This window comes from Arthrobacter pascens, from assembly GCF_030815585.1.
Taxonomy (GTDB): domain Bacteria; phylum Actinomycetota; class Actinomycetes; order Actinomycetales; family Micrococcaceae; genus Arthrobacter; species Arthrobacter pascens_A.
In genome coordinates this window covers 3,830,772-3,887,552 of the sequence record NZ_JAUSWY010000001.1, presented here as the reverse complement: position 1 = coordinate 3,887,552, position 56,781 = coordinate 3,830,772, and the positions used below count along the sequence as shown (strand labels likewise).

Genomic DNA, 56,781 nt, shown 5'->3' with positions numbered 1-56,781 from the left:
GAGGACGGCAGTGTAGAGGGCGATGATGACGGCGAAACCCCCGTTGCCGCCGATGCTGGTGAAAAAGTGCGCCAGATGTTCGGAGACGGAGAGGCCCCCTGCCCCGGTGGCTTTGGTGAGAATGGCAGCCATTGCCGCGTACAGCGGGAACTGCACCAAGATTCCGGCCGTGGCGGGCACTGCTTTGGTCACCGCCTGGAGGAATTTGCGGGGAGTGCCATGCAACACCAGCCCCAGCACCAAAAAGACCAGCAGATAGGCGTTGAGCGAACTGACCACGCTAAGAACGGGCAGGGTCAGAACCTGCGAGATAAGCCAGCCCAAGGTGAGAACACCCGCGAGGATGGGGAGGATCCGGCTGTATTCCAGCCATTCGCCCGGACGCGACCGTGGCTCGGAGTCTTCGGGCCGGTCGTCCAGGTCAACACCCAGATCGGCGGCTGTCCTGATGGCGCTGCCCCGGGGAGCCGAGAAATGGGCGATCACGGTGGTGAGCAGCATTAGGATGGCCAGCGACAGCAGAGACTGCCAGGTAAAGATGGTGGTGCCGAAGTCCAGGACTCCCGTAATTTTCAACAACGCCGGCGGAATGGAGGCCTTGGTCGCTTGGAGCTGGGCGGCCGAGGAGGACAGGCCCAAAGCCCAAACAGCGCCGAGTCCCATGAAGGCGGCCGCGCCGAGGGCGCGGTAGTCGACGACGAGATCCTTGCGGCGGGCAATGGCTCGCGCCAGGAGGCCGCCGAAGATCAGGCTCAGCCCCCAATTGAGGAAGGAGACGGACATTGCCAGCACAGCGACAAAGCTGACAGCCGTGCGGGCATTACTCGGAACGTGCGCCAAGCGATCAATCATCCGCGCGACCGGTGGCGATGTGGCGACAACATAGCCCGTCAGCACCACCATGGACATCTGCAGGGTGAACGCTGTCAGGTCCCAGAAGCCGTTGCCGAAGGAATCGACAACAGATTTAGGGGAGGCCCCTATGGCCAGTGCCGCCACAGCGACCAGCACGACGCCGGCGAGGGCAAAAATGTAGGCGTCCGGAAACCACTTCTGCGTCCAGCCGGCGAGCCATTGCGCCATTCGGGCCAGACCCTTCTGCGGGACGTCCTGGTGCTTGAGTTGCGTAGTAGTCATGATCAGGTTTCTCTCCGTTGAGTGTGTGGCCCGTTGCAGCGTGAGGCGGCGTTCAGGCCGGGACAGGCATCGCTTCGGCTCGAGGACGGACGGTGCGCTGCTCGATGTCCTTGACCCGGCCGCCCGCCTGGACCAGCCGCTGGACGTAAACGCCAGGCGTCACGATGTGGTTGGGGTCAAGCGCTCCTGGTTCCACAATGACTTCGGCTTCGGCGATGGTGACCTTACCCGCGGTGGCCACTACCGGGTTGAAGTTCCGCGCGGTGTAGCGGTAGATCAGGTTCCCGTCCGTGTCGGCCGTGTGCGCGTGGACCAGTGCGACATCGGCCCGGATGGCGCGCTCCAGGACGTACGTCCCGCCGTCGAACACCTCATGCGGTTTGCCTTCGGCAACTAGGGTTCCTACCCCGGTCTTGGTGTAGAACGCCGGAATGCCGGCGCCGCCGGCGCGGAGGCGCTCGGCGAGGGTGCCCTGCGGCGTGAACTCAACTTCCAGCCTGCCGGCGAGGTACTGCTCGGCGAACAGCCTGTTTTCGCCTACGTAGGACGCGATAACCTTCCGGACCTGCCCGGCCTCGATCAGGACGCCGAGCCCCTTGCCGTCCACGCCCATGTTGTTGGAGACCACGGTCAGGTCCTGCGCGCCGGAATCACGGACGGCTTCAATCAGGTCCGCGGGGATTCCGCTGAGCCCGAAACCTCCAACCGCCAAGGTGATCCCGTTCTGCAGGACATCCCGCAGGGCTTCGGCCGCTGCCGGTTTGAGTTTGGTCATCGCATCTCCTCATTGAGAGTTTGGCTCTTCGATGGCTATCCACTTTATGGACTGCATGTCTGAATGTGGAGCGTACGGGAGGAGGATTCACCCTGTCAAGGCAAAGAGTTTCCCGCGGAAATCCGGCAATTCTACAATGTGGACGATAGACTGGCTGCTATCCATAATATGGATGTCTGTCATCAATTCAGAGGAACAAAATGAATCAACTTCCCGTGCAGGGGGCCCAGGTGGTCAGCCGCATCGCCGGACTGCTACGCATCGTGGGCCGCAAACCGGAGGGCAGCCCGCTGGTCGCGCTGGTCCGGGAGTCGGGGCTCACCCGGCCGACAGTCCACCGGCTCCTGACCTCGTTGGCCTCCGAGGGGCTGCTGGATCACGATGCCCGCACCGGGAACTGGGTCCTGGGGCCGGAGATCCTGCTGATGGGATCGGTCGCCTCGGCCCGGTTCCCGCTGGAGGAGATCGCCCGGCCCAGCCTTCGCCGGCTGGCCGAAGAAACCGGGGAGAGCGCCTTCTTTTCCATCCGGCGAGGTTCGGAAACGGTCTGCCTGCTGCGGGAGGAGGGCAGTTTTCCCGTCCGGTCCTTTGTGCTGCACGAGGGCGTCCGCTTTCCCCTGGGGGTCGCCTCGGCGGGAACCGCCATCATGGCCTTCCTGGACGACGACGAACAGGACCAGCTGCTGGAAAACTGGCCCGTCCACGCCGGACCGTTCGCCGACACCCACACCGAAGTTGTGGTCCGGGCCAACCTGGCGAAGACCCGCCAGACAGGCTACGCCGTGAATCCGGGCCTGGTGCTGGAAGGCAGCTGGGGGATGGGTGCAGCAGTATTCGACGCCGCGGGCCGCCCTGCCTGGGCACTCTCCCTCACCGGCATCGAACCCCGTTTCCGCGAAGACCGCCAGAATTTCCTGGGCCGGCTGCTGATGGAGGAAGCCCACCGGATCACCGTCCAGCTGGGGACACCGGGCAAGGAACTGTTGTGAAGCAAAGAACTGTTGTGATGGCGGGAACGGCGCGCTTAGGCTGGCGGTAGAGTGCCGGACACCCAAAGGAGCAAGGGACATGAGCACCAGGATCTACTTCGATGAGTATGGCGATCCACGCGTGCTGCAGGTGGGGCCTGAGGAACTGGCGGAACCCGGTGCCGGCCAGGTGCGCGTGGAATTCCGTGCCGTGGGAGTCAACCCCACGGACTGGATGCTTGTGGCGGGCTACCTCAAGGAAATGGCCCCGCTGGATCTGCCTGAAGTTCCCGGCAGCGAGGCTGCGGGAGTGGTCACCGCGGTGGGCCCGGCCTTCGAAGGATTCGCAGTCGGGGATGAAGTTATCTGGAACGGTTTCACCGGTGGCTACCGGACGGAGGCGGTGGTACCGGCTGAAGAGCTCACGCCACTGCCGGCCGGAGTCGATTTTGAGCAGGGGGCCTGCCTGCCCGTGGCCGGGGGAACAGCATATTCAGCACTGAAGCAGCTGGGCGTGGGTGCCAGCGACACCGTCCTGATCCATGCGGCAGCCGGCGGCGTTGGTTCGGCCGCGGTCCAGTTGGCCCAGGCCTTCGGTGCCCGGGTGATCGGCACGGCATCCGGGGCAAATCAGGAGTATCTGCGCGAGCTGGGCGCCGAGGCCGTCACCTACGGGCCAGGCCTGGTGGAACGCATTAGCTCTCTTGCTGAAGATTCTGGACCGGTGACCGCCATACTCGATGCTGCGGGAACCGAGGAGTCTGTTGCTGCCACCGTGGAGCTGCTCCGGGACCGCGGTAAGGCTGTGGTCACGGTTCCCAGCCGGCATTCCGAGGAAGCCGGGATCGCCGCCGTGCAAGAACTGGAGGGCCGGATCGAGGACGTGGCCACGATCGCCGCCGAAGGCCTCCTCACCTTCACCATCGCGCACCGGTTCCCGCTCGCAGAAGCTGCCGATGCCCTGGAGGTCAGCCGCACGGGGCACGGCCGCGGCAAGATCGTCCTGCTGCCATAGTTAGGCAGAGGAGCGTGGCGAGTTATTTCCACCAAGTCTCGAAGATGGTGACCGGGACGGTCCGCTTGTGCCGGGTGCGGAGGTACTTCTCTTCAATCAGCTGGGCCGCCGCCTCAGGGATCTCACGGCCTTCAAGGTAATCATCGATCTGGTCATAGCTGACGCCAAGCTCGTCCTCATCAGTGCGGCCGGGCCTGTCGTCCAGAAGGTCGGCCGTGGGCACCTTTTCCCAGACCCGGGCGGGAGCGCCCAGTTCCGCAAGCAGCGCACGGTTCTGGCGCTTGTTCAGGCCAAACAGCGGAAGGATGTCTGCGCCGCCGTCGCCATACTTGGTGAAGAACCCGGTGACGGACTCGGCGCCGTGGTCCGTGCCGATCACCAGGTAGTTGTATTCGCCGGCCAGTGCGTACTGGGCGGTCATGCGTGCCCGGGCCTTCGTGTTGCCCTTGTGGAAATCGGAGATGGAGGCGCCGGCGGTCTTCTCGAACTCATCCTCGAAGCCGTCCACGGCCGCGGAGATATTGAACGTCCACTCCGTCTTGGGCTGGATAAAGTCCAGCGCTGCCTGGGCGTCATCCTCGTCGTGCTGGACACCGTAGGGCAGGCGGACGGCCACGAAGTTGGCCTCCGTGCCCTCAGCCTCCAGTTCTGTGACCGCGAGCTGGGCCAGCTTTCCGGCAAGGGACGAATCCAGGCCGCCCGAGATGCCCAGGACAAAGCCCTGGGTCCGGGTCGCCTTGAGGTAGTCCTTCAGGAAAGTCACGCGTTTGCGCACCTCCCCAGCGGGATCGATCCGGGGCTGCACGCCCATTTCTTCAATGATGGTGGCCTGGAGTTCGCGCATGTGTCCCAGCCTAGTCAGCGGTGTCAACATCGCTCAACTGTTTCCGCCGGTTCGGCACGGTCCGCCCGAGTCGTGCACGGAGTTATGGCGCTGTCGGACCAGGTGCAGGCGCGGGCCCGGTGGAGCCGCGGACCGTCAGATGCGTTGGCATCACGGACCGGCTGCGGGTACCACCGCCTGCAAGGGGGTTCAGCTGCGCCAGCAGCATGGAAACGGCCACCCGCCCGGCCTGTTCGATCGGGGAGGCCATCGTCGTCAGGGGCGGGTTACAGAAGTCCGCGCCGAAGATGTCGTCGCAGCCCACAATGCTCATGTCCTCCGGAACACGGATGCCGCGTTCGCGAAGGCGCTGGAGCATGCCGATGGCGATGAGGTCGTTGAACGCGATACAGGCTGTCACTCCGCTGTGCACGGCGGCGTCCGCGGCGGCTGCGCCGGACTGCGTCTTGGGCGCGAACGGTCCCAGCCGGCGCGCTTCCACGCCGCGTTCCTCGGCGGCCTCGGACAGGGCGGCCCAGCGGCGTGTGCTGGACTGGGACGTGGCAGGGCCGGCGATGTAGGCAATCCGGGTGTGGCCCAGCGAGATGAGGTGGTCGAGGGCCTGGCTTGTGGCGGACGGCGTGTCAATGAGAACCGCAGGCACTCCGGGGACGTCCCGGTTGATGGTGACCATGGGCATCTTCGCCGCCGCGGCCAGCAGGGCTTCGTCGCTGAGCCGGGAGGCAGTCACCACGATTCCGTCCGCACTCTTGCGCAGCTGTTCCATGGTGCTGGCCTCCACCTCGTCCGATTCCTCCGTGTCCACCAGCAGCTGGGTGTAGCCGGCCGCTTTGAGCTGAAGCTGGGTGCCCCGGATGAGGTCGAAATAAAAGGGGTTGGTGATGTCCGGGACCAGCACCCCCACTGCGCCCGTGCGCCCGGAACTCAGTGCCTTGGCCTGGCTGTTGGGGATGTAGTGCAGCTGGGCCGCAGCCGCCTCAATCCGCTGGCGCGTCCGGATGTTGACGCGGTCCGGCGAGGAGAGCGCCCGGGAAACGGTGGATGCCGCCACGCCGCAGAGTGCGGCGATGTCGTGGATCGTGGGCGGGCGGTCCACAGCTGCTGGTTGCGTCGTAGCCACGGCGCTCCTCTCTGAACGTGGTGGCCGGGCCGTTATGGCCGGTCAGGGGAGGGCCTGTGACTGCCGACACAGATCCATCAGCAAAGAATGCCACAGATTGTCGGTTTTTGGCAATCGGTTGTCATTTGATGGCTGATCTAGCTAAACTGGGATGGACACCGTTTGTGAACTGCGTCACCGCGCTGGAGCCGAAGGCGAGCTGCCTGCGCGGCGGCCGCAAAACCCAGGAGATCCGCGTGAGCAAAACAACAATCGCAGTCTGGCCCCTTTCAGGTTTCGGCGACGAGATAGATCCGGATCCCGCCGTGCAGGCTGCCGTATTGCTGGCCTTGGGCGCGAGCCACATCGAGGTGCGCAGCGCCTGGGGCACCAATGTCTCCCAGCTGGAACCGGAGCAGGTTGCCCGACTCAAGGAAATCCTCGATGAAAAGCGCCTCAAGGTCTCGGCAGTGGCCAGCCCCATTGGCAAGGTGGAGGTGAGCCTGCCGGTGGAACACGAGCTGCAACGCCTCCGCCAGGTCATTTCCGTGGCCAAGGGCCTGGATACCAAGTACATCCGCATCTTCTCGTTCTACCGGGCGGAAGACCGGAGCGCCGAAGACATCCGTGAGGACGTCCTCATCCGCATGGGCGCGCTGGCAGCGCTCGCTGAGGAATCCGGCGTCGTGCTTCTGCACGAAAACGAAAAGGGCATCTACGGCGATACTCCGCAGCGCGTGCTGGACATCATGCAGTCCGTGGACTCCCCGGCGCTGCGCATCGCGTGGGACAATGCGAACTTCGTCCAGGTGGGGGTCAAGCCCTTCACCGAGGGCTACGCGATGCTGCGCCCCTACCTCGAGTACTTCCAGGTCAAGGACGCGCTCTCCACCACCGGCGAAGTGGTGCCCTCCGGAGAGGGCGACGGCGAGCTGGACGCCACCATCGCTGCTCTGAAGGCGGACGGCTTCGCCGGTTTCGCCTCGCTGGAACCCCACTTGGCCAGCGCCCACGAGCTTGGCGGTTTCTCGGGCCCGGTAGCCTTCGGCATCGCGGCCCGCGCCTTCGCTGCGCTCGCGGCGAAGAACGGGGTTGAACTCTCTTGAGCACGACGGCGGCGGTCATCGGCTGCGGTGATGTTTCGACAGTGCACTTCGAGGCACTTGCAAAGCTCGACGGCGCCACGCTGGTTGCGGTCTGCGATCCGGATCCGCAGCGGCTGGCTGCCGCCGTGGCCGCCTACGGCGTGCCTGGTTTCGCCGACCACCTGAGCCTCATCGAGGCGGTCCGTCCGGACGTGGTGCACATTTGCACCCCGCATGACCAGCACGCGTCGGTGGCCGCGGACTGCCTGGAGCGTGGCGTCAACGTCATTGTGGAGAAGCCTTTGGCCCACACCTTGGCAGAAGGCCGGCGGCTGGTGGAGGCCGCCTCGGCAAGCCCGGCGAAAATCGCAGTGTGCTTCCAGAACCGGTACAACGCAACGGCGCAGGCCATGCACGCCCTGCTATCATCGGGCGAGCTGGGGGCTGTGGTGGGGGCCTCGGCAACGGTGATGTGGCAGCGCTCCGCCGAGTACTACGAAAACCGCCCCTGGCGGGGGACCTGGGCCAGCGGCGGAGGCGGGCTGATGATGAACCAGGCCATCCACACCGTAGACCTGCTCCAGTGGCTGGTGGGTGACGTTGTCACGGTCACGGGAAATGCTTCGACGCGATTCCTGGGCGGCACCATCGAAGTGGAAGACACCGCGGAATTCGTGGCGGTACATGCCAACGGTGCCCGGAGTGCGTTCTATGCCACCCTAGCCAATGCCTTCAACGCCCCGGTGGCACTCGACGTTGTCACCGAGAAAGCCGTCCTGAGCCTGAAGGGCGACCTCACTGTCAACCATAATGACGGGCGGGTGGACGTCATTCCGGAGCGCACGAGCGGCTCCGGGGGCCGGTCCTACTGGGGTGTATCCCACGAGCTGCTGATCAGCGACTTCTATGGCCGGCTGGACGAGGCGGAGCCGTTCTGGATCAGCCCCGCAGAGGCCGAAAAATCGCTGCGCATCATCAAGGATGTCTACCGGCAGAGCTACCCGGAATGGACTGGCAAAGTGTCGTGACCCATGGCTGTAGTGGCGTCTGGGCGGTAGCTGGAAGCAACCGGTTGCAACCAGCCCGCACATGCCCGGGCAACCCATTCCGGTATGAAAAAAGAAATACCGCAACATTTTTGACAATCGGTTGCCAAAAAAGCCATTAGTGCGTATTCTGAATCTCACAAGACGGGTGTGGTCCACGCCACATCTGCTTCATTTCGCAAGTCTCACGTTCCACGGATCCCAGGAGCCAACAATGAAGTTAGGTCCCAAGGCGGCAGCAGCCGCCCTCGTACTCAGCGCCTCGCTGGCGCTCACCGCATGTGGCGGGGGCGCCGGAGCGGGCTCAAACGCCGGCGCTTCTCCAACATCACTCACCCTGGGCACCCTCCGGGACATCACTTCCTGGGATCCTGCCCAGGCTCACGTCGGCCATGCCCTGCAGCCGTACCAGGCAGCGTATGACACCCTGATCCTGCGCGAACCGGACGGCAAGCTCAGTCCGATGCTGGCCACGGCGTGGAAGTACAACGACACCAACACCAAGCTCACCCTGGATCTCCGGACCGACGTCACCTTCAGCGACGGTGCCAAGTTCGACGCCGAAGCAGCCAAGGCCAACATGGACCACTTCAAGAAGGCCAACGGCCCGCAGATGGCCCAGCTCGCCTCGGTGCAGGACGTAGCCGTGGTGGACGCGGACACCATCGATATCAACCTCGCTACCCCGGATCCGGCACTGGAGTACTTCCTGAGCCAGGCCGCGGGCCTGATGGGAAGCCCCCAGTCACTGGGTACTGACGCCATCAAGACCGTTCCTGTGGGCTCCGGCCCGTACGTGATGGACAAGGCAGCCTCGGTGAAGGACTCGCAAACGGTCTTCACCGCCCGCGAGGGCTACTGGAACAAGGACCTCCAGAAGTACCAGAAGCTCACCCTCAAGATCCTCACCGATCCCACAGCCCGCACCAATGCGCTGGTTTCCGGCCAGATCGATGCCACCCTCCTGGATCCCAAGAACGGCAAGCAGGCCGAGGGCGCCAAGATGAAGCTCGAAACCAACCAGGTGGACTGGTCCGGCTTGCTCCTCCTGGACCGCGACGGCACCAGTAACCCCGCCCTGGCCAACCTGAAGGTCCGCCAGGCCATCAACCACGCGTTCGACCGCAAGACCATCCTGGATCAGGTCATGCTCGGCCAAGGAACTCCCACCTCGCAGCCGTTTGGCAAGGACAGCGGCGCTTGGACCGAAGAGCTGGAGAACTACTACAGCTACGATCCCGCCAAGGCCAAGCAACTCCTAAAGGAGTCCGGCTTCGAGGGCAACGTAACTCTGGACGTCCCTACCCTTCCGGGAGGTGAAACCCTTATCTCCGTTCTCCAGCAGCAGCTCGCGGACGTCGGCATTACCCTGAAGCCGGGCGCCGCGATCACCAACACGTTCACTGCGGACGTTGCGGCCCAGAAATACCACGCACTGTTTTACAACCTCTTCCAGGGCGAGCCCACGGTTGCGATTGACCAGATCGTCTCCACCAAGGCCCTGTACAACCCGTTCAAGAACACCACGCCGGAGCTCGAGGCCAAGATACAGGCTGTGCGCACCGGGGGCGAAGAGGCCGGCAAGCTGGCACAGGACGTCAACAAGTATGTAGTGGAACAGGCATGGTTCGCTCCGTTGTTCCGTGTGAACCAGATGTACTACCACAACGACAAGGTGAACGTCACTCCGCAGATCCAGCAGGCCGTTCCGTCCATCTACAACTACTCGCCTGCCAAGTAGGACTCCATGATCAAGTTCATTGCGAAAAGGCTAGGCAGCGGTCTGGTGGTGTTGTTCGTAGTCTCGGCACTCACCTTCACCTTGCTGTACACCTCCAGCGGCAGCATTGCCCGGAACATCCTGGGTGACCAGGCCACTCCGGAGCAGGTTGCCTTTAAGGAACAGGAGCTCGGACTCGACCAGCCCCTCGCGACCCGTTACTTCGCCTGGTTGGGCGACTCCCTCTCAGGAAACCTTGGAGCTTCGTGGTTCACCTCGGAACCGGTGGCCAACTCCCTGGCTACGCGTATCCCGGTGACCATGACGATGGTTTTCACCGCAATGATCCTGATCGCCATCTGCGCAGCACTGATCGGTGTTGCCGCAGCCGTCAAGCGCGGCTGGGTGGACAGGGTGGTCCAGGTGGGCGCGATCGTTGGCGACTCCATCCCGGGGTACGTGATCGGCGTGCTCCTTGTGACCCTCCTGGCCATCCAGCTGGGCCTCTTCCCGGCCACCAGCACCATCTCTCCTGGGGTGGGTCCAGAGGCCTGGGTTTACTCGATGACCCTTCCGGTCATTGCATTGCTTATCAACGGCGTGACCGGCGGCGCGCAGCAGATCCGCAGCGCCGTGATCAAGCAGCTCGAGCGCGACTACGTCCGGACACTTCGCAGCCGTGGCATCGGAGAGCGTGAAATCCTCTTCAAGCACGTGCTGCGCAGTGCCGCACCGGCAGGCTTGACCGTCTTGAGCCTGCAACTGATCGGAATGCTGGGCGGCGTGGTGATCATCGAGCAGATCTTCGCCCTTCCAGGTATGGGACCGCTCGCGGTCACCGCCACTGGCCAGTCCGATCTTCCCGTGGTCATGGGAGTGGTCATGTACACCGTGGTGGTGGTCATTGTGGTGAACCTCCTGGTGGACATCCTCAATGGTTGGCTCAACCCGAAAGTGCGTGTGTCATGAGCGATTCCGTAGAAACAGCGGCCGTAACGGCCGTCCCTGCCCCCGTTCCGACGGGGCAGAGTGGCACAGTGGTCCGTTCCACCGTGATGCGCCGCCTCCTCAGGAACCCGATGGGCATCGCCTCGCTGGTGATCCTGGGATCCATCGCCTTGCTGGCCATCTTGGCCCCGGTCCTGGCCCCGTTCGAGGAGAACTTCGCGAACATCACCAAGACCCTGGCACCGGCAGACTCTGTGAACATCCTGGGCACGGATAGCGCCGGACGCGACACCTGGAGCCGCCTGCTCTTCGGTGCCCAGCTCACGCTGTTGTCCGCACTGCTGTGTGCCGGTGTTGCCATCGCCATCGGCCTCCCAGCCGGCCTGATCGCCGGCTACTACGCCGGGAAGTTCGAGGCGGTCTCCAACTGGGTGGTCAGCATCCTCATGAGCCTGCCGGGCCTGATCGTGCTGCTCACCATCCGCGCAGCGTTCGGACCCTCGGTATGGATTTCGATGATCGCCTTCGGCGTCCTCATCAGCCCGTCCTACTTCCGCTTGACCCGCACCGCTGTCCAGTCGGTGCGCAACGAGCTTTATGTCGATGCAGCCCGGGTGTCCGGGCTCTCCGACTGGAGCATCATTGCCCGCCACATCTTCTCCGTGGTCCGCGCACCCATCATCATTCAGACCGCAGCCATTGCCGGCGTGGCCATTGCGATCCAGTCCGGACTTGAGTTCCTGGGACTCGGCGATCCCACCAAGGCAACCTGGGGCGTGATGCTCTCCGAGGGCTTCAAGAACGTCTACCTGACCCCCACGCTGCTCCTCTGGCCCGCCCTCGCCATGGCGCTCACTATCGGCGGCCTGGTGCTGCTCGGCAACGCCATCCGCGACGCCTTGGAAGACGGCGAAAAGGTCAAGCACCGCAAGAAAAGGGCCACGTCTTCGGCCACGGGAGCGAGCCCGACGGCGGCGCCCGCCACGGCGCGCCCGTCGCGTAAGTCCGTGGCCGCCGTCGATGCCGGAACTGAGCACCACCTCGTAAAGGTGACCAATCTCGGCGTCGGCTACCCGCAGGCCGACGGCTCCATCAAGAAGGTAGTGGACGATGTGTCCTTCCACGTGGACCGGGGCGAAATCCTCGGCATCGTGGGTGAATCCGGTTCAGGAAAGTCCCAGACGGCGTTCTCCATCCTGGGCCTGCTTCCGGACAATGCCCGCATTGTGGGCGGCGCCATTCAGTTCGATGGCAACTACACCGTTGCCCCGGGCGACGAACGCGTCAACCAGTCGCGGCTGTCCAAGCTGCGGGGCAAGCGCATCTCCTACATTCCGCAGGAGCCCATGAGCAACCTGGACCCCGCCTTCACCATCGGCTACCAGCTGGTCACGCCCATGGTGCGGGTATTGGGGATTTCCAAGGAGGAGGCCCGCAAGCGTGCGCTGAAGCTGCTGACCGACGTCGGGATCGTCAGCCCGGAGCGGACCTTCAGCGCGTACCCGCACGAAGTCTCGGGTGGCATGGCCCAGCGTGTGCTGATCGCCGGTGCCATCAGCTGTGAACCGGACCTGGTGATAGCCGATGAGCCCACCACCGCGTTGGACGTCACGGTGCAGGCCGACGTGCTGGACCTCCTGCGCGAGCTCCAGCAGCGCCTGAACATCGGCATCATCCTGGTGACGCACAACTTCGGTGTGGTGGCGGACCTTTGCGACCGCGTGGCTGTAATGCAGAACGGCCGGCTCGTGGAGGAAGGATCCGTCCGCGACATCCTCCGGAACCCGAAAGAGCGGTACACCCAGACTCTCCTGGCATCGATGCTCGAAGACAAAACCCCCCTGTCCATGCTTGTATCCAGCCAGAAGGAGCCGGTCGCATGAGCACCACGGAAAGCGCACCGCTTCTGACAGTGAACAACCTGGTTGTCGAATACCCGAGCAAGAAGTTCCGGGCAAAGCCGTTCAGGGCCCTGACGAACATCAACATCTCCATCGGCCAGGGCGAGACCCTTGGCTTGGTCGGGGAGTCCGGTTCCGGCAAGACCACCCTGGGCCGTGCGGTCCTGGGCCTGGCCCCGGTCACGGGCGGCAAAATCACTTTCGAAGGCAAGGACATCAGCCACGCCACCCGAAAGCAACGGCGAACCCTGAGCCGCGACCTCCAGGTGGTTTTCCAGGATCCGTACACTTCGCTTAACCCCGCCCTGGAGATCGGTGACATCCTCGCCGAGCCCCTCGGCGTGCAGGGCATGGAGCAGAGTGCCGCCAAGAAGCGCGTCAAGGAACTCCTGGACCAGGTGGGTCTGCCCGCGGATGCCATCCACCGCCTCCCGCGCGAGTTCAGCGGCGGCCAGCGCCAGCGCGTGGCCATCGCCCGGGCCCTGGCCCTCTCACCCAAGCTGATCGTCTGCGACGAGCCCGTCAGTGCACTGGACCTGTCCACCCAGGCGCGAGTGCTTGACCTGTTCCTGCAGATCCAGCGTGATACCGGGGTTTCCTACCTCTTCGTTTCCCACGATCTCGATGTGGTCCGCCACATCAGTCACCGCGTGGCGGTCATGTACCACGGCGAAATCGTCGAACAGGGACCAGCCGAGATCGTTACCCGCGACCCCGAGCACCCTTACACGCAGCGCCTCCTGCTGGCGTCCCCAGTACCCGATCCGGACCGGCAGGAACAGCGCCGGGCGGATCGTCACCGGCTGCTGGAAAGCCAGCGGCATCAGATTGAACAGGCCGGCGCCCTCGCCTAGCGGCGGACGCCGGACTTAACACACCAGGTACAACAACGGAGGAATAACGTGGCCAAAATAGGCGTGCAGGCGATGATGTTGAAGGACAGCTTCGCGGAGATCGGGCCGTTCGAAACGCTCCGCAAGGTCAGCGCGATCGGTTACAACGCCGTCGAAATCTCGCAGATCCCGATGACACCCGAAAATGTGGCCGAGCTGGACCGCTCCCGTAATGAACTGGGCATGGACATCGCGGCGTTGTCCGTCGCGATGGAAGCACCCAAGGGCCGTCCCGGCGATTCGCTCCAGGATCACTTCGACAAGATCGTGGACGACGCGAAGCGCCTCGACTCCAAGCTTCTTCGGATCGGCATGCTGCCGTTTCCGGCGATGCGGTCCATCGGTGCAGTCATTGACTTCGCCAAGCAGGCCAACGAATACGCCGAACGCCTGCAGGAACAGGGGCTCGGACTGTACTACCACAACCACCACATCGAGTTCGCGAAGTTCGACGGCAAATACATGCTGGACATCATCGCCGAGAACTCCCCGGCCATGGGCATGGAAATCGACGTGCACTGGGTCCAGCGCGGCGGCCTCGACCCGGTCCGGACGCTGCAGAAGTACGCCGGCCGGACGGCCATGGTGCACCTGAAGGACTACCGAATCGGTCAGTTGCCGGAATCAGCGTTCGGACTGCTCGATTCGGGGGACATCATGGGATTCATGAGCGAGTTCAAGAACGTCGTCCAGTTCGCCGAAGTGGGCGAAGGAAACCTCGATTTCCCCTCGATCATCGACGCCTCGCAGGCCGCCGGAGCCCAGTACATGCTGGTTGAACAGGACGAACTCTACGGCCGCACCGTCTGGGATGCACTGCAGACCTCCCACGACAACCTGGTGGCCATGGGCCACGCCCGCCTCTTCTAAGACTCCCCAGACTCAGCACCAAAGAATACGGAGATTTACACATGAGCAAGACAGTACGCCTCGGCATTATCGGCCTGGGTCAGCAGGGCGGCGCCTACGCCAAGTTCATCACGGACGGCATGGTTCCCAACATGGAGATCGGCGCCATTTGCGACACCGATCCTGCGAAGAAGGACGTTGCCTCGGCTACGTACCCCGATGTGCCCTTCTACGACGGCTACATCGCCATGCTGGAAAGCGGCGACGTAGACGCCGTCGTGACCTGCGTTCCGCACTTCCTGCACCCCGAAATGGGCATCGAGACCCTCAAACGCAACATCCACGCCCTCGTGGAGAAGCCGGCCGGCGTGTACACCAAGCAGGTCAAAGAGCTCAACGAGTTCGCCGCGAGCAAGCCCGAGCTGTCCTTCGCGATCATGTTCAACCAACGCAACAACCCGCTGTACCGGAAGCTCAAGGAGATCGTCGAGAACGGCGAGATCGGCAGCATCCGCCGCACCAACTGGATCATCACCAACTGGTGGCGTCCGCAGGGCTACTACAACTCCAGCGAATGGCGCGCCACGTGGGGCGGCGAAGGCGGCGGCGTCCTGGTCAACCAGGCACCGCACCAGCTGGACCTGTGGCAGTGGATCTGTGGAGTGCCGAAGTCCGTCTACTCGAAGGTTGCGTACGGCTTCCGTCGCGACATCGCCGTCGAGGACGAAGTAACTGCAGTGGTGGACTACGGCAACGGCGCCACCGGCGTTTTCGTCACTGCCACCCACGACATTGTGGGAACCGACCGCTTCGAGATCCTGGGCGACCAGGGCAAGATCGTGGTCGAAAACTCCAAAACAGCCACCGTCACGCGCCTGGTCAAGCCGGAGCGTGAACTCAGCGACGCCATGGATATGGACGATGTCCGCAAGCTCTTTATGGGCGAGCTGAATCCGGAACAGTACTACTCCACCGAGGTCATCGAGTTCGAATCCGTCTGGGGCGGCCAGCATGCCGGCGTCCTGGAGAACTTCGCGGCCAACATCCTGGACGGCACCCCGCTGCTGGCCCCGGGATCGGACGGCATCAACGGCGTCCGCCTGGCCAACGCCATCCACCTCTCCAGCTGGACCGGCACGGAAGTGGGCCTGGACTTCGACGAGGACGAGTTCCTCGCCGAGCTGAACAAGCGCATCGCGGACGAAGGCAAGTTCCCCGAGCGATCCTAGCCGGGCACTGCTAACCCGCAACCGGCAACCGCTGGCCAACTAGGCCCAACTAGGTCGCAGTTATTGTCGTTATGGGCGCTAGAAACGACATTAACTGCGACCCAGTTGGATTGTTCCTCGTTAGGATGGGGCGGTGACTGAACCCAAGACGCCGGAAGTTGCCGCAACAAGAGCGCCGGCCAAAAAGCACGCGCGGGACGGCAAGCCCAACGCCACTATCTACGACATTGCCAAGGTTGCCGGCGTCAATCCATCCACAGTTTCCCGTGCGCTCACCAAGCCGGGCCGGGTCAGCGCCAAGACGCAGAAACTCATTGAGGATGCCGCTGCCGAGCTGAATTACCAGGTCAACCCGTTCGCCCGGGCGCTCCCCACCGGCCGCACCAACACCTTCGGGCTGATCGTCGCGGACATCACCAACCCCACATTCTTCGACATCATCCGCGGAGCGGAGACCACCGCCACGCTGCGGGACTACACCCTGGTGCTGGCCGAATCCGCCGAGTCCGCCGTCACCGAGCTGACCGCCGCCCGCCGGATGATGGCCACCGTGGACGGCCTCATCCTTGCCAGCCCGCGCATGAACGACGACGACATCCGCAGGCTCGCCCGCGACAAACCGGTGGTAGTCATCAACCGCGAGGTCGACGGCGTGCCGTGCGTGGTTCCCGACGTAAACAAGGGCATCAGTGAGGCAGTCCGCAGCCTGGCCGCCAACGGGCACACAAAAGTTGCTTTTGTTGCCGGTCCGCCGCAGTCCTGGATGTCCGCCCGCCGCTGGGACGGCGTGCAGGCTGCCTGCGAATGGTCCCGGCTGGAGGCCGTACGGCTGGAATCCACCAAACCCACGGTCGACGGTGGCAGGCAGGTGGCGCGCGACGTCCGGGCCAGCGGCGCCACCGCGGTCCTGACCTACAACGACCTCCTGGCCATCGGCCTCATGCAGGAACTCCAGGCCGCCGGCATGGTGGTCCCGGACCAGATCAGCATCGTGGGCTTCGACGATATTTTCGGCGCCGACTTCACCACACCCCCGCTCACCACCGTGCGCTCACCGCTCGGGAAGTGCGGCGCGGGCGCTGCCACACTGCTGCTTGATCTCCTGCACGGCGCCGGGGAGCCTGCCGCGACGCTCCGCGTAGAAACTGAGCTGGTGCTGCGCGGCTCGAGCGGACGGCTCCTGCCCGCGGGCTAGCAACTCCCGACGTCCCACAGCGGCTGGTGACTCCCCGCGGCGGCTGGCGACGCGCAAACGGTCCGGCGATGTGCCACAGGTCCGGGGACGCCCGTATCCGCGCGGCCCTACGCCCTATCCGCGTCCTCGCGCACGAGCCGCGTCCGAGACCGGCCGCAACCCGGATGGCAATTCATGGCAACCGGTTGACAAAGCCTGCGACAGACGTGACCATTGATTTATGTCACAGTCGATTGCAGCCAACCCAGACCGGCTCCTGCCCGCGGATCCCGGAACGCGCAGTATTGCGCGCGACCTCCTGCAGCGCGTCCAGGACCTCCCCATCATTTCCCCGCACGGGCACGTTGACGCCGCAGTCATTGAGCACAACACCCCCTTCCCGGACCCGGCAGCGCTGCTGGTCAGCCCGGACCACTACGTCACCCGCCTGATCCACGCCAGCGGCGTCCCGCTGGACCGGCTGCGCGGTTCGAACACCTCGGAACCGGACTCCCGCACTGTGTGGCGCGAGTTCTGCAAGGCCTGGCCGCTGTTCGAGGGAACGGCCTCCGGCTATTGGCTCCGCACCCAGTTCGACAGCGTGTTCGGCCTCCAGCAGGAGATCAGCGCGGAGACTGCCGGTGCCAGCTACGACGCCATTTCGGCCAAGCTGCTGGAGCCGGGCTTCCGCCCCCGCCAGCTCTTCAAGGACTTCAACATCGAGGTGCTGGCCACCACGGACGACCCCCTGGACAGCCTCGCCAGCCACAAGGCGATCGCCGAGGACCCCACGTTCCACGGACGCGTCCTGCCCACCTTCCGCCCGGACGCCTACCTGAACATCGCGCACCCCGCCTGGTCCGCGAATGTGGACCGGCTCATCGCGGCAGCGGGCGACGGCGCCACCGGCTATGCCGGCTACATCAACGCCCTGGAAATCCGGCGTCGTTATTTCGTGGAACACGGCGCAGTTTCGGCCGACCACGGCGTCCGCACTCCCGCAACGCTGAAGCTCGACGCCGGCGATGCGGCGAAGCTGTTCGACCGGGCCCGCGCGGGCCAGGCCAGCCCGCAGGACCGCGAGGACTTCGAAGCCCACATGATGTACCAGATGGCGCGCATGTCCGTGGAGGACGGCCTGGTGATGACCATCCACCCGGGGTCGTACCGCAACCACCACGAACCCACTTTCAACGCCTACGGCGCGGACACCGGCCACGACATCCCGTTCGCCGTCAACTACACCGAGGCGATCCGCCCGCTGCTGCAGGACTTCGGCACCGCCAAGGACTTCCACCTGGTGCTCTTCACCCTGGACGAGACCGTGTTCTCCCGCGAACTCGCGCCGCTGGCAGGCTTCTATCCGTCCGTCTACCTCGGTGCGCCGTGGTGGTTCCTTGACGCGCCGGACGCCATGCTGCGCTTCCGCTCCGCCGTCACGGAGACGGCCGGCTTCTCCCGCTCGTCCGGCTTCATCGACGACACCCGCGCCTTCTGCTCCATCCCGGCCCGCCACGACGCTTCCCGCCGGATCGAGGCATCCTTCCTGGCCAGGCTCGTGGCGGAGCACCGGGTCAGCGAGGACCGCGCCCATGAACTGATCGTCGACCTTGTCGACGGCTCGCCACGAAGGGTCTTCAAACTGTGAGCACCGAACTGCAGAATGCTGAAGAGGCAGAACCCGCCGTGGAACTGCCCCAACTCAGCCGCCAGCTGCGCCCCTCCGCCAAGGGGCCCGTCCGGATCGTCCACCTGGGGCTGGGCGCCTTCCACCGCTCACACCAGGCCTGGTACACGCATCAGGCGTCCGATGCCGCGGACTGGGGCATCGCCGCCTTTACCGGCCGCCGCCCCGACGCCGCCCTGGCCCTGGCCGAACAGGACGGGCTGTTCACCGTGGTGGAACGCGCCGACGGCGGTGACTCGTTCACGGTGGTCAGCAGCATCGTGGAGGCCGTGGACGGCGCCGACGTGCAGCGGCTCGCGGACCTGGTTGCCGCTCCCACCACCGGCGTAGTCACCTTGACCATTACCGAAGCGGCCTACCGGCTCGGCTCCGACGGCCACCTCGGCCGGACCGCGTCCGACGTCGTTGCCGACCTTGCGCTGCTGGCATCAGGCAGCGGCAACCCGACGACGCCGGTGGGCCGGCTTGTGCTGGCCCTCGCCGCCCGCCGGGCTGCCGGGGCGGGACCGCTCGCCGTCGTCTGCTGTGACAACCTCTCCAACAATGGCACCGTGGCGCACAACGCCGTGGTGGGCATGGCCGGGGCGTGGGACGCAGGCCTGGCTGGTTGGATAGACGCCAACATCAGCTTCGTGAGCACCTCCGTTGACCGCATCACTCCGCGAACCACTGACGCGGACCTTGCCGCCGTCCAGGCCGCGTGCGGCTACCGCGACAATTCGCCCGTGGTGGCCGAGCCCTTCTCCAACTGGATACTCAGCGGGGAATTCCCGGGCGGACGGCCGCGCTGGGAGGACGCCGGTGCTGTGTTCGTGGCCGACATCGAGCCGTACGAGAACCGCAAACTCTGGCTCCTGAACGGCGCGCACTCCCTGCTCGCCTACGCGGGTCTGCTCCGCGGCCACACCACCGTGGCCCAGGCTTTGGCGGACCCGCTGTGCCTGCAGGCCGTTGAAAAGTTCTGGGACGAGGCGGAAGCCAACCTTTCCGGGCCGGAGGGAAACGCTGCGGAGCTGCAGATCCCGGCCTACCGCGCTGCCCTGCTGGCGCGCTTCAGCAACGCCCGGATTGCCCACCACCTCGCGCAGATCGCTATGGACGGCAGCACCAAGCTGCGGATGCGCGCCGTTCCGGTGCTGCAGGCCGAGCGTGCCGCGGGCAGGTCCGGCACTGCGGCAGCGCTCATGATTGCCGCCTGGATGGACTACAGCGCAGCCGCCGACGCGTTCCAGGATCCTCTCGCTGACCAGGTGGCCGCAGCCAACCGGCTCAGCGGTACGGAGCGCGTCCGTGCCCTGCTGGGCCTAGTGGATCGGGCGCTTGCCGGGGACGCCACCGTCGTCGAGCTGATAGAAGACCTATGCGGAACGTTCGGGGAGCCGGCTGCCTCCCCTTAACGTCCTCCGCGCATGCGCTGCTGCCCGGCTTCCAGATCCCGGAGGCCGGGCAGCTGTGTTTCATAAAACCTTCAGCCAACAGTTGGCAACCGCTTGCCAAATGATTGCCAAGTGACTAGGATTACAACACGAGCTATACCGGCTTCCCGGGGAATCGCACCCGTCGGCCGCCAAAGACTTTCCACAGCATCACCGCCCCAAGCATTTTTCACACGTTTTCGCCGGCTCCACGGGGGCGGCACCGGGTAAAGGAGCCCAATCATGAAAAAGCTGAGCAAGCTAAGCATCATCGGCTACGGCGCCGGGGATGCGGCCAACAATCTCGCCTTCACCACCGCCACCATGTTCTTGCTGGTGTACTACACGGACGTTGCGGGAATCTCGGCCGCCGCGGCAGGCACCCTGCTGCTGGTCGTCAGGATCTTTGACGCGTTCGCCGATGTCTTTGCCGGCCGCATGGTGGACCGCACCTTCAGTAGGCGCTTCGGGAAGTTCCGTCCATTCATCATGTTCGGCTCCATCCCCCTGCTGCTCCTGAGCGTTGCAACGTTCTCCGTCCCGCAGTTGGGCGAATCCGGAACCCTGCTCTACGCCTACGTTACGTACGCGGCCCTTGGCCTGGCCTACAGCCTGGTCAACATCCCCTACGGCTCCCTCGCCGGCGCCATGACCCAGGACCCAGGGGAGCGCGCCAAGCTGGGATCGGCCCGCATGGTGGGCGGCCTGCTGGTGGGTTCGGCCCTCGGCATCTTTGTGGCACCGCTCATCAAGCCGGGAGCTGACCTGCAGGGAACCTTCACCACCATCACCTTGGTATTCGTGGCCATCGGTGCCGCCCTCTACTTCTTCACAGTCCTGACCGCCAAGGAACGCGTCCACCGCGCCGTCCCGAACGTCTCGGTCAAGCAGAGTATGGAAACCCTGAAAGGCAACAAGCCCCTCCTGATGCTTTGCATCAGCTCCTTCTTCTTCCTCTCCGGCTACCTGGCACTGACATCGGTGCAGCTGTACTACCTTCGCGATGTCCTGGGACGCCTTGACCTGTACCCGGTGCTGTCCATCATCCAGCTGGTATTCACTTTCGTGCTGGCCGCGTTCATGCCCAAGCTGGTCCGGTCCATCGGCAAGAAGCGCGTCTACATCTACTCGTCGCTGCTCACCGTCATCGGTGGCGCCATCATCTTCTTCACCCCTGCCAGCCAGGTCTGGATCGGATTCTCCGGCCTCGTGATCAGCCTCGTGGGCGTCCTCGCTGTGAACATCGTAGTGTGGGCCCTGGAAGCGGACACCGTGGAATACGGCGAATGGAGGACGGGCATCCGCACCGAAGGAATCACGTACGCGCTCTTCTCGTTCACCCGCAAGACCGGGCAGGCCGTGGGCGGTGCCCTTGCCGCGTACGCCCTGGCTCTGGGCGGGTACAAGTCCGGTGCCGTGCAGACGGCGGACGCCGTGTTCGGTATCCAGCTCGCCGCCGGCGCCATCCCGGCCGTGCTCACCATCCTGGCCGTCCTGGTCATGTCCAAATACAAGCTGACGGATGCCATGCACGCCGAGATCCTCACCGAGATCCGGGCCCGCCGCGTGGACGGAGAGAACACCCAAAACGGTGCTCCCGGAAGCGAAGCGTCCAGCGCCGCCGACGCTTCGCCGGCCGCCAAGCCAATCGCTGCCAACTCCAACTAAGTTCCCTGACCAGCCTCGACCCAGCCCCGTTCGAAAGGAATAGCTGTGAAAATTATTGCCGCGGAAGTCTTCGTGACAAGCCCGTCCCGCAACTTCGTGACCCTGAGGATCACCACGGAAGACGGCGTGACCGGCATCGGTGATGCCACCCTGAACGGCAGGGAGCTGGCGGTGGCGGCGTATCTGAAGGAGCACGTGGCGCAGCTGCTCATCGGTAAGGATCCGCACCGGATCGAGGACACCTGGCAGTTCCTCTATCGGAGTGCCTACTGGCGCCGCGGTCCGGTGACGATGGCCGCCATCGCGGCCGTGGACATGGCCCTGTGGGACATTAAGGGCAAGATGGCCGGCATGCCTGTGTACCAGTTGCTGGGCGGCGCTTCCCGCAACGGCCTGCGGGCCTACGGTCACGCCTCGGGCGCGGACATTCCGGCATTGTTTGATTCCGTCCGGGAGCATCTGGAACTCGGCTACAAGTCGGTCCGGATCCAGACCGCCGTGCCCGGCATCAAGGCCTTGTACGGCGTCGCTGCCCAGGCGCAGGCCTCGGGCGAGCGTTACGACTACGAGCCCGCCGGCCGCGGCGCGTTCCCCGTGGAGGAGGACTGGGATACCCGTGCGTACCTGCGCCACCTGCCTTCGGTGTTCGAGGCGGTCCGGAACGAGTTCGGCCCGGAACTGCCCCTGCTGCATGACGGCCACCACCGGATGACTCCGATCCAGGCGGCCAAACTGGGCAAGGCGCTTGAGCCTTATGACCTGTTCTGGCTTGAGGACTGCACGCCGGCCGAGAACCAGGAGGGGCTTCGCCTGGTCCGCCAGCACACCACCACTCCGCTGGCCATCGGCGAAATCTTCAACACCGTGTTCGACTTCCAGACGCTGATCAAGGAACAGTTGATCGACTATGTCCGGGCAGCGTCCACGCACTTCGGCGGCATCTCCCCGTTGAAGAAGGTCATGGACTTCGCCGCGCAGTACCAGATCAAGTCCGGCTTCCATGGCCCCACCGACATCTCCCCGGTGGGGTTCGCCGCCCAGCTGCACGTTGGCCTGGCCATCCACAACTACGGCATTCAGGAATACATGCAGCACTCCGACGCCACGAACACGGTCTTCGAGCAGTCCATGACGTTTGTGGACGGATACCTGCACCCGGGCGACAAGCCCGGCATCGGCGTCGAATTCAACGAGGAAGCCGCCGCGACGTACCCGTACCAGCAGGCCTACCTGCCCTACAACCGGCTTGTGGACGGAACGGTGCACGACTGGTGACCACCGATGAACCAGTGTCCTCGAATGCAGTACCTGCTTCCCGCCGCATCGTTGTCATGGGTGTTTCCGGCTGCGGCAAAACCACCATCGGCGACCTCGTCGCCCGCCAACTGGGCGTGCCCTTCCTCGACGGCGACTCCCTCCACCCCGTGGAGAATGTCGCCAAGATGGCAGCCGGCACTCCACTGACGGATGAGGACCGCTGGCCGTGGCTTGCCACGGTGGGCGCTGAACTCGCCGCGGCCGGTAACAGGGGACTGGTCCTGGCCTGCTCGGCCCTGCGCCGCAGCTACCGTGACGCCATCCGGGCCCAGGCCCCGGACACCGTGTTCCTCCACCTGCATGGCAGCAAGGACGTTCTCGCAGCGCGAATTGAGGGGCGCTCCGGGCATTTCATGCCGCCCGCATTGCTGGAGTCACAGCTGGCAACCCTGGAACCACTCCAAGCGGACGAGGCAGGCGTGGTGGTGGACGTCGCAGAACCGGTTGACGCCGTGGTGACGGCGGCACTCGCCGGCATTTCCGCCGCACTCGCTGGCGGCGTCGCCCCGCCAGCCCCGCTTGCCCCGCCGGCACCGCTTGCCCCGCCGACCGGAACCGTAGGCACCCCCCTGCGCCAGTTCGACGTCGACCTCAAGGCGGCGCCGTTCAACCTCGACGACGACGCTATCGTCTGGATAGATTCCACTATTGATGCGATGACACTCGAGGAAAAGATCGGGCAGCTGTTCATCAACCACAACAACGACTACTCGCCGGAGTACCTTGACGGCGTCCTCGAGAACTACCACGTCGGGGGAATGCGTTACCGTCCAGGCCCGTCGGCCGCGGTGCAGGAACACATCCGGTATGCCCAGTCGAAAACCCGGGTGCCGCTGCTGATAGCGTCCAACCCGGAAATGGGCGGGGCCGGAAGCTGCGACGACGGAACCTTCGTGTGCACGCACCTGCAGGCGGGCTCGCACCCGGACAAGTCCATCGCGAGGCAAATGGGGCAAGTGGCCGGGGTGGAGACGGCGGCCCTTGGCTGCAACTGGGCGTTCGCCCCAATTGTGGACATCCACTACAACTGGCGGAACACGGTCATCTCCACCCGGTCCTTCGGCAACACCCCTGAGATTGTGGTGGAGCGGGCCAAGGAATACTTCGACGGCATCAGCGAATCGCCGACGGTCTGCGCCATCAAGCACTTCCCAGGCGACGGAATAGATGAGCGTGACCAGCACGTTGTGACGTCCTACAACACCCTCGGCTACGAGGAGTGGAACCGGACGTACGGGCACGTGTACCGGGAGATGATCGGCCACGGCGTGCAGTCCATCATGATCGGCCACATCGGGGCGCCGGAGCTTTCCCGGCATTTCCGCCCCGGCACTGCGGACAAAGAGATTCTGCCGGCGACCCTGGCGCCCGAACTGCTCCAGGACTTGCTGCGCGGCGAACTCGGCTTCAACGGGCTGATTCTCACGGACGCTTCGCAGATGATCGGCCTGACCCAGGCCATGAAGCGCAAGGACCTGGTTCCGGCCACCATCGCGGCCGGTTGCGACATGTTCCTGTTCTTCCGCAACCCTGCAGAGGACTTCCAGTACATGATGGAGGGCTACAAGACCGGCGTCATCAGCGAGCAGCGGCTGCAGGACGCCCTGCGCCGGATCCTGGCACTGAAGGCCAGCCTGGGCCTGCATGCCACGGCGCGGGAGGAACTGGTGCCGCCGGTTGAGGCGCTGGGTGTCATCGGCAGCGAAGCACACCGGGCCGTCGCTGCGGAGATTGCGGACAAGACCGTCACCCTGGTCAAGGACACGGCCAACAGCCTGCCCATCACACCGGAGACGCACAAACGCATCCGCCTGTACGGCATCTCGGCAGGCCCGGACTTCACGCGCGCGGACCCCCTGGCCTACCTTGACACGGTCAAGGACGAGCTGGAGAAGGCCGGATTCGAGGTGCACCTGTTCCGGACGGCGGAGCAGCGCGAAGCCGCGGGAGAGGCGGGCGTGAACTTCATGTCCATCATCTCCGAGGAAGCCACGGGCGACTACGCCGAGAAGTACGACGCCGCATTCGTCTTCGCCAACGTCAAAGGCTTTGCCCAGGAAGCAGCCATCCGGATCAAATGGTCGTCGCCGATGGCGGCGGAAATCCCGTGGTACGTCACCGAGGTGCCCACCGTCTTTGTCTCGCTGAACCAGCCCAACCACCTGATCGACGTGCCCATGGTCCGGACCGTCATCCACGCCCACGCCGGGTCGCGCGAGGCCATCCGGGCCACCATTGAGAAAATCCAGGGCAAGTCCGGCTTCCAGGGAACGTTCAACGACAACGTCTTCTGCGATTCCTTCGACACCCGGCTCTGACCCAGGGTCCGTATCGGCAGCGAAATCCCGGCGTAGCGTTAGGGCATGGAAAAGACTGGTTGTGTGGTGGCCGGTGGTGGCCCGGCGGGCATGATGCTGGGGCTCCTCCTTGCCCGGGCCGGAGTGCAGGTCACGGTGCTTGAGAAGCACGGCGACTTCCTGCGGGATTTCCGCGGCGACACCGTCCATGCATCCACCATCAGGCTGATTGACGAACTGGGATTGGGCGACAAATTCCGCAAGCTTCCGCAGAGCAGGCTGAACAACGTCGCCTTCCCCATCCCGGGCGTCGGCCTGGTCACCGTTGGTGATTTCGCTTCCCTAAAGCCGCCGTACAACTACATTGCGATGATGCCGCAGTGGGACTTCCTCAACTTCCTGGCCACCGAGGCGGCGCGCGAACCCACGTTCAGGCTCCTGATGGAGCATGAGGCCACGTCGATAATGTTCGACGGCGGACGCGTCACCGGCGTCCGCTACAGGACGCGTGGGGGTGCTGAAGGGGCGCTCCACGCGGACCTCGTGGTGGCCACGGACGGGCGCCATTCCGTGCTGCGCCGGGCCGCCGGCCTTCAGTCGAAGGAATATCCGGTCCCCTTCGACACCTGGTGGTTCAGGCTTCCGCGCCATGCTTCGGAAAAAGGCGCCGTGGCGGGCATCGTTCCGGCCTTTCGGGACCGCGAAGCCATGATCGCGCTGTTCCGTGACGACTACTACCAGATGGGGTACCTCGGTCCCAAGGGAGAAGACGCGCGGATCCGTTCCGAAGGGATTGAACGGTTCAGGGAACGGGTGGCCGCCCTGCGTCCTGACCTGGCTGACCGCGTGGGTTCGATCCGTTCGATCGATGACCTTCACTGGCTGGACGTGCGGCTGGACCGGCTGCGGCGCTGGTACGTGGACGGGCTGCTGTGCATCGGCGACGCCGCACATGCCATGTCCCCTGCCGGTGGTGTGGGCATCAACCTGGCCATCCAGGATGCCGTGGCGGCCGCAGCCCGGCTGGCCCCGGCGCTTCTCCGGGGGCACGTCGGGGTGGAGGACCTTGCTGCAGTGGAACGGCGGCGCCGGATGCCCACCATTGTTGTCCAGACCGTACAGCGCATCATGCACCGGGCAGTGTTCGTTCCACTGTTCGCCGGAAGGAGGACCGGGCCTCCGCCGGCCCTGCTGTTCTTGGTCCGGCACGCTCCGATAGTGCGGCGGGTCATGCCGCGGATCATCGCTTTCGGACCCCGGCCGGAGCACGCGCCCGGCTTCGCCCGCCGCGTTCCCTCGCCGGGGCGCAGTCACAAATACGGAAACCACTAAACTGGAGACCATGACTTCCCCTCTTGACGCTGCCGCTGCCCGTGCCCGCCTGCTGGAACTGATCAAGGAACTCGCCGTGGTCCGCGGCAAGGTGATCCTGTCCAGCGGTGCGGAGGCCGATTACTACATCGACCTGCGCCGCATCACGCTCCACCACGAGGCGTCCACGCTGGTGGGGCAGGTCATGCTGGCTCTGGCGGACGACGCCGGCATCGACTTTGAGTGCGCCGGTGGCCTGACCATGGGGGCAGACCCGGTGGGCACCGCAGTCATGCACGCCGCTGTGGACGCGGGGCGGAACGTGGATGCCTTTGTGGTCCGCAAGGCCCAGAAGTCCTACGGCATGGGCCGCCAGGTTGAGGGGCCCTCCGTTGACGGCCGCAAGGTCCTGGTGCTCGAGGACACCTCCACCACCGGCGGCTCGGCGCTGACCGCGGTTGAGGGTGTGCGGAAGGCCGGCGGGAACGTGGTGGCGGTAGCGGTGATCGTGGACCGGGACACCGGAGCCAAGGAAAAGATCGAGGCCGAGACCGGTGTGCCGTACCTGTTCGCCTTCGGCAAGGACGAGCTGGGACTCTCATAGCGACAGCCGGACCGGCACGCGGCCGGAGCTGCGCGGGCTGGACTAGGTTCTGGGGGTGACCTACTATTTGCGGTAACCCCCTTCAAAACCCTTGGAGAACGTGCATAATGCTCCCGCCAGAACAACCTTTGAGCACCGTCGAGCAAATCCAGAACCTCATTCTGGAAAGCGCGGATTTTGAGGACTTCGTTAACGAACTGGCCCGGTTCTCCGCCCACCAGATGGCGGGCGACGGTGACGACGCGCTGTGCGGCATCACGCTGCTCCGGGACCGCAAGGCTGCCACCATCGGCTGGAGCAGCGAGTCAGCCCGGGAAGTGGATGAAATCCAGTATTCGCTGTCGCAGGGCCCCTGCCTCACGGCGGCGGAGGACGAGCGCGAAGTCCATGTGCCGGACCTGTTCGAGGAGGACCGGTGGGGGCCGGACTACGCCAATGCAGTCGCGTCGCACGGGCTGCGGTCAGTGCTGTCGTTGCCCTTCAACCTGCAGGGGGAAGCGAGGGCTGCCCTGAACCTCTACTCGGACGTGCCGAACAAGTTCGACGAACGCGCGTCTGCCAAGGCGAGGGGCTACACCCGGGAAATCTCGCAGGCGCTGCGGCTTGCCGTCAGGTTTTCGCTCCATACGGACAGCGCCGCCAACCTGCGGGCCACGCTGGAGTCCCGGACCATCATCGACATCGCGGTGGGGATCGTTATGGCCCAGAACCGCTGCAGCCAGGACGCCGCGGTCAGGATCCTCACCGACGCGTCCAGCAACAGCAACACCAAGCTGCGCGACGTCGCTAAATCCCTGGTGGAATCGGTGGGCGGAACCGGCACCCGCACGCACTACGAGGAGCCGGACAAAAAGCAGGCCGGCTAGGCCTGGCCTGACACTGCGGCTTGTGCCGGAACTGCGGGGAGGATACGCTTGCTGAGGTTGAGCCGTCGGCCATAGACGCCCTCTTTTGGAGTACCTATGGACCGCAGACTGCATGCCCTCGTTAAGCTCGACGTCGTTACCGACGTTGTCAGGATAGAAGTCCGGGGGAGCCTCAACGAGGAATCGCGTCCGTGCCTCGTCCACATTGTCCGGCGCGTCCGGCGCATGGGGGTCAGATCCCATATCCGCGTTGACCTCACCGGCGCCACCTTCATCGAATCAACAGCGCTTGCAGGCCTCCGCAATGATCTCAATGCCATTGACGGCGCCGCGGTTCCAGGAACCGACGACGCAGGGGTTACGCTGGAACTGGCCGTCCGTACGCACGTGGAGTCCACGGCACCCGGCGCCGGCGAGCAGGCGTTGGCCATCACGGATGAGCCCATGGCTGGATTCTCGGACGAGCCCGACGCGGAGACCTCCGCAAGCTTCTGGGCCTTGGGCACCCGGCCACTGGCGGAGTTCTCCGACGACGAACTGCTGGCAGCCAGCGACTCGATCTTTGCGCTCCTGGACACCCCCGAAACGTTCGCCGGATCGGATCTGCTGGCCCGATACACCGATATCGGCCAGGAGATTTCGCGGCGGCGCCAGGCCGACGCCGCGTACGGGCCGGCGGCGCAGGAGCCCGCTGCCGGCTGACGGCCGATCCCGCGCAGGGACACCCGCCGCAGGGTTGCGGTGACGGCTTCGCCTGTGGCTACGGTAGAGGTGTGCTGCACAAGGGGACACCAGAGCCACGCGAACAGCCCGGGGCTGCTGAAGCCCGGCTGCTTGCCGAAGCCGCTGCGCTCAAGCGGTTCTCGCGCCGCAGTTTCCTGATAGGAGCAGGCGCGTCATCCCTCCTGGCCGCAGACATGCTCTTCACCCGCCGTGTCCAGTCAGAACGCCTGGTCAACAGAATCCTGACGATGCCCGATGACTTCGCCGACGCCTACTACCCCGAAGCCAGTTGGTTCCTGTTTCCCGGCTACAAGACCAGCTGGGAAGAAGCGCAGTGGATCCTGAACTCCCTCCGCGGTGCCCTGAATAGGCGCGGCCAGCTGGCCGCCGTCGGCTATTCCAACGGGGGGCTGAACATCGACGAACTGGTCATCGCCGTGATCGAGCATGTCCGGGCCAAGAAGCTCACCAAACTGTACTTCTACGGCCACAGCTTTGGCGGCATGGTGGCCACCCAGGTTGCCGCAAGGCTCCGCGACCTCCACGGCGTGGAGGTGGCTTTCATCCTGCTGGATTCCAGCCCCTACAACCGAAACGACGTGCTTGACCAGAGCTGGTTCGACAGCGTGGTCCTTCTTTACGAGAGCGGATTCCGCTTCCCGTCCATGCTTCGCGGCGGATATGAGCTGGGTGAGCGCGTCATCCACAAAGATGAACGGTCGTGGCGCCAGATCCTGGATCAGACGATGGAGCAGTTGTCCCCGATCGCGCCATCCAGCGTGCTGATCCAGTCCGAATCGGCATACATCTACCACTTTGACGGGACGCGGTTTGTGGACAAGCTGGGCGCAGCGAAGATGGCTTTCATCGGCAGCCCCAAGGACCAGACGGTTAACTACGAGTCAGCCCGCAGAAAGTGGGCGGCTGCGTTCAAATCCAACATGGTGTCCACGGACCTCCAGACTGCGGGTGCGCTGCCGGCACACGCCAGCCCGGGATGGAACCCGACGGTCTACCGGCCCATAGTGGAGCGGCTGATGAATGGCTTCTTCCCACTGCCCGGCGGAGGATCCAGGGTCACAGTTTTTTAGATCTGGTTCTTCAGGTCAGCGACGGAATTGAGGATCTGGTTGGGCCGGAACGGGTAGGACCCAATGTCCTCGCGCTGGGTGATTCCAGTCAGGACCAGGACAGTATGCAGGCCGGCTTCCATCCCGGCAATGATGTCTGTGTCCATCCGGTCCCCGATCATGGCCGTGGTTTCGGAGTGTGCATCGATCTGGTTCATCGCGGACCGAAACATCATGGGATTGGGCTTGCCCACAATGTACGGCTCACGGCCGGTGGCCTTGGTGATGAGCGCGGCGATGGCTCCTGTGGCAGGCATGGGGCCGTCCTTGGACGGGCCGGTGGCATCGGGATTGGTGGCGATGAAACGCGCCCCCGCCAGGATCAGCCGGATAGCCATGGTGATGGCCTCGAAGGAATACGTGCGGGTCTCGCCGAGCACCACAAAGTCAGGATCCTGGTCGGTGAGAATGAAGCCCGCCTCGTGCAGCGCCGTCGTCAATCCGGCCTCGCCGATGGTGTACGCGCGGTTACCGGAACCCGAGCCCATCACCTGGTTCTTGAGGAACTGGGCCGTGGCCAGCGCCGAGGTCCAGATGTTCTCCTCAGGGATCTCCAGGCCGGAGGCGCGCAGCCGGGCAGCAAGGTCGCGGGGGGTGAAGATGGAGTTGTTCGTCAGGACCAGGAAGCGCTTGGAGGTGTCCACCCAGCGTTGGATGAGTTCCGCCGCGCCGGGGACAGGCTGGTTTTCGTGGACCAGCACGCCGTCCATGTCCGTCAGCCAGCACTCGATCTCCCGGCCGCTCCGATATACCGCTGACGATTCCCTGACCTGGTCCGCTTTTGCCATGTTTCCTCCGCCGTGATGAATGCTCCAGTTGCCCAGTCTAGTGTTGAGGGGTGACTGACCACCCCCAGAACCCTGCCCTGCCCGTTCCCCCGCCCGAGGAGGAGCCGGAGCCCAAGGCGGAGGTCGGCGTCGGGCCCTGGGAAGGTGAACTGCCGGTGGGGGACCACTGGGACCCGGAACTCCTGGCCGATGGCGACCGCCGCAACGTGGTGGACCAGTACCGCTACTGGAAACACGACGCGATCGTCGCGGACCTTGATTCGAAGCGCCACAATTTCCACATCGCCATCGAAAACTGGCAGCACGACCTCAACATCGGAACCGTGGTGCGCACCGCGAATGCGTTCCTCGCCAAAGAAGTCCACATCATCGGACGACGGCGGTGGAACCGGCGCGGGGCCATGGTCACCGACCGCTACCAGCACGTCCGCCACCATCCCACCGTGGAGGATTTTGTGGCGTGGGCGCAGGGGGAGGGGCTGGCCATCATCGGCATCGACATCTTCCCCGACTCGGTACCGCTGGAAACCTACGAACTCCCCAAGGACTGCGTGCTGGTGTTTGGCCAGGAAGGCCCCGGGCTCACGCCCGAAGTGCACGACGCCGCACTCGCCACGTTATCCATAGAACAATTCGGCAGCACGCGCTCCATCAACGCTGCTTCCGCGGCCGCCATAGCGATGCACGCCTGGGTCCGCCGGCACGTGTTCAACCAGCACGTCTAGGCAAGTGTTACCGCTCCGCGTGACCCGAAACACGGCCTCCGGACAGAAATGGCTAGGATAGTTCCTAGCCGACGAGGTTCGCTCCAGGAATCAGAACCCGCAGACGAAATTCACTTTAGGAGTCAGCATGCCCATTGCAACCCCAGAGATCTACTCCGAGATGATCGACCGCGCAAAGACGGGCGGCTTCGCGTACCCTGCCGTCAACGTCACCTCCTCGCAGACGCTGAACGCGGCCCTGCGCGGTTTTGCCGACGCCGAGTCCGACGGCATCGTCCAGGTTTCCACCGGCGGCGCTGCCTACTGGTCGGGCGCCTCCACCAAGGACATGGTGGCCGGTTCCCTGGGCTTCGCCGCATTCGCCCGCGAAGTTGCCAAGAACTACAACGTCAACATCGCGCTGCACACGGATCACTGCCCCAAGGACAAGCTGGACGGCTTTGTCCTGCCGCTGCTGGACGCTTCCGAGGCTGAGGTCAAGGCCGGACGCAACCCGTTGTTCAATTCGCACATGTGGGATGGTTCCGCCGAGACGCTGCAGGAAAACCTGCGCATCGCCCGTGAGCTGCTGGAGCGCACCGCCGCCGCCAAAATGATCCTCGAAGTAGAGATCGGAACCGTGGGCGGCGAGGAAGACGGCGTCGAAAACGCCATCAACGACAAGCTCTACACCACGGTGGAAGACGCCCTGGCCACGATCGAAGCCCTCGGTGCAGGCGAGAACGGCCGCTACATCACTGCCCTGACTTTCGGCAACGTGCACGGCGTCTACAAGCCGGGCGGCGTGAAGCTGCGCCCGGAGATCCTCAAGGACATCCAGGCTCAGGTCGGTGCCAAGATCGGCAAGGAAAACCCGTTCGATCTGGTCTTCCACGGCGGCTCCGGGTCCTCTGACCAGGAAATCGCCGACGCCGTATCCTACGGAACCATCAAGATGAACATCGACACCGACACCCAGTACGCCTACACGCGTCCCGTGGTGGACCACATGTTCAAGAACTACGACGGCGTGCTGAAGGTTGACGGCGAGGTCGGCAACAAGAAGCTGTACGACCCCCGCGTCTGGGGCGCTTCCGCCGAAGCCGGCCTGGCCGCCCGCGTGGTTGAGGCAGCCAAGCAGCTCGGCTCGCTCGGCAAGACGTTCTAGCATGTCCGACGAGTTCCGCAAGAACCTGATGGGCCCCGAGCCCACACTCCTGCCGGCCGAGACTGAGGTCTACGAGCAGCTGGAGGCCGGCCAGGAAGCACTCGATCTGGTGGAGAAGCACCCCACGTCCTCGCTCCTGTGGGCCGTACTCGCGGAGGAGGCGTGGGCTGAGGGCCGCACCATCGATTCCTACGCCTACTCGCGCGTGGGCTACCACCGCGGGCTGGACTCGCTGCGCCGCAACGGCTGGCGCGGCGTGGGTCCCATCCCGTGGGAGCACGAACCCAACCGTGGCTTCCTGCGGGCCCTTTATTCGCTGGGCCGTGCGTCGGCGGCCATCGGCGAGGCCGACGAGCCGGAACGCATCGAGAAGTTCCTCAACGATTCGGACCCGGCAGCGAAAGCAGCCATCGAAGCCAAATAACTCCATGGGCCCACGCCCGCAGGGTTCCCTGGCCGAGCTTGCGAGGCGAGGGTGCGGGTGGGGAACGACGGCGGGCGGTCACCTTTGAAGAAAAGGTGACCGCCCGCCGTCGAACTTAAGCGGAGCGTTGGTCAGCTGGGCTTCGTCAGGCCTGTCCGGGCCATGGCATCCGCGTAGGCCACGTGCATTTCCTCAAGGTACTGTTCCTGCCGGGCCGGAGTTCCGGCAAACGCGCGACCGCTGAGGGAGCGGACCTTGTAGGTCTTCAGGCCCCGGCGCCAGAGCAGCGGAACCTCGGTCTTCAGCAGCAGGTTGGCCAGGCGGTTGGCCTCGGTACCATGCGCCACGATCACCGATGCGCGCGGGACAACGGCCAGGAACTTGAGCAGGGGCTTGAGCCCGGCAGCGATCTGGTCCGGAGTGAACTTTCCGTTCGGCTCGCCCGGCGTGTGCCAAGGGTGGACATTCCACGGCATCACAAACTCGGGACGCAGGCCCAGCTTCCACTGGACGCCCAGCATACGGGCGGCGGCGTCGTCGTCGCCCGGGGTGATGAATCCTGACTTATCCGCTTCGCCGATGTTTGAATACAGGCTGATGATGCGGCACTCGTCCACGTCGTGCATGGGGTCAACGTAGGGGACTTCGGTGTGCGGCTTGACGCTCTGCAGGGAATCGCACAGCTCGTTGACGGCTGCGACGTTGGGTTCGTAACGGCGGCTGAGGAGCTGCTCGCGGAAAGATTCAGGTGCCAGGGCTGTCATGTAGTGCTATGTCTCCTGCGGGGCTCGGCGGTGCTGCCAATCCGGAAAATGGAGCACCGTGGGCGCGGCAAGTCCGGGATGGTTTGAAATGTGGTGGACCGATTCCTATGCGGTCCTTATCAGTTTAGCAAGCCCCACGAAATGCGGTGCCTGCCTCCTGCCCCGGATGGTTCGGAGGCAGGAGGCAGAGGCACCGCAGGCGGTTCAGTTACTACCAGAGACGCTTGGTGGCGCGACGCGCGCCTTCGCCCAGGGCCTCCAGTTTGGCGACGGCGATCTGCGGATGGACGCGGCCGCCCAGTCCGCAGTCGGTGGAGGCGATGACGCCTTCCCTGCCGACCAATTCTGCAAACCGGACAATCCTGTCAGCCACCAAATCCGGGTGCTCCACTACGTTGGTTGCGTGCGAGACGACGCCGGGGATGATCACCTTGCCCTCGGGCACCTTGGTGTCCTCCCAGACGCGCCACTCGTGCTCGTGCCGGACGTTGGCGGCTTCGAAGGAGTAGCCGCCGGCGTTGACCTGCAAGACGGCTCCGATGATGTCCGCCAGCGGGATGTCAGTGGTGTGCGGTCCGTGCCACGATCCCCAGCAGACGTGCAGGCGGATCTGGTCCTGGGGCAGGTCGCGGAGAGCCCAGTTTGTGGCCTCCACGCGGAGCTGGATGAAGTTGAGGTAGTCCTCGAGGCTGGGCTCGGGGTTGATCTGGTCCCAGCTTTCGGCAAGCGACGGGTCATCGAGTTGGACCGTCAGGCCGGCGTCGATAATCGCCTTGTATTCTTCGCGCATGGCGTCGGCGCAGGCGTAGACCAGTTCTTCATCGGATTTGTAGTAGCTATTGGCCACGCGGGCACACGATCCCGGCGAGAGTGAGGCCACAAAGCCGTCCGTGAGGCCGGCCGCCGCCAGGCCTGTCTTGAGGTTGGCGATATCCGAGGCGACCAGGTCTTGGCCCGTGTACGTCAGCGGTCCGGCAATCCTGGGCTGTGTCACGCTCTTGCGGTGGGCCAGGATGCCGGAGGAGGGATCGTTGTAGGCGTCGTTGAACTTCTGCCTGTCCCGGCGGTCCGGGAAGGATGTCAGCACGATGTTGCCGGGCGAGGAACGGTGTATCTCGGAGTCAGCCCAGCGGTCCACGTTGGTGGGTTCCAGCCCGCCAAGGCGGGAGAAGGAGTAGTTCCACCACGCGCCGTAGTCCACCGAGTTGGACATTGTGTGCCCGTACTCGCCGTCATTGGGGATGTCGATGCCAAGGTCCTTTTGCCGCCGGACCACGTCCACCACTGAGGTTTCCAGGAGGTCCAGGAACTCGGGTGTGATGCCGTCTGTCTCTTTGGCCGCGTTGGCAGCAATGAGCTCGGGCGTCCGGGGCAGGGAACCTGCGTGCGTGACGCGAATGTGGTCTGTGTTCAAGGACATGCTGGAACTTTCTCTCGGCCGCTCCGAATGGTCCCTCTCACTTAATTCCATCCCTGCACGTGGGAGCAAGTCATCCTTGCTATGTGTCGGCGGATGGCGTGTCCTGAGGTCCGCTGTACGACCGGACCAGGAGCGGCTGTCCGCCCATCGGGCCCAACGAGTGGAGGCCCATCGGGCCCAACGAGTGGAGTAAGTCCCCCATCCGCTAAACTTGGGTGGTAAGAGCCCCGAACTCTTGCATGGCTGGCCGCCTCGCGGATCCAGCCACGCTGTTGCCTTCGGGGCATTCTCATGAACGGCGCTGACTTCCGGTGCACCACCTTGGCGAATCAGGCAGGGTGGGCAAGCCGGAACACGGCCCGAACGAATGGGGGAGGATCCCATGCCAGCAATCGTGATCGTAGGAGCCCAGTGGGGCGACGAAGGAAAAGGCAAGGCCACTGACCTTCTGGGCGGCCGTGTTGACTATGTCGTCAAGCCGAACGGCGGCAACAACGCCGGGCACACCGTCGTCGTAGGCGGTGAGAAGTACGAACTCAAGCTCCTTCCGGCAGGCATCCTCAGTCCCAATGCGGTTCCCATCATCGGAAACGGCTGCGTGGTGAACCTCGAGGCCCTGTTTCAGGAAATCGACGGACTCCAGGCCCGCGGCGCGGACACCTCCAAGCTGCGCGTCTCGGCCAATGCCCACCTGGTGGCGCCCTACCACCAGGTCCTGGATAAGGTCACGGAGCGCTTCCTGGGCAGCCGCGCCATCGGCACCACCGGCCGTGGCATCGGCCCGGCCTACATGGACAAGGTGGCCCGCCTCGGCATCCGCGTCCAGGACGTGTTCGACGAATCGATCCTGCGCCAAAAGGTTGAAGGCTCCCTCCGCCAGAAGAACGAACTCCTGGTCAAGGTCTACAACCGCCGCGACATCGAGGTGGACGAGATCGTGGATTACTTCCTCTCATTCGCCGAACGCCTCCGCCCGCTGGTCATCGACAGCACCCTGGTCCTGAACAAGGCGCTGGACGAGGGAAAGGTGGTGCTGATGGAGGGCGGCCAGGCTACCTTCCTGGACGTGGACCACGGCACGTACCCGTTCGTCACGTCCTCCAATCCCACGGCAGGCGGCGCCTCCGTTGGTTCCGGCATCGGGCCCACACGCATTTCGCGCTCCATCGGCATCATCAAGGCCTACACCACGAGAGTCGGCGCCGGCCCGTTTCCCACTGAACTGTTCGACGAAATGGGCATGTACCTGCAGAAAACGGGCGGCGAGTTCGGCGTCAATACCGGCCGGCCGCGCCGGTGCGGCTGGTACGACGCCGTCCTGGCCCGCCACGCATCCCGCGTCAACGGCTTCACGGACTACTTCGTCACCAAGCTGGACGTGCTCACCGGCATCGAGCAGATCCCGGTGTGCGTGGCCTATGACGTCGATGGTGTCCGGCACGACGAAATGCCCATGACGCAGACGGAATTCCACCACGCCAAGCCCATCTTCGAGTACTTCGAGGGATGGACCGAGGACATCACCGGCGCACGTACCCTGGAGGACCTGCCAGAGAATGCCCGCAACTATGTGATGGCCCTGGAAAAGCTCTCCGGCACGCGCTTCTCGGCCATCGGCGTGGGCCCGGACCGCGACCAGACCATTGTGGTCAACGACCTCATCAAGGACTAGGACCACCTGAAATACGACGGCGGCGGGTCACCCGGAAGGGCGGCCCGCCGCCGTCGTTGCATCCTTTTTACGCAGGGTTAACCCGTCCGGTCTTGTGAGCCACACGCGCTGGCGACAGACTCGTTTACACATGTTGAATCAACTACACATGGTGACTCAACGGATCGTTCGACCAGACCCGCGGGAGAAGGACGCAGAGGTGCGTCGAGGCCTGCTCGGTGGTGAAGATGTTGCCGGACAGGAGCCCGCAGACCGGAGGGATTGTTATGGCCGGGATGTTTGAAGTCTTTATGGATGTGGACTCGCATTTCAGATTCCAACTCAAGGCGGCGGACGGAACCGTGATGGCGGTTTCGGCGGCCTACGAGGACAAGTCCGCTGCCGTGGCCGGGATCGCCGCCGTCCGCGAGTGCGCCGGTATGGGGCTGATCACCGACCTTTGCCCAGCCGGCAAACAGGATCTTCCCTCCTCACCTGATCCAGACCCGTTTCCGCAGGCCTGTGATGACCAGCGCATACCGGCTAACAGCCTGCGGGTCTTCGCCCTCCCCAAAGCAATATGCCGGTCCGCAGCCACGGCCCGTTGGACCGGCGCGGCATAAGCGCCGCGTCTCACAGCCCGTCCAAAGCCGCGCAGCCACGGCCAAAAATCCCGTCCAAAAATAAAGTCCAAAAAGTTTGTGCCAGAGCGTAACCCTTGGGGCGTCCGGAGCGATTACCCCTATGAAGCGCCGGGCTGGAACTTGTCCCCCATCACGTTCCAGCCCGGCTCTTTTTATGCCCGGCAGGCCTCGCGGGCTGCAGGGTTTTTGGAGCGGGGACGGATGCCGTTGGTTCGGACAGCCTGGTTACCGTGGGTAAAGTTAGCTGGGCAAGGGCATTCCGCGAAGGCGTAACTGGCCCTAGACTTAGCAAGCAAAGTCCCCCTCACCGAAAGCCCTACGTCCGTGACCGATGCGCTGACAGACGATGTGTTGCGGGCCGGTGCCCGCAATCCAGAGCTCTTCAGCCTCGTGTACCGAACATATGCGTCACAGGTCCTGGGCTATCTCACAGCCCGCGGAGTGGAAGATCCGGAGGCGGTCATGCAGGAAGTGTTCCTCGCCATTCTTCCCAAGCTGGATACCGTCAGCGGCGGAATCCCTGGCCTGCGAACCTTTATCTTTTCGGTGGCGCATGCCCGCTTGGTGGACGATCACAGACGGCAAAGCCGCACCCCTGTGCAGCTGTCCTTTGAGGCGGAAATGGACCAGCGGGAGGACTCCTCCGCCGAGGCAGAGGCCCTGCAGCGTTTCTCGCCGAAGGAAGTCCTGGACCTCCTGCAAGGCCTGCCCGACGAGCAGAGGGAAGTGCTGACACTGCGCCTCATCGGCGGACTCACCGTTGACCAGGTTGCCGCGGTAATGGGAAAGAGCCCCGGCTCCGTCAAACAGCTCCAGCGCCGTGCTTTGACCAAACTCCGTGAGCAGTCCGCAGTAAAGGAATATGTGGCGCCATGACTTTCAACGCCAATTATCTGGGCAAGACCGTGGATGAGATGCTGCTCGACGCTGGCCAGGCGCAGGCCACCGAGCTCCGCGCCGCCCTGCTGTCCTTGGGAACCTTGGCGTGCCTGCCGGTGCCCACCCCCAACGCCCAACTGGCTGCCTTGATGGCTGGCACGCATGAGCTTGGACGACAGCGCTGGCTGCGCAAACACCGGGCCGCCGTTGTTGGCCTGGCTGTCGTTGCAGGCATGGGTTTTGGTGTCACCGGCGTTGCTGCCAGCGCATCAGGCCAGGGCCGGCAGACCAGCATGTCCGTCCAGCACATGTTAGAGGGCTGGGCTCCCTCCTGGACCATCGCGGGGGGTCCATCAGCCAGCACCGCCGGCTTACTGCCGGCCCCCCAACCGACGGCGCAGCATGAGCCCGCGCCCGCCGTTCAGTCCATGCCGGCGCTGCCGGAACAGCCATTGACAGGGGCAGTGCAGGATCAGGCAGCTGCGGAGGCGGGAGTCACGGCCAAAAAGGACGACGGCGGTGCTGCCGCCAAGGATCCGGACAGCGCTGCCGGCACAGCGGCAGAGTCCAGGAAGGCAACCGAGTCCCAGACTGAGGAGGACGCTGTCAAAACGCAGAAAAACGGTGCGGTGGAGCTGGGAAGAGTACAGAATCAGCTGCGCCGGACCCTGGCTGAAAGCGCCGAGAGAACATTGAAGGGCGCCATGACAGTGCCGGCTACCGCAGCCAAGACCAGGGCCGGCAAGGCCGATCCCGGTGCAAGCTGGCTGAAGAAGTTCAGCCGGTAGGCGCAGGCTAGGCTTGGTTTATGGGCCACACCAATGATCCTGCAGTCGTTGAACGCCTCATGCGCACCAAGGGGCGCTGGGCCATCGTGGGCCTGACGTCCAATGAATGGCGGGCGGCCTACGACACCTCGCTGTTCATCAGGGACCAGTTGGGCATGGAGATCATCCCCGTCAACCTGCCTGGGGACGCGGTGCACGGCGAAACCGGCTACCGCGCCCTTGCCGACATTCCGGCGGACAAGCAGCCCCTCGACGTCGTTGACTGCTTCGTGAACTCCCAGAAAGTCGGGGCCGTGGTTGACCAGGCCATCGCCGTCGGCGCCAAAGCGGTGTGGCTGCAGCTCGGCGTGATTGACGAGGCCGCCGCAGAGCGCGCCAAGGCCGCCGGCCTGGACGTGGTGATGAATGTCTGTCCGGCGCAACAGGCCTGGAAGTACAACCTCTAATCAGTGCTCAACAAGTTCAACGCTTCATCAGCTGCGGGTAGTGGCGCTCTGTCACATCCGGATGGGCGCGCATCCTGCCCTTGAGCATGTTGAGCCCAAACGAAGCGAGCATCGGGTTGGACGGGTCGTCGGAGATGCCGCGGGCCTGGGCCTTCAGCTCCGGTGGCAACGGCACCGGCTCAATTACCGCATCGAGACGGGGCGACCAGAAGAACGGCACAGAGTACCGGTCCACTCCGGGGGCAGGTGCCTGGACCCGGTGGATGGTGGCGGCCAGGTAGCCCTCGGTGGCAACCTCCAGCATCTCGCCAAGGTTGACAACCAGCGCGCCAGGAATGGGCTGCACGGACGCCCATTCGTCTGCTCCAGGCGGCAGCACCTCCAGGCCGCCCACCGCGTCCTGCAGGAGGAGGGTCACAAAACCGTAGTCCGCGTGGGAGCCGACACCCTGGTCTCCGGCCGCCTCCACCACACCGCCGACGTAATGGACCAGCTTGCCCATCCAGGCGGGTGTGTCCCGGAACGGTTCGTCAAAGTAGTCCTCCGGCAGTTGGAGGGATACTGCGATGCCGCGGAGCAGCTCGCTCCCCACCCTGGACATCAGCCCTGCCCAGGCCATCGCGGCAGGCTCCAGCTCCGGCAGGGCCTCATCCGGCCACATGTTGTGGCCCTGGAGGAGCCAGTATGGCTGATCCCGGGGATACTCCCGGACCGGTTCACGGTCCGGAGAGTAGTCGATCTGCTCCCGCGCGTCCGCCCTGCCCTGGGTGACTTCGGTGCCCATCCGTGTGTAGCCACGGAAATGGGGTGACAGCCGGTTGTCCAGCTTCATCCGTTCTGCGAGGGGCAGGTCGAAGAAACGCTTGATGGTTGCCAGGAGACCCTCTGCCTGTCCGGGTGAGGCGCCGTAGCCTGTGAGCTGGAAGAAGCCCACCCGGTGGGTGGCATCACGGAGCTGCTCAATAAAATCCGGACTGAAGGTTCCGTCTGGCTGGCGTGCGCTGCTCAGGTCCAGAACAGGTATGGTCCCCCGGTCATGTGCCATGCTCGCAGACTAGCACCGCCCGCGAAGGCTTTGTAGGCTCGCTGCATGGACACAGCTCAACTCAGGAAAATCTGCCTGTCGTTTCCGGGGGCCTTTGAGGATTTCCCGTTCGGACCTGAGACCTCTGTGTTCAAGGTCCGTGCCCACGTGGCCGGCGGTGCCAGGCATGAGGCCAAGATGTTCGCGGCATCCGCCATGGACCCAGACGACTGGTCCGTGAGCCTGAAGTGCGAGCCCGCCCTGGCCGAGCAGCTCCGCGCCGCCAACCCGGAGATCACGGGCGCCTGGCACATGAATAAGACCCACTGGAACGGCGTGCGCCTTGACGGTACCCTGCCGGATGCCATGGTCCGGGACATGGTGGAGGATTCCTACGACCTGGTGGTTGCCAGCCTGAGCCGCAGGCAGCGGGAGCAGCTTGGCTGGGCCGGGCTGTCCGGTTCCCAGGGCGGTTCCGTTGACTAAAAAACGCCTGGCGGCGGGCGAACTGAACTACCCGGGCATCGGTTCCACCGAGCATGGCCAGCCGCCGGAAGGATACCCCCGCCTTGTCTCTCAGACGTACCTCGGTGACGGTCTGGCGGTCTACCGGCGGGTGGCCCGGGGAATCCTCACGTGGGAGCTGCAGCGGCGGTCCGGGCTGCGCATCCGGACCGAGTCCGACGGCGTTCTCTCCGGTGCCCGGGTGGTGAGCGGATTCGGCGTCGGGCCTTTCCGCCTCAATGCCCCGTGTGAGGTGGTGTGGGTGCGCCGGCCGGCTCCGGGCGGAGGTCCGCAGTCAGCCGGCTTCGGCTACGGCACGTTGCCCGGTCACCCAGAGCGCGGCGAGGAGGCGTTCGAGGTGGAGATTGACTCACAAGGGAGGGTGTTTTTGAAGATCACGGCTTTCAGCAGGCACTCCAACTGGTTTTACACGATGGGCGGCGTGCTGGCCCGGACGGCGCAGAGGCACATCACTTCCCGATACATTGAAGGGGCACGCCAACTTGCCGACGGTGAAAGCTGATCAGGAGAACGTACATGCTGGACCAAAAGACCCTTGACCGGTTGTGGGAATTCAAGGATCCGAAGCTGTCCGAGCAACGGTTCCGGGACGCGATGGCAGACCACCAATATGACGCTGACGAAAAGGCGGAACTCGCAACACAGCTGGGGCGGGCCATCGGCCTGCAGGGCCGCTTCGACGAGGCCGATGCCCTGCTGGACTTGATCGACGCGGAGGAACCCACCGTTGGCATCCGTGTCCTGCTGGAGCGGGGGCGGGTCCTGAACTCAAGCGGCCACGCTGCCATGGCCGTGCCCTTGTTCGAGCAGGCGGCCGAGCTCGGCGATCACCTCGGCGAGGAGTTCCTCGCCGTGGACGCGCTGCACATGCTTGCCATCGCCGACTCCGCGCATGCGGAACTCTGGACTCGGAGCGCGCTGGAGTATGCGTCCACCGCTCATGATCCGAGTACCCGGCGCTGGATGGTGGCGCTGCACAACAACCTGGGCTGGGAGCTGCACGGTGCCCGCCGGTTTGCCGAGGCGCTGGTGGAGTTCCAGCTGGCCGAACAATGGGCCGAACGGGCGGGAACACCGGTGCAGCAACAGCATGCGCGTGAGGCCATCCAAGGGTGCGAACAGGCCCTGGCCGCCGGGTGAACAGAGACCCTGGACCATCCCGATGGGTAGCATGAGGACATGTGGATCGGCTGGATCGAATTCGACATCCTGTTAGGCGACGTCCAGAGCCTGAAGGAGAAACGCTCCGTCATCAGGCCGCTGCTCGCCGAGGTAAAGCGCCGCTACGACGTCTCCGTGGCAGAGGTGGGGGACCACGAGCAGTATCGGCGCTCCCAGGTGGGGGCCGGCCTTGTGGCAGCAGACCGGGCGCATGTCGTGGAGGTGCTGACCGCCGTCGAACGTTTTATGGCTGCCCGGCCGGAGTTTGAACTCCTCAGCACGAGGCAGCGGGAACTTCACAGTGAAGACTGACTGCAGCTCTTCGTTCCTCGGGGTGGCTCCTACCAGGCCGCTTCCCAGGTGATCTCCGCCAGCCTGGCCTGACCCTGCAGGCTTGGATGGAAGTAATCGATGGTGCTCACGTCGTCTGTGGTGAACTGATATTCATACACAGCTCCACCGTCGCTACGGCAAGTGCCGGCGTACGCCGCACATGTGTTGGAGAGGATCGCGTTGAAGGCGACTTCCCTCCGCACCACCTGCTGGCGCGCCTCCTCGGTGTTGGACCTGGCAAGCATGGACTGGCACATTTCCGCAGCCGACCAGACGGACTGCGCAGTGGCATTTGTGTGCAGAACAGCCCACAACTGATGGATGTCCGGGATGCTGCTGACAAAGACCTGTGGCCTGGGGCGCATCTGGTCCAAGATAGCCAACGCCTGCTTCAGATTTGCCGCGAAATGGGCCTCGGAAGTCATTGTTTCCACTGACGGGGTGCAAAGGTCGTTGGCTCCCACGAGGATGGTGATGTAGGCCGCCTTCTGACTGGCGGCAAGGGCAGCCTGGGCTGGAAGGTCTGCCACCTTGGCGCCGCTCTGGGAGTCGTTGTGATTCCTTCCAGAGATTCCAGGCTGCAGGCGGAGCAGCCGTTCATAGTGGCTCTTCACGCCGTCGTCCTTGCCATCCCCGGTGGACCAGGATTGGGCAGGGTGGTTGCCTTCCGCGCAGCAGGCATTGGTGGCCTGCGTCATGGAGTCGCCCAGGGCGGCCATGCTGCGGGGGTAGGCAGCTGTTGGTGTTGGTGCCGCAGAGACCAGGATGAAGAACAACACCGCTGGGAAACTCAGGAATCTTGCGACCTTGCCCATAATCAAAATGTTAAAACGAAAATCCGCGGCCGTTCCGGGGCTTCGCATCCCGGCTCAGGGATGCGGAGGTCCGGAACCGCCGCGGATTCGGTGCGGTCCTAGCCGAAGTATTTCGGCAGGGTGGCCTCATGGGCTTCGCGGAGGGCGTCAAGGGACAGGGTCTCGACGCCGTTGATCGCCAGCTGGCCGCTGGCCGCGTCCACCACACCGATCCGCAGGTGTTCGAAGCCGCGGGCGGTGCACATGTCCTTGAATCGGACCTCCTCGGACCGGGGGACGCCCACAATGGCGCGGCCCTGGGTCTCGGAGAACAGTGCCGTGAACAGGTCCACACCGTCGCGGTCCATGACGTCCTGCAGCGCGATCCGTGCGCCCACGCCATAGCGCAGCGAGGACTCCACCAGGGCTGCTGCGAGGCCGCCTTCGGAGAGGTCGTGCGCCGAATCCACCATGCCGTCCCGGGACGCGTTGATCAGGATCTCACCTAGGGCGCGCTCGGCGGCAAGGTCAACCTTTGGCGGCAGCCCACCGAGGTGACCGCGCAGGTTCGACCATTCCGAACCGTCCAGTTCGGCCGCCGTCGTGCCCAGCAGGTAGATTGCCTGGCCGTCCTCGCGCCAGCCCGACGGCGTGCGGCGGGCGACGTCGTCGAACTTGCCCAGGACCGCCACCACCGGGGAGGGGTGAATGGGCGTGGTCCCGGTCTGGTTGTACAGGGAGACGTTGCCGCCGGTGACCGGGATACCCAGCACCATGCAGGCGTCGGACAGGCCGCGGATGGCCTCGGCAAGCTGCCACATGACGTCCGGGTCCTCGGGGGAGCCGAAGTTCAGGCAGTCGCTGACGGCCATCGGCACCGCGCCGGAGGTGGCCACGTTGCGGTAGGCCTCGGCCAGGGCCAACTGCGCACCGTGGTACGGATCGAGGTAGGTGTACCGGCCGTTGGCGTCGGTGGCCAGGGCCACGCCCAAGCCGGTTTCCTCGTCAACCCGGACCACGCCGGCATCGTCCGGCATAGCCATAGCTGTGTTGCCGCCGACGTAGCGGTCGTACTGGTTGGTGATCCAGGACTTGTCGCACATGTTCGGTGAGGAGATGAGCTCGGTGACCGCAGCTGCCAGTTCAGCGGGGGCGGAAGGGCGGCCCGCATCCTGGACGGAACCGGTGAAGGCATCGGCCTGGACGGAGTCCTGCCATTCGGGGCGCGCGTACGGGCGGTCGTAGACCGGACCGTCGTGGGCCACGGTCCGCGGATCCACGTCGACGATGACCTCGCCGTCCCACGTGATGATCAGGCGACCGGTATCAGTCACCTCGCCCAGCCAGGAGTACTCCACGGCCCACTTGTCCATGACCGCTTCGAAAGCAGCAACGTTCTCCGGGGTGACCACTGCCATCATGCGTTCCTGCGACTCGGACATCAGGATTTCGCCGGGGGTCAGGGTGGGGTCCCGCAGCAGGCAAGAGGTCAGTTCAACTTCCATGCCGCCGTCGCCGTTGGAAGCGAGCTCGGACGTGGCGCAGGAGATACCTGCGGCGCCCAGGTCCTGGATGCCCTCAACCAGTGAACCCTTGAACAGCTCCAGGCAGCACTCGATCAGGACTTTTTCGGCGAACGGGTCGCCCACCTGGACGGCGGGGCGCTTTGACGGCTTGGTGTCGTCGAAGGACTCGGAGGCCAGCACGGAGGCGCCGCCGATTCCGTCGCCACCGGTGCGGGCGCCGAACAGCACCACCTTGTTGCCCTTGCCGGAGGCGTTGGCGAGGCGGATGTCCTCGTGGCGCATCACGCCGACGGCCAGCGCGTTGACCAGCGGGTTGCCCTGGTACACGGAATCGAAGACCATTTCTCCGCCGATGTTGGGCAGGCCCAGGGAGTTTCCGTAGCCGCCGATTCCGGCAACTGCGCCGTGCATGACGCGGGCGGTGTCCGGGTGGTCAATGGCGCCGAAACGCAGCGGATCCATCACGGCCACCGGGCGGGCGCCCATGGAGATGATGTCGCGGACAATACCGCCGATGCCGGTGGCGGCGCCCTGGTAGGGCTCCACGAACGACGGCGAGTTGTGGGATTCGATCTTGAACGTCACGGCCCAGCCGTCGCCCAGGTTGGTCACGCCGGCGTTTTCGCCGATGCCCACCAGCATGTCCTTCTTCATCTCGTCGGTCACCTTTTCGCCAAACTGGCGCAGGTGGTTCTTCGAGGACTTGTAGGAGCAGTGCTCGCTCCACATCACCGAATACATGGCGAGCTCGGCACCGGTGGGACGGCGGCCCAGGACCTTGACAACCTCGTCGAACTCGTTCTGCTTCAGGCCCAGTTCGGCCCAGGGGAGTTCGGTGTCCGGGGTCTTGGCAGCGTTCTCGACGGTGTCGATGTTGAACTTCTTGCCGACGGTTTCAGCTGAGGTGGTCACTTGGCGCCTCCCACAATCTTGTTCAGTACGGAGGTGAAGAAGCCCAGCCCGTCAGTATCGGACCCGCCGATGCCATCCAGCGATTCCGGACCATAGCCAACCTCCACGGCGTGCTCAGGGTGCGGCATGAGGCCCACGACGTTCCCGGCGGAGTTGGAGATGCCGGCGATGTCGCGGCGTGAGCCGTTCGGGTTGAAGCCGACGTAGCGGAATACGACACGGCCTTCGGCCTCAAGTGCGTCCAGGGTCTTCTCGTCGGCGATGTACTGGCCGTCCTGGTTCTTCAGCGGCACGGTAATTTCCTGGCCGGCCTCGTAGTCGAGCGTCCAGGCGGTGTTGCTGTTTTCCACCCGCAGCACCTGGTCGCGGCACATGAACTTCAGGTGGTCGTTCTTGATCATGGAGCCGGGGAGCAGGTGCGATTCGGTCAGGATCTGGAAGCCATTGCAGATGCCCAGCACGGGCAGCTTGGCGTCGGAGTTCGCGGCATCGATGATCTTGGCCATGAGCGGGGCGAAACGGGCAATGGCGCCGGCGCGGAGGTAGTCACCGTAGGAGAAGCCGCCGGGAATCACGACGGCGTCCACGTCGCCCAAGGCTGTGTCGGCGTGCCATAGCTCCACGGGGGTGGCGCCGGCGAGCCGGACTGCGCGGGCGGCGTCGCGGTCGTCAAGGGTGCCGGGGAAGGTGACGACGCCGATCCGGGCGCCGGCTAAGCGCGGCTCCGCGGCGACGGCGATGGCCTCGCCAATCAAAGGAAGTTCAGTCATCTCAGGCCTCGACGACCTCGACGTTGACGACGTCTTCGATCACGGGGTTGGACAGCAGGGTCTCTGCGGCTTCGCGGGCCTGGGCCAGGATATCCTCGGTCACCTCGCCGTCGACGGTCAGTTCAAAGCGCTTGCCCTGGCGGACAGAGCTAAAGCTGGTGAAGCCCAGACGAGGGAGTGCACCCACGATGGCCTTCCCCTGCGGGTCCAGAATCTCGGGCTTGGGCATGACGTCAACAACGATCCGGGGCATCCGGCAACTCCTGTGCGTGAGCATTGGGTAAGGGCGCAGCGGAGTGGTGCCGTCTCACGCCGTTCCGAAGTGATTGGGGACATGCCTTTTAAACTTTGTGGACGGGCGCTCCGCGAGCTTGCTAGCCCATTCTACCGGCCGGAGCGCCCCACCCTGTATTCGGCGGGGCAGGCCGCGGTCATGGAGATCGGAGCCGGCTTGAACGCCCGGAAACGGCGGCGGCTCTGGCCCTGTGCACGCAGCGTCACTAGGATTGCTAGATGGCTGATAATTCGAAATCCGTGCTGTTGCAAGTTGTTGCCGTGGCCGTTTTCGCCGGGCTGGGCCGGATGGTGCTGCAGAAGATTAAGGCGGACCGTGCCGCCAGGGAAAACCGGGTAGCGGGCCCTGTGGATGAAAAGACCCGGCAGTGGATCAGCGAGGTTGTCCGGACACCGCGCGAGTAGGTTCCACCCATCGCAACACTAACCTCGAGGCTGGCGTTCCCTGGGCGGACGCCCCCCGTTTCTTGCGTCCCGTCATCGCGTCGGTTGGGCAGGCGCGAAGGATCGGACCATTGCTTACAGCGAGCGATGTGACAGAAAAGATCATGAGCATTCTGCTCTATGTCATATTAATCTATCAGTCTGTACTGTTTGAATCGGCTGGTCTCGCCGTATTACAAGACCTGTAATACCGCAAGCCGCTTTCCAGCCGTTTCAGGCCGGCAACGTGGCCGGGCCCGTACCTCATGAAAGGTGTAGTCGCTCGTGAAATCAACTGGAAAGAGCCCCATGCGGGGCCGGGGGTTCCGCAAAGCGACGGCGTTGGCCGTGGGTTTGCCGCTCCTCCTTACCTCGCTGGCGCTGAGCCCCGCTACCGCGGAGCCCGCCGGGCCAAATACGGCTACAGCAGCAAAGAACGTCAATCCGTACGACTACCAGGCCGGCCGTTACATTGTGGTCCTGGCCGAAAAGCCTGCGGCCACATACGACGGCGGCACTCCAGGCCTCGCGGCTACCAAGCCCGGGAGCGGCCGCAAGCTGGACGGTGAACGCCCCGAGGTCCAGAAATACCAGGCCCACCTTGAGAAGAAGCAGAACGACGTTGCCAGCGCCGGGAGCATCCAGATCAAGCGCAAGTTCACTGCAGCCATCAACGGATTCTCAGCCGATCTCACCGCCGCACAGGCCGTGAAGCTCGCCAAGGACCCGGCCGTCCTGGTGGTTGCCCCGGACACGGAGAATGCCCCGGACTACTCCACCACGGACTTCCTCAAGCTCAGCGGGCCCAACGGCAGCTGGAATACGACGTTCGGCGGCCAGGAGAACGCCGGCAAGGGCGTTGTTGTCGGCGTTATCGACTCCGGGTACACCCCGTCCAACCCGTTCTTCGCCGGTGATGAAGTCCGGCCCCTCGCCGGCCCAGCCCAGGTGGGGGTGCCCTACCGCGCCGCGGACGGGAAGATCGCCATGCTGAAGTCCGACGGCGATACGTTCGTTGGCGACTGCCAGAAGGGCCAAGACACCGGGGCTGCCTTCGATGGGAGTGCCTGCAACTCCAAGGTGCTGAGTGCCCGCTACTTCGCCGATGATTTCATCAGGGACGTGGCGCCGGAGAACCGCGCAGCCGAGGAGCTCATCTCGCCCGTTGATGTGGGCGGCCACGGCACCCATACCGCCAGCACCGCGGCGGGCAAAGCGAATGTCAGGGCCAACCTTGGCGCAACCGACATGGGCGTCACCAGCGGGGTGGCCCCGGCGGCAAAGCTTTCCGTCTACAAGGTGTGCTGGGAAGACAAGAACCCGGCCTCGGGCGGTTGCTACAGCTCTGCATCCGTGGCGGCAATCAACCAGGCCATCCTTGACGGCGTGGACGTACTGAACTATTCCATCTCCGGCACACCTTCCACCACCACCGATCCGGTGGCGCTGGCGTTCCTTTCGGCAGCGTCGGCAGGTGTTTTTGTCGCCGCGTCGGCAGGCAACTTAGGTCCCACCGCCAGTACCGTCAACCACGGCGCACCGTGGTTGACCACCGTGGCCGCCAGTTCCTTCTCAACGGAGCTGCAGGGAACCGTGGAATTCGAGGACGGCAGCAAGTTCCGTGGCGCCAGCCTCATGGCCAATCCCGTTCCCGCCAGCAACGTTGTCCTGGCGGCAAATGCGGCCGCGGCCGGTGCGGCCAACCCGGAGCTCTGCGCTCCGAACGCGCTGGACTCCGCCAAGGTGACCGGCAGAATCGTGGTCTGCGACCGCGGTGTTGTTGACCGGGTTGCCAAGAGTGCCGAGGTCCAGAGGGCGGGTGGCATCGGCATGATCCTGGTCAACCTGGAGACGTCTTCTGAGGACCTTGATCAGCATTCCGTCCCCACAGTGCATGTGAATCCGCCGGCGACGCAGCAGATCAAGGACAAGATCACGGCGAATCCAGACATCAAGGCTGCGTTGGTCAACAAGGACACCACCGGGCTGCCGGCTGCACCACAGCCGCAGATTGCGGGGTTTTCTTCCCGCGGACCTCTCCTCGCCACTGGCTCGGACCTGCTGAAGCCTGATGTTGCCGCGCCTGGCGTAGCTGTGCTGGCAGGCGTGTCGCCCATCAGTTCGGGCGGTGACCAGTTCGGCATCATGTCCGGAACGTCCATGGCCGCGCCGCATGTCGCGGGCTTTGGTGCCCTGCTGCTCGGCAAGAACCCCGTCTGGTCCCCGGCCACCGTCAAGTCAGCCATGATGACCACTGCCACTGACGTTAAGAAGGCGGACGGAAGCCGGAACGGAGATGTATTCGCCACCGGCGCCGGCCAGGTGGACGTTGCCAGGGCGGTGAATCCCGGCCTGGCCTACGACAACACCGAGGAAGATTACCTGAAGTTCATCCAGGGGACTGGCCTGGACCTTGGTATTCCGGATCTCGGAACCACCGCGCCGCGCGACATGAACCTTGCCTCATTTGCGCTGGGCGCGCTTACGGGCACGATCGAGGTCACGCGAACCGTCACGGCCCTGACACCCGGGGTCTACCGCGCCCAGGCCAAGGTTCCCGGCGTCAAGGTGACGGTCACGCCGTCGGTCCTTGACTTCAGCGCCGCGGGTGAAAAGCGTACTTTCAAGGTCAGATTCGAAAACGCCAGTGCGGCGCTGGGACAGTTCGCCATGGGCAGCCTGGTCTGGGAGGGTGCCGGGAAGAAGGTGGCATCGCCCATCGCCGTCCGTCCGCAGTCCGTGGTGGCCCCGGCGAACGTGGCATTCACCTCGGACGTCGGATCGGGTCAGGGTGGCATTCCGGTGGTCTCCGGCACGAACGTGCCGGTCCGCATCACACTGGACGGGCTGTCAAAGGCTGATTCCTCAGCCATTGAACTGGTGCCAGGGCCTTTGGCCCTTGAAACGGACGCCTCGAACTACGCCAAGGAAGTAACCGTTCCGGCAGGATCTCCGTTGGCCAAATTCTCCGTCTTGTCCGCAGACGAGGCGGCAGACTTCGACATGGTGGTCTTCACGCCGGCAGGCCAGGTGCTGCTGGCACAAACGGCTTCCGCCAGCGAGTCCATTTCCGTGCCGAACCCTGCGCCGGGTGTGTACGCCATCGTCGTGAATCTGTACGCGAGTCCCAACGACCAGCCCACCAAGGCATCGGTGGACGCCGCAGTGCTGGGGGCGAATGTTGGAAATGCCACGGTGACCCCGAACCCGCTGCGGCTTGGAAACGGCCAGTCGGGGGTCGTGACGCTGAACTGGAAGGATCTCGCTGAAGGTTCATACATTGGCCGGGTGACCTTCGCCGGCTCGAGCACGCCTACGTTCGTCTCGGTGGTAGTTGCCCCGGGGGGCGGTGTTGTGGTTCCCGCGGATGAACAGGCTGCCGGCCCGTCAGACACCGGCAAGAAGGACCAGGTCACCAGGGAGAAGAAAAAGCAGGAGCTCCCCGGGTCGTCAGGGAACATGAACATGGATCTCTAAACGTACCCAGGAGTAAGCACAGCGCCGCCGGATCCGGGAGGAGCCGGTGGCGCTGTGATTAATCCTACTGAGTCCCGATCCTGCTGACTCCGCGCAGCGGAAGCCCTAAGTGTCGCCCCGGGAACCAGGAGTTCCTCCCAGCAGCGCTGCCATGGCATTCCACCGTGCGATCTCGCAGCCATCCGTGCGCCGGAATGCCGTATTGACGTTCCGGCCGTGAAAAGCCCCGGTCACCACGGCGACCTGCGGGCCACCGTACTGCTGGGTGCACAGCCTGGGCGGACCAGGCTTTGGAAAGAAGATATCCTCGCCGGACCGCTCAAGGGCTGCCAGCGCAGCCTCTGGATCCGGCAGGCTGGAGGCAACTCCGGGCCTGTCGTCCACGGCCACCAACCGGAAGACGTGTTCGGCGCCACCGGGCTCTTCCGTCAGCCTGATAGTCAGGTCAACCTGGGCTAATTCGTCGCTGCGCCCTGTCATGCGGGCCCGCCCGAAGCCCTTAGTCCCGCTCCCGGAGGTGCCACCGCGGGTGTGAGCGGCGTCAGCGCCTGTGCCAAACGCCCGCGGAGCGCAGCTGCTTCGATTGCGAAGACCCGCTGGTGTTCAACGTAGGCCGCTTTCCCCTCGGAGGTTTCGATCCGGATGGCCGGGTATCCCCACTCCGCCAGGTCGTAGGGGGAGGCCTGCATGTCCATGGCCCGGATCCGCCAGGAGAGCTCGAAGCAGTCCATGACCAGCTCACTGGGAAGTGCAGGCAGCAGCTTGTACGCCCACTTGTAAAGGTCCATGTTCGCGTGCAGGCACCCCGGTTGTTCCATGTCGCCCTGGTTGTCCCGGCTGGGCGTCAGCTCATTGAGGGGCACAGCGTCCGGCGTGTAGAAGCGGAAGGCGTCAAAGTGCGAGCACCGGATCCGGTTGTCCTCCACCACCTTGTCCGTGCCGGCGGATCCCAGCCTCAGGCTCAGGTACTCGTGGCGCCGGTCGAACTTGTCCTGGCGGTAGACCATGGCCCACTCGTGCAGTCCGAAGCAGCCGAACTGGGCGGGCCGGGCTGCCGTTCCGCGGAGAATGATCCCGGCGAAGGCGACAGCCTGGTGCCTGTCCTCCAGGAAGGCGCGGCGGTCAAAGGTGACCGCCCTGCTCCCGGCCGGCAGTCCTACGGCGGCGAGTTCGCCGTCGTCGAGCATTCTGTAGTGCTTCCAAGCGCTGCGGGCAACAGCGGACGCACCCGCCAGGACGACGCCGGCGCCCGGGTGCCAGCGCAGCAGCTGGCCGGGCTTTTGGGTGTAGTACGTGAAAAGGAAGTCCTCAACGGGGTGCTTCCTGCCGGCCGAGCGGCGGGCAAGGTAGGGATCGGAATAGCGGCGGACGCGTTGCTGATGCGCTGCTTCGCGCTCTTTCCAGTCGCTGGCCGCCAGCAGGCTAAGCTGCTCCACCGCTGGCACCAAGGATGTCCTGGGCTGCGTTCCAGGCGCTGATCTCGCAGCCGTTCGTGCGGGCGAAGGTGGCATCCACGGGAGTTTCGTCCACGATTCCGGTGACGGTGGCCTTTTGCGGTCCGCCATATTGTTCGGTGCAGGCCTGGGCCGTGCCCTTGGTGGACGGGCTCAACAGCGCGGCGTTGTTCTTGAGGGCGGTGCAGGCCGCTTCCGCGGTAGGGTGCTTGCTTTCGGCTGCCGGGACGCCGTTCTGGCAGACCAGCGTGTAGTTCTCTGTGGTCTCAGTTTCGGATGGCGTGACCATGATGGCCAGCTCGGCGTTGCCGGCTCCCGGTCCAGCTGACGGTGCGGGGGGTGATGACGGCGCAGGGGCCGGGGCGGACGTTTCGGTGTCCGGGGCAGGAGTGTCGGACGCACTCGGTGTGCCGGGCGAGCTTGCAGCAGGGGTGCTGGGTGAAGGACCGTTGGTGTCCGGGCCTGCGGTACATGACGACATCAGTGCCGCCGCCACCAGCAGCGCCATCATCTGGAACAGCAATTTACGCACGCGCCCTGGCCTCCTTGATTGCTGCCATTCTACCGCTGCACTTCCTGTTTCCGGCCTGCGTCTCCGGCGGTGGAAGCGATAAGGGCCATCATGGAGGCATGGAGCTCGGCGACCTGTTCGCGGGTGAGGCCCAGCCGCTCCATCATGGTGCCCGGGACGGCGAGTGCCTGCTGCCGCAGCGCGACGCCAGAGGCGGTCAGGTCCACGGCAAGGGCGCGCTCGTTTCCGTCCATCCGGTGCCGGGTGATGAGACCTGCGCCTTCAAGCCGCCGGAGCAGTGGGGAGATGGTCGCCGGCTCCTGGGCCAGGGCCTCACTGATGTTGCGCACGGTGCGGGGGCTGGACTCCCAGAGGGAGAGCATCACCAGATACTGAGGATGGGTCAGTCCAAGCCTCTCCAGGACGGGCTTGTATGCGCCCACCACGCTGCGCGATGCAACAGTGAGGGCGAAGCAGAGCTGGTGCTCCAGCAGCAGGTCGTTGTCCTGCTCCGGCGTCGCCTCGGACCTGGTCGTCATCAGGGGCCTCCAATAGTTAGTGCACTAATTATTAGCGTACACTTGTCTCAGGAATTCGTTCTCTCGAAGGAGTCAATTCAATGGGCAAGGGCAACCCGGCCGGTAAGGGCAACGCCTCTCAGCGGTTCATGCGGGCAACAGGCAGGCTCAGGGCCATTTTCGGCCCGGCCAACCGCAGTTCCCTGGTGCACGACATGACCGAGGAGAACCGGAAACTGCTTGCGCAGCGCGAAGCTGAGAGTCAGCAGTGGGAAACCCTGCACCGCCCGGACGGCAGCACCTATGTGGTGCCCAGGAATCCGGACGACCAGTCCCTCCGCTGAACGCCGGCTGCTGCGTCCATCGGGGGGCCTTTTTTGTCCCTCCAGGCGTAAAATAAGGGCACTGGCCCCCTATAGGGACAGTGCACTTTAGCCCGGACGTGGGAAGGGGGTGGAGATTATGGCACATGCACTCACCCGCTTTATGAAGGCGACTGACCGGCTCCGTTTTGTCTTTGGCCCGGCAACACGCCTGGATACGGACGTGCCGGTAGTACACAAGCACGATGAGTTTGAGCAGGCCTCCGATGAGGATCTTGCCCGCTTCGAAGTGGAGACCGATTCCGAGGGCCACCACTACGCAGTCCGCCGCGAAGACCTCAAGTAAGGCACGCACCGGAGATTATGGCAAGAAAGCCGCCCCGCACAATGTGTGGGGCGGCTTTTGTCATGCCTATGGCTGCATTTTTAGCGCCCGCTGCCGCCGTACACCGTGGCTTCGCTCTCGCTGTCCAGTCCGAAAGCCTTGTGGATGGCGCGGACGGCGTCGTCGAGCAGGTCGGCGTGGGTAACCACGGAGATGCGGATCTCCGAGGTGGAGATCATGTTGATGTTGATCCCTGCGGCAGACAGGGCAGCGAAGAAGCGCGCGGAAACACCCGGGTGGGACCGCATGCCTGCGCCAATGAGGGACAGCTTGCCGATCTGCTCGTTGTACTCGATATTCTCGAAGCCGATTTCCGGCTGCGCCGTCTTCAGCGCCTTCAGCGCGTCAGCACCCTCAACGATGGGCAGCGTGAAGGAGATATCCGTCCGGCCGGTGCCGTGGGTGGAGACGTTCTGGACGATCATGTCGATGTTCGAGTGTGCGTCGGCTATGACCTGGAAGATCGCGGCGGCCTTGCCGGGAATGTCCGGCACGCCTACTACGGTGACCTTGGCTTCGGAACGGTCGTGTGCAACGCCGGAGATGATTGGCTGCTCCAAGGCAACTCCCTCTTGTGTGGTGATCTTGTCTTCGGCGCTGGGGATGACCCACGTGCCTTCATGCTGGCTGAATGAGGACCGGACGTGCAGCGGCACGCCGAACCTGCGCGCGTACTCAACGCAGCGCAGGTGAAGGATCTTGGCACCCGAGGCGGCCAGTTCAAGCATTTCCTCGCTGGAGATGGTGTCGATCTTCTGGGCGGAAGGCACCACGCGGGGGTCCGCGGTGTAGATGCCGTCAACATCGGTATAGATCTCGCAGACGTCCGCGTCCAGCGCCGCGGCCAGGGCAACGGCGGTGGTGTCCGAGCCGCCGCGGCCCAGTGTGGTGATCTCATTGGTGGTGCGGCTCATGCCCTGGAAGCCAGCCACAATCGCGATGTGGCCCTTGTCCAGTGATGTCCGGATGCGGTGTGGATCGACGTCGATGATCCGGGCCTTGCCATGGATGCCGTCCGTGATCATGCCGGCCTGGGATCCGGTGAAGGATTGGGCCGAGGCGCCGAATTTGTTGATGGCCATGGCCAGCAGGGCCATCGAGATGCGCTCGCCGGCGGATAGGAGCATGTCCATCTCGCGGGCTGGCGCGGAGTCCGTCACCTGGGCGGCCAGGTCCAGCAGTTCGTCAGTGGTGTCGCCCATGGCCGAGACCACCACAACAACCTCGTTGCCGGCCTGCTGGGCGTCCACCACGCGCTTGGCCACCCGTTTGATACCCTCGGCGTCCGCCACGGACGAGCCACCAAACTTCTGCACAATAAGCTGTTTGGTCACGGCAGTGCCGACGGGCTGCTCCTGCGGCCGCGTTGCGGTGTGCACTTCGGTAGTGGGCGTACTCATGCGCGTACCTTCGCTGGATCAATCGGAGTTGTGGACGCCAGGCAGCCTTACGGCGCGACGGCGTGACTTGTCTGCCCAGTTTATCGCCGCCGTCCGTCCGGCGTTGAATTGTGACCGAATTTCAGCCCTGCGGTGGACTCCGCTCGCAGCAGTGCAGGCGTACGATCGTATAGTCAGTATGCATGCAAAGACTTGGGGGACAGGTGCGCAGAAGATGGCAGTAAATCATGACGTAACGGGCGGTCCGGCCCAGCCGGAAAGCCAAAATCCAGGCGGCATTACGGCCAGCGGGGTCAGCAGGAGCTTCGGGCCGGTACACGCCGTCGAGTTCATGGACTTCCACGCTCCAGCAGGCAAAGTGACCGCGCTGATCGGCCCCAACGGGGCCGGCAAGACCACCCTGCTGCTGATGCTGGCGTCGCTCCTGGCGCCGGATTCGGGCACCATCAGCGTCGGCGGGCTCGATCCCCAGCACCACCGGGCGGAGGTTCGCAGCAGGATCGGTTGGATGCCGGACACTCTTGGCGTCTGGGACTCCCTGACCGCACGCGAGATACTGACGCAGATTGCACGCTTTTACCGGCTTCCGGTTGCCGGAATCGCGCCGCGGGTTTCGGCAATGCTTGACCAGGTGCGCCTCAGTGACCTGGCGGACCAGCCAGCCCGCGTGCTGTCCCGCGGCCAGCAGCAGCGGCTCAGCCTCGCGCGCGCCCTGATCCATGATCCGTCGGTCTTGCTCCTTGACGAGCCCGCCTCAGGACTGGACCCTGGGTCCCGGGTGGAGTTGCGGATCATGCTGCGGGAGCTTGCGGAGGCGGGCAAAGCCATCGTGGTCTCCTCGCACGTCCTTAGCGAACTGGACGAGATTGCCGACGGCGCGGTGTTCGTCAACCGGGGCCGCACCGTCAGGCAGCAGACCATGGACGAGGCTGCAGCCTCCGGGAGGCGCTACTCCATCTCGGCCTCGGACGGCACCGTGTTGGCCGCCAAGCTCTCCGAGCTGGGCCTGGCTTTCCGGATCGAGGACGGCCGCCGGCCGGCCGTCAGCCTGATGCTGCTTAACGACGACGACGCGGCCCGCCTCCTGCGGGACCTGGTGTTGGCCGGCGTCGGGGTCAGCTCCTTCGCCCCGGCTTCGGGTGCCCTGGAAGAGACATACATGAACCTTGAGGGGGAGCGGAGATGAGCCAGCTGACCGAGACCCAGCAGCACTCCCGTGGCGCAGGTCCGGCCGCCGGCTACCTTGCCGGGATCAGGGACGTGGTGGTCCTGGAACTGAAACAGCGGCTGCGGTCACGCGGCTGGTACATCATGCTGGCGATCTGGTTCATCCTGACAGGCCTGGTGACCTGGCTCACCTGGGCCAGCTGGAACGCCAGCCAGGCCGCCCAGCGGGCCTATTCGGGTTACGTGCCGCCGGAAGCCTCGGGCCCTGGGTCCATAATCTTCGAAGTGGTTTTGGCCTTTGTCCTGCTGTTCGCCTTGTTGGTGGCACCCGCACTGTCTGCGAACGCCGTCAACGGTGACCGCGCCGGCGGCACCTTGGCAATCCTGCAGGTGACGCTGCTCCAACC

General features: G+C 64.5%; 56 protein-coding genes (2 of these 56 running past the window's edge). 39 read left to right on the top strand and 17 right to left on the bottom strand.

Going from position 1 to position 56,781, the window contains the following annotated elements:
- Positions 1-1,137, bottom strand: partial view of a TIGR00366 family protein gene (locus QFZ30_RS17910; protein ID WP_307078512.1) — the 5' portion only. It extends 303 nt beyond the left edge of the window; only the first 1,137 of its 1,440 coding nucleotides appear in the window; its start codon is at positions 1,135-1,137; its stop codon lies beyond the left edge, outside the window.
- Between the two features lie 52 nt (positions 1,138-1,189).
- Positions 1,190-1,912 carry a CoA transferase subunit A gene (locus QFZ30_RS17905; protein WP_307078510.1) on the bottom strand — a complete coding sequence of 241 codons (723 nt, stop codon included), beginning with the start codon at positions 1,910-1,912 and terminating at the stop codon, positions 1,190-1,192.
- Positions 1,913-2,112: 200 nt separating this feature from the next.
- On the opposite strand from QFZ30_RS17905, the gene QFZ30_RS17900 reads away from it, so the two are divergent.
- Together QFZ30_RS17900 and QFZ30_RS17895 are read left to right on the top strand one after the other, a co-directional pair.
- Complete coding sequence (locus QFZ30_RS17900; RefSeq protein ID WP_307078508.1) at positions 2,113-2,901, top strand: IclR family transcriptional regulator; 789 nt, start codon at positions 2,113-2,115, stop codon at positions 2,899-2,901.
- Between the two features lie 79 nt (positions 2,902-2,980).
- Positions 2,981-3,895, top strand: a complete 915-nt coding sequence (locus QFZ30_RS17895) for an NADP-dependent oxidoreductase (protein WP_307078506.1) — start codon at positions 2,981-2,983, stop codon at positions 3,893-3,895.
- Between the two features lie 22 nt (positions 3,896-3,917).
- Here QFZ30_RS17895 and nadE read toward each other — a convergent pair whose 3' ends face one another.
- Together nadE and QFZ30_RS17885 are read right to left on the bottom strand one after the other, a co-directional pair.
- Complete coding sequence (gene nadE / locus QFZ30_RS17890; RefSeq protein WP_307078504.1) at positions 3,918-4,739, bottom strand: ammonia-dependent NAD(+) synthetase; 822 nt, start codon at positions 4,737-4,739, stop codon at positions 3,918-3,920.
- Positions 4,740-4,821: 82 nt separating this feature from the next.
- Positions 4,822-5,859, bottom strand: coding sequence for a LacI family DNA-binding transcriptional regulator (locus QFZ30_RS17885; protein WP_307078503.1), 1,038 nt, complete (start codon positions 5,857-5,859; stop codon positions 4,822-4,824).
- A gap of 236 nt (positions 5,860-6,095) precedes the next feature.
- On the opposite strand from QFZ30_RS17885, the gene QFZ30_RS17880 reads away from it, so the two are divergent.
- From QFZ30_RS17880 to QFZ30_RS17790, 19 genes are all read left to right on the top strand, one after another.
- Entirely contained in the window at positions 6,096-6,944 is an 849-nt protein-coding gene (locus tag QFZ30_RS17880; protein ID WP_307078501.1) for a sugar phosphate isomerase/epimerase family protein, read from the top strand.
- On the top strand, positions 6,941-7,951 hold the full coding sequence (locus tag QFZ30_RS17875; protein WP_307078500.1) for a Gfo/Idh/MocA family protein: 1,011 nt from the start codon (positions 6,941-6,943) through the stop codon (positions 7,949-7,951). Before QFZ30_RS17880 ends, QFZ30_RS17875 begins: the two co-directional genes overlap by 4 nt.
- 232 nt (positions 7,952-8,183) lie before the next feature.
- Positions 8,184-9,710: an ABC transporter substrate-binding protein gene (locus QFZ30_RS17870; RefSeq protein ID WP_307078498.1), complete on the top strand. Its 1,527-nt coding sequence runs from the start codon at positions 8,184-8,186 to the stop codon at positions 9,708-9,710.
- Positions 9,711-9,716: 6 nt separating this feature from the next.
- On the top strand, positions 9,717-10,658 hold the full coding sequence (locus QFZ30_RS17865) for an ABC transporter permease (protein ID WP_307078496.1): 942 nt from the start codon (positions 9,717-9,719) through the stop codon (positions 10,656-10,658).
- Positions 10,655-12,520, top strand: coding sequence for a dipeptide/oligopeptide/nickel ABC transporter permease/ATP-binding protein (locus QFZ30_RS17860; RefSeq protein ID WP_307078494.1), 1,866 nt, complete (start codon positions 10,655-10,657; stop codon positions 12,518-12,520). Before QFZ30_RS17865 ends, QFZ30_RS17860 begins: the two co-directional genes overlap by 4 nt.
- Entirely contained in the window at positions 12,517-13,392 is an 876-nt protein-coding gene (locus QFZ30_RS17855; RefSeq protein WP_307078492.1) for an ATP-binding cassette domain-containing protein, read from the top strand. Before QFZ30_RS17860 ends, QFZ30_RS17855 begins: the two co-directional genes overlap by 4 nt.
- 48 nt (positions 13,393-13,440) lie before the next feature.
- Positions 13,441-14,301, top strand: a complete 861-nt coding sequence (locus tag QFZ30_RS17850) for a sugar phosphate isomerase/epimerase family protein (protein WP_307078490.1) — start codon at positions 13,441-13,443, stop codon at positions 14,299-14,301.
- A 41-nt stretch (positions 14,302-14,342) separates the two neighbouring features.
- Positions 14,343-15,509 carry a Gfo/Idh/MocA family protein gene (locus QFZ30_RS17845; protein WP_307078487.1) on the top strand — a complete coding sequence of 389 codons (1,167 nt, stop codon included), beginning with the start codon at positions 14,343-14,345 and terminating at the stop codon, positions 15,507-15,509.
- Positions 15,510-15,642: 133 nt separating this feature from the next.
- Positions 15,643-16,704 (top strand): LacI family DNA-binding transcriptional regulator, encoded by a 1,062-nt coding sequence (locus QFZ30_RS17840; RefSeq protein WP_307078486.1) that lies wholly within the window; start codon positions 15,643-15,645, stop codon positions 16,702-16,704.
- A 220-nt stretch (positions 16,705-16,924) separates the two neighbouring features.
- Positions 16,925-18,331: a glucuronate isomerase gene (uxaC, locus tag QFZ30_RS17835; RefSeq protein ID WP_307078483.1), complete on the top strand. Its 1,407-nt coding sequence runs from the start codon at positions 16,925-16,927 to the stop codon at positions 18,329-18,331.
- Positions 18,328-19,767 carry a mannitol dehydrogenase family protein gene (locus tag QFZ30_RS17830; RefSeq protein WP_307078482.1) on the top strand — a complete coding sequence of 480 codons (1,440 nt, stop codon included), beginning with the start codon at positions 18,328-18,330 and terminating at the stop codon, positions 19,765-19,767. Before uxaC ends, QFZ30_RS17830 begins: the two co-directional genes overlap by 4 nt.
- Before the next feature lie 261 nt (positions 19,768-20,028).
- Positions 20,029-21,453 (top strand): glucuronide transporter, encoded by a 1,425-nt coding sequence (uidB, locus tag QFZ30_RS17825; protein ID WP_307078480.1) that lies wholly within the window; start codon positions 20,029-20,031, stop codon positions 21,451-21,453.
- Positions 21,454-21,498: 45 nt separating this feature from the next.
- The gene (gene manD, locus QFZ30_RS17820) at positions 21,499-22,728 is read left to right on the top strand and encodes a D-mannonate dehydratase ManD (RefSeq protein ID WP_307078478.1); all 1,230 of its coding nucleotides are present in this window, start codon (positions 21,499-21,501) and stop codon (positions 22,726-22,728) included.
- Positions 22,729-22,784: 56 nt separating this feature from the next.
- On the top strand, positions 22,785-25,088 hold the full coding sequence (locus QFZ30_RS17815) for a gluconokinase, GntK/IdnK-type (RefSeq protein WP_307080346.1): 2,304 nt from the start codon (positions 22,785-22,787) through the stop codon (positions 25,086-25,088).
- Between the two features lie 45 nt (positions 25,089-25,133).
- Entirely contained in the window at positions 25,134-26,399 is a 1,266-nt protein-coding gene (locus QFZ30_RS17810) for an FAD-dependent oxidoreductase (protein WP_307078476.1), read from the top strand.
- A gap of 10 nt (positions 26,400-26,409) precedes the next feature.
- Positions 26,410-26,982 (top strand): orotate phosphoribosyltransferase, encoded by a 573-nt coding sequence (gene pyrE / locus QFZ30_RS17805; RefSeq protein WP_307078474.1) that lies wholly within the window; start codon positions 26,410-26,412, stop codon positions 26,980-26,982.
- Positions 26,983-27,089: 107 nt separating this feature from the next.
- Entirely contained in the window at positions 27,090-27,848 is a 759-nt protein-coding gene (locus tag QFZ30_RS17800) for a GAF and ANTAR domain-containing protein (protein ID WP_307078473.1), read from the top strand.
- A 96-nt stretch (positions 27,849-27,944) separates the two neighbouring features.
- On the top strand, positions 27,945-28,550 hold the full coding sequence (locus tag QFZ30_RS17795; protein ID WP_307078470.1) for a hypothetical protein: 606 nt from the start codon (positions 27,945-27,947) through the stop codon (positions 28,548-28,550).
- Between the two features lie 71 nt (positions 28,551-28,621).
- Positions 28,622-29,662 (top strand): thioesterase domain-containing protein, encoded by a 1,041-nt coding sequence (locus QFZ30_RS17790; protein ID WP_307078468.1) that lies wholly within the window; start codon positions 28,622-28,624, stop codon positions 29,660-29,662.
- Here QFZ30_RS17790 and QFZ30_RS17785 read toward each other — a convergent pair.
- On the bottom strand, positions 29,659-30,489 hold the full coding sequence (locus QFZ30_RS17785) for an HAD-IIA family hydrolase (RefSeq protein ID WP_307078467.1): 831 nt from the start codon (positions 30,487-30,489) through the stop codon (positions 29,659-29,661). The two genes, QFZ30_RS17790 and QFZ30_RS17785, sit on opposite strands and share 4 nt — an antisense overlap.
- Before the next feature lie 50 nt (positions 30,490-30,539).
- Between QFZ30_RS17785 and QFZ30_RS17780 the strand changes: the two genes are divergently transcribed.
- The 3 genes from QFZ30_RS17780 to QFZ30_RS17770 all read left to right on the top strand — a co-directional run bounded on the left by QFZ30_RS17780 (position 30,540) and on the right by QFZ30_RS17770 (position 32,785).
- Positions 30,540-31,214, top strand: a complete 675-nt coding sequence (locus QFZ30_RS17780) for a TrmH family RNA methyltransferase (protein ID WP_307078465.1) — start codon at positions 30,540-30,542, stop codon at positions 31,212-31,214.
- 127 nt (positions 31,215-31,341) lie between these two features.
- Positions 31,342-32,361 (top strand): class II fructose-bisphosphate aldolase, encoded by a 1,020-nt coding sequence (fbaA, locus tag QFZ30_RS17775; protein ID WP_307078463.1) that lies wholly within the window; start codon positions 31,342-31,344, stop codon positions 32,359-32,361.
- Between the two features lies 1 nt (position 32,362).
- Complete coding sequence (locus QFZ30_RS17770) at positions 32,363-32,785, top strand: DUF3151 domain-containing protein (protein ID WP_307078461.1); 423 nt, start codon at positions 32,363-32,365, stop codon at positions 32,783-32,785.
- Positions 32,786-32,916: 131 nt separating this feature from the next.
- On the opposite strand, the gene QFZ30_RS17765 is transcribed toward QFZ30_RS17770, so the two are convergent.
- Together QFZ30_RS17765 and QFZ30_RS17760 are read right to left on the bottom strand one after the other, a co-directional pair.
- A complete protein-coding gene (locus QFZ30_RS17765) occupies positions 32,917-33,549 on the bottom strand; it encodes a uracil-DNA glycosylase (protein ID WP_307078460.1) in 633 nt (210 codons plus the stop codon).
- Between the two features lie 211 nt (positions 33,550-33,760).
- The gene (locus QFZ30_RS17760; RefSeq protein WP_307078458.1) at positions 33,761-34,969 is read right to left on the bottom strand and encodes a cobalamin-independent methionine synthase II family protein; all 1,209 of its coding nucleotides are present in this window, start codon (positions 34,967-34,969) and stop codon (positions 33,761-33,763) included.
- A 382-nt stretch (positions 34,970-35,351) separates the two neighbouring features.
- Between QFZ30_RS17760 and QFZ30_RS17755 the strand changes: the two genes are divergently transcribed.
- The 5 genes from QFZ30_RS17755 to QFZ30_RS17735 all read left to right on the top strand — a co-directional run bounded on the left by QFZ30_RS17755 (position 35,352) and on the right by QFZ30_RS17735 (position 39,377).
- The gene (locus tag QFZ30_RS17755; RefSeq protein ID WP_307078456.1) at positions 35,352-36,641 is read left to right on the top strand and encodes an adenylosuccinate synthase; all 1,290 of its coding nucleotides are present in this window, start codon (positions 35,352-35,354) and stop codon (positions 36,639-36,641) included.
- Between the two features lie 266 nt (positions 36,642-36,907).
- Positions 36,908-37,243 (top strand): YegP family protein, encoded by a 336-nt coding sequence (locus QFZ30_RS17750; protein WP_307078454.1) that lies wholly within the window; start codon positions 36,908-36,910, stop codon positions 37,241-37,243.
- 345 nt (positions 37,244-37,588) lie between these two features.
- Positions 37,589-38,140, top strand: a complete 552-nt coding sequence (locus QFZ30_RS17745; RefSeq protein WP_307078451.1) for an RNA polymerase sigma factor — start codon at positions 37,589-37,591, stop codon at positions 38,138-38,140.
- Positions 38,137-38,931 (top strand): hypothetical protein, encoded by a 795-nt coding sequence (locus tag QFZ30_RS17740; RefSeq protein ID WP_307078449.1) that lies wholly within the window; start codon positions 38,137-38,139, stop codon positions 38,929-38,931. The genes QFZ30_RS17745 and QFZ30_RS17740 overlap by 4 nt, the downstream gene beginning before the upstream one ends.
- Positions 38,932-38,951: 20 nt before the next feature.
- Positions 38,952-39,377, top strand: a complete 426-nt coding sequence (locus tag QFZ30_RS17735) for a CoA-binding protein (protein ID WP_307078447.1) — start codon at positions 38,952-38,954, stop codon at positions 39,375-39,377.
- A 16-nt stretch (positions 39,378-39,393) separates the two neighbouring features.
- Here QFZ30_RS17735 and QFZ30_RS17730 read toward each other — a convergent pair whose 3' ends face one another.
- Positions 39,394-40,422: an isopenicillin N synthase family dioxygenase gene (locus QFZ30_RS17730; RefSeq protein WP_307078445.1), complete on the bottom strand. Its 1,029-nt coding sequence runs from the start codon at positions 40,420-40,422 to the stop codon at positions 39,394-39,396.
- Positions 40,423-40,467: 45 nt separating this feature from the next.
- Between QFZ30_RS17730 and QFZ30_RS17725 the strand changes: the two genes are divergently transcribed.
- The 4 genes from QFZ30_RS17725 to QFZ30_RS17710 are packed head-to-tail and all read left to right on the top strand — an operon-like array spanning position 40,468 to position 42,399.
- Positions 40,468-40,887, top strand: coding sequence for an MmcQ/YjbR family DNA-binding protein (locus tag QFZ30_RS17725; RefSeq protein WP_307078443.1), 420 nt, complete (start codon positions 40,468-40,470; stop codon positions 40,885-40,887).
- Positions 40,880-41,428: a DUF1990 family protein gene (locus QFZ30_RS17720; RefSeq protein WP_307078441.1), complete on the top strand. Its 549-nt coding sequence runs from the start codon at positions 40,880-40,882 to the stop codon at positions 41,426-41,428. Before QFZ30_RS17725 ends, QFZ30_RS17720 begins: the two co-directional genes overlap by 8 nt.
- Positions 41,429-41,442: 14 nt before the next feature.
- The gene (locus tag QFZ30_RS17715; protein WP_307078439.1) at positions 41,443-42,066 is read left to right on the top strand and encodes a hypothetical protein; all 624 of its coding nucleotides are present in this window, start codon (positions 41,443-41,445) and stop codon (positions 42,064-42,066) included.
- A gap of 39 nt (positions 42,067-42,105) precedes the next feature.
- Positions 42,106-42,399 (top strand): DUF503 domain-containing protein, encoded by a 294-nt coding sequence (locus QFZ30_RS17710; RefSeq protein ID WP_307078437.1) that lies wholly within the window; start codon positions 42,106-42,108, stop codon positions 42,397-42,399.
- A 29-nt stretch (positions 42,400-42,428) separates the two neighbouring features.
- On the opposite strand, the gene QFZ30_RS17705 is transcribed toward QFZ30_RS17710, so the two are convergent.
- The 4 genes from QFZ30_RS17705 to purS form a co-directional block, all read right to left on the bottom strand.
- The gene (locus QFZ30_RS17705; RefSeq protein WP_307078435.1) at positions 42,429-43,235 is read right to left on the bottom strand and encodes a GDSL-type esterase/lipase family protein; all 807 of its coding nucleotides are present in this window, start codon (positions 43,233-43,235) and stop codon (positions 42,429-42,431) included.
- A 98-nt stretch (positions 43,236-43,333) separates the two neighbouring features.
- Entirely contained in the window at positions 43,334-45,652 is a 2,319-nt protein-coding gene (gene purL, locus QFZ30_RS17700; protein ID WP_307078432.1) for a phosphoribosylformylglycinamidine synthase subunit PurL, read from the bottom strand.
- Positions 45,649-46,422, bottom strand: coding sequence for a phosphoribosylformylglycinamidine synthase subunit PurQ (gene purQ / locus QFZ30_RS17695; RefSeq protein WP_307078430.1), 774 nt, complete (start codon positions 46,420-46,422; stop codon positions 45,649-45,651). The genes purL and purQ overlap by 4 nt, the downstream gene beginning before the upstream one ends.
- A 1-nt stretch (position 46,423) precedes the next feature.
- Positions 46,424-46,675, bottom strand: coding sequence for a phosphoribosylformylglycinamidine synthase subunit PurS (gene purS, locus QFZ30_RS17690; RefSeq protein WP_214852382.1), 252 nt, complete (start codon positions 46,673-46,675; stop codon positions 46,424-46,426).
- Between the two features lie 260 nt (positions 46,676-46,935).
- On the opposite strand from purS, the gene QFZ30_RS17685 reads away from it, so the two are divergent.
- Both QFZ30_RS17685 and QFZ30_RS17680 read left to right on the top strand, forming a co-directional pair.
- Complete coding sequence (locus tag QFZ30_RS17685; protein WP_307078428.1) at positions 46,936-47,121, top strand: hypothetical protein; 186 nt, start codon at positions 46,936-46,938, stop codon at positions 47,119-47,121.
- Between the two features lie 327 nt (positions 47,122-47,448).
- Positions 47,449-50,616, top strand: coding sequence for a S8 family serine peptidase (locus QFZ30_RS17680; RefSeq protein WP_307080344.1), 3,168 nt, complete (start codon positions 47,449-47,451; stop codon positions 50,614-50,616).
- 105 nt (positions 50,617-50,721) lie between these two features.
- Here the strand turns inward: QFZ30_RS17680 and QFZ30_RS17675 are convergent, their stop codons facing one another.
- The 4 genes from QFZ30_RS17675 to QFZ30_RS17660 are packed head-to-tail and all read right to left on the bottom strand — an operon-like array spanning position 50,722 to position 53,120.
- Positions 50,722-51,096, bottom strand: coding sequence for a serine protease inhibitor (locus QFZ30_RS17675; RefSeq protein ID WP_307078427.1), 375 nt, complete (start codon positions 51,094-51,096; stop codon positions 50,722-50,724).
- Positions 51,093-52,061: a 3-methyladenine DNA glycosylase gene (locus QFZ30_RS17670; protein ID WP_307078425.1), complete on the bottom strand. Its 969-nt coding sequence runs from the start codon at positions 52,059-52,061 to the stop codon at positions 51,093-51,095. Before QFZ30_RS17670 ends, QFZ30_RS17675 begins: the two co-directional genes overlap by 4 nt.
- Positions 52,039-52,602, bottom strand: a complete 564-nt coding sequence (locus QFZ30_RS17665) for a serine protease inhibitor (RefSeq protein WP_373462858.1) — start codon at positions 52,600-52,602, stop codon at positions 52,039-52,041. The genes QFZ30_RS17670 and QFZ30_RS17665 overlap by 23 nt, the downstream gene beginning before the upstream one ends.
- Positions 52,603-52,631: 29 nt before the next feature.
- Complete coding sequence (locus QFZ30_RS17660) at positions 52,632-53,120, bottom strand: MarR family winged helix-turn-helix transcriptional regulator (RefSeq protein WP_307078424.1); 489 nt, start codon at positions 53,118-53,120, stop codon at positions 52,632-52,634.
- Between the two features lie 80 nt (positions 53,121-53,200).
- On the opposite strand from QFZ30_RS17660, the gene QFZ30_RS17655 reads away from it, so the two are divergent.
- Both QFZ30_RS17655 and QFZ30_RS17650 read left to right on the top strand, forming a co-directional pair.
- The gene (locus tag QFZ30_RS17655; RefSeq protein ID WP_307078422.1) at positions 53,201-53,443 is read left to right on the top strand and encodes a hypothetical protein; all 243 of its coding nucleotides are present in this window, start codon (positions 53,201-53,203) and stop codon (positions 53,441-53,443) included.
- A gap of 118 nt (positions 53,444-53,561) precedes the next feature.
- A complete protein-coding gene (locus QFZ30_RS17650; RefSeq protein ID WP_307078421.1) occupies positions 53,562-53,768 on the top strand; it encodes a hypothetical protein in 207 nt (68 codons plus the stop codon).
- A gap of 80 nt (positions 53,769-53,848) precedes the next feature.
- Here QFZ30_RS17650 and QFZ30_RS17645 read toward each other — a convergent pair whose 3' ends face one another.
- Entirely contained in the window at positions 53,849-55,207 is a 1,359-nt protein-coding gene (locus QFZ30_RS17645) for an aspartate kinase (protein WP_307078419.1), read from the bottom strand.
- A 214-nt stretch (positions 55,208-55,421) separates the two neighbouring features.
- Between QFZ30_RS17645 and QFZ30_RS17640 the strand changes: the two genes are divergently transcribed.
- Positions 55,422-56,393: an ABC transporter ATP-binding protein gene (locus QFZ30_RS17640; RefSeq protein WP_307078417.1), complete on the top strand. Its 972-nt coding sequence runs from the start codon at positions 55,422-55,424 to the stop codon at positions 56,391-56,393.
- Positions 56,390-56,781, top strand: partial view of an ABC transporter permease gene (locus QFZ30_RS17635; RefSeq protein WP_307078415.1) — the 5' end (the start) only. 745 nt of this gene lie beyond the right edge of the window; 392 of the gene's 1,137 nt are visible here — the first part of the coding sequence; its start codon is at positions 56,390-56,392; its stop codon lies off the right edge, out of view. Before QFZ30_RS17640 ends, QFZ30_RS17635 begins: the two co-directional genes overlap by 4 nt.

Coding starts and splice junctions, on each gene's coding strand:
- QFZ30_RS17655 (WP_307078422.1), top strand. CDS start 53,201: ATGGGCAAGGGCAACCCGGCCGGTAAGGGCAACGCCTCTCAGCGGTTC.
- QFZ30_RS17810 (WP_307078476.1), top strand. CDS start 25,134: ATGGAAAAGACTGGTTGTGTGGTGGCCGGTGGTGGCCCGGCGGGCATG.
- QFZ30_RS17795 (WP_307078470.1), top strand. CDS start 27,945: ATGGACCGCAGACTGCATGCCCTCGTTAAGCTCGACGTCGTTACCGAC.
- pyrE (WP_307078474.1), top strand. CDS start 26,410: ATGACTTCCCCTCTTGACGCTGCCGCTGCCCGTGCCCGCCTGCTGGAA.
- QFZ30_RS17660 (WP_307078424.1), bottom strand. CDS start 53,120: ATGACGACCAGGTCCGAGGCGACGCCGGAGCAGGACAACGACCTGCTG.
- fbaA (WP_307078463.1), top strand. CDS start 31,342: ATGCCCATTGCAACCCCAGAGATCTACTCCGAGATGATCGACCGCGCA.
- QFZ30_RS17865 (WP_307078496.1), top strand. CDS start 9,717: ATGATCAAGTTCATTGCGAAAAGGCTAGGCAGCGGTCTGGTGGTGTTG.
- QFZ30_RS17705 (WP_307078435.1), bottom strand. CDS start 43,235: ATGGGCAAGGTCGCAAGATTCCTGAGTTTCCCAGCGGTGTTGTTCTTC.
- uidB (WP_307078480.1), top strand. CDS start 20,029: ATGAAAAAGCTGAGCAAGCTAAGCATCATCGGCTACGGCGCCGGGGAT.
- purS (WP_214852382.1), bottom strand. CDS start 46,675: ATGCCCCGGATCGTTGTTGACGTCATGCCCAAGCCCGAGATTCTGGAC.
- QFZ30_RS17770 (WP_307078461.1), top strand. CDS start 32,363: ATGTCCGACGAGTTCCGCAAGAACCTGATGGGCCCCGAGCCCACACTC.
- QFZ30_RS17845 (WP_307078487.1), top strand. CDS start 14,343: ATGAGCAAGACAGTACGCCTCGGCATTATCGGCCTGGGTCAGCAGGGC.
- QFZ30_RS17730 (WP_307078445.1), bottom strand. CDS start 40,422: ATGGCACATGACCGGGGGACCATACCTGTTCTGGACCTGAGCAGCGCA.
- QFZ30_RS17715 (WP_307078439.1), top strand. CDS start 41,443: ATGCTGGACCAAAAGACCCTTGACCGGTTGTGGGAATTCAAGGATCCG.
- QFZ30_RS17725 (WP_307078443.1), top strand. CDS start 40,468: ATGGACACAGCTCAACTCAGGAAAATCTGCCTGTCGTTTCCGGGGGCC.
- uxaC (WP_307078483.1), top strand. CDS start 16,925: ATGTCACAGTCGATTGCAGCCAACCCAGACCGGCTCCTGCCCGCGGAT.
- QFZ30_RS17870 (WP_307078498.1), top strand. CDS start 8,184: ATGAAGTTAGGTCCCAAGGCGGCAGCAGCCGCCCTCGTACTCAGCGCC.
- QFZ30_RS17905 (WP_307078510.1), bottom strand. CDS start 1,912: ATGACCAAACTCAAACCGGCAGCGGCCGAAGCCCTGCGGGATGTCCTG.
- QFZ30_RS17675 (WP_307078427.1), bottom strand. CDS start 51,096: ATGACAGGGCGCAGCGACGAATTAGCCCAGGTTGACCTGACTATCAGG.
- QFZ30_RS17755 (WP_307078456.1), top strand. CDS start 35,352: ATGCCAGCAATCGTGATCGTAGGAGCCCAGTGGGGCGACGAAGGAAAA.
- QFZ30_RS17685 (WP_307078428.1), top strand. CDS start 46,936: ATGGCTGATAATTCGAAATCCGTGCTGTTGCAAGTTGTTGCCGTGGCC.
- QFZ30_RS17760 (WP_307078458.1), bottom strand. CDS start 34,969: ATGTCCTTGAACACAGACCACATTCGCGTCACGCACGCAGGTTCCCTG.
- QFZ30_RS17740 (WP_307078449.1), top strand. CDS start 38,137: ATGACTTTCAACGCCAATTATCTGGGCAAGACCGTGGATGAGATGCTG.
- QFZ30_RS17640 (WP_307078417.1), top strand. CDS start 55,422: ATGGCAGTAAATCATGACGTAACGGGCGGTCCGGCCCAGCCGGAAAGC.
- QFZ30_RS17710 (WP_307078437.1), top strand. CDS start 42,106: ATGTGGATCGGCTGGATCGAATTCGACATCCTGTTAGGCGACGTCCAG.
- QFZ30_RS17855 (WP_307078492.1), top strand. CDS start 12,517: ATGAGCACCACGGAAAGCGCACCGCTTCTGACAGTGAACAACCTGGTT.
- QFZ30_RS17650 (WP_307078421.1), top strand. CDS start 53,562: ATGGCACATGCACTCACCCGCTTTATGAAGGCGACTGACCGGCTCCGT.
- QFZ30_RS17680 (WP_307080344.1), top strand. CDS start 47,449: ATGCGGGGCCGGGGGTTCCGCAAAGCGACGGCGTTGGCCGTGGGTTTG.
- QFZ30_RS17860 (WP_307078494.1), top strand. CDS start 10,655: ATGAGCGATTCCGTAGAAACAGCGGCCGTAACGGCCGTCCCTGCCCCC.
- QFZ30_RS17895 (WP_307078506.1), top strand. CDS start 2,981: ATGAGCACCAGGATCTACTTCGATGAGTATGGCGATCCACGCGTGCTG.
- purQ (WP_307078430.1), bottom strand. CDS start 46,422: ATGACTGAACTTCCTTTGATTGGCGAGGCCATCGCCGTCGCCGCGGAG.
- QFZ30_RS17800 (WP_307078473.1), top strand. CDS start 27,090: ATGCTCCCGCCAGAACAACCTTTGAGCACCGTCGAGCAAATCCAGAAC.
- QFZ30_RS17785 (WP_307078467.1), bottom strand. CDS start 30,489: ATGGCAAAAGCGGACCAGGTCAGGGAATCGTCAGCGGTATATCGGAGC.
- QFZ30_RS17815 (WP_307080346.1), top strand. CDS start 22,785: ATGGGTGTTTCCGGCTGCGGCAAAACCACCATCGGCGACCTCGTCGCC.
- QFZ30_RS17645 (WP_307078419.1), bottom strand. CDS start 55,207: ATGAGTACGCCCACTACCGAAGTGCACACCGCAACGCGGCCGCAGGAG.
- QFZ30_RS17900 (WP_307078508.1), top strand. CDS start 2,113: ATGAATCAACTTCCCGTGCAGGGGGCCCAGGTGGTCAGCCGCATCGCC.
- QFZ30_RS17750 (WP_307078454.1), top strand. CDS start 36,908: ATGGCCGGGATGTTTGAAGTCTTTATGGATGTGGACTCGCATTTCAGA.
- QFZ30_RS17765 (WP_307078460.1), bottom strand. CDS start 33,549: ATGACAGCCCTGGCACCTGAATCTTTCCGCGAGCAGCTCCTCAGCCGC.
- nadE (WP_307078504.1), bottom strand. CDS start 4,739: ATGCGCGAACTCCAGGCCACCATCATTGAAGAAATGGGCGTGCAGCCC.
- QFZ30_RS17735 (WP_307078447.1), top strand. CDS start 38,952: ATGGGCCACACCAATGATCCTGCAGTCGTTGAACGCCTCATGCGCACC.